This is a genomic window from Paraburkholderia sp. SG-MS1 (genome assembly GCF_012275575.1).
In the GTDB taxonomy this organism is placed as follows: domain Bacteria; phylum Pseudomonadota; class Gammaproteobacteria; order Burkholderiales; family Burkholderiaceae; genus Paraburkholderia.
On the sequence record NZ_NPIH01000281.1, the window covers coordinates 1 to 57,671 of the forward strand.

51 protein-coding genes (1 of these 51 running past the window's edge) are annotated in these 57,671 nt (G+C 63.8%); 39 read left to right on the forward strand and 12 right to left on the reverse strand.

Annotated features, from left to right (window positions below; all coding sequences use genetic code 11):
• From CIC12_RS30145 to ftsB, 6 genes are all read left to right on the forward strand, one after another.
• A partial coding sequence (locus CIC12_RS30145) for a ComEC/Rec2 family competence protein (protein ID WP_168669820.1) occupies positions 1 to 712 on the forward strand: 712 nt, incomplete at its 5' end.
• Between the two features lie 166 nt (positions 713 to 878).
• Positions 879 to 1,682: an alpha/beta fold hydrolase gene (locus CIC12_RS30150; protein ID WP_168669822.1), complete on the forward strand. Its 804-nt coding sequence runs from the start codon at positions 879 to 881 to the stop codon at positions 1,680 to 1,682.
• A 431-nt stretch (positions 1,683 to 2,113) separates the two neighbouring features.
• Positions 2,114 to 3,787: a CTP synthase gene (locus CIC12_RS30155; protein ID WP_168669824.1), complete on the forward strand. Its 1,674-nt coding sequence runs from the start codon at positions 2,114 to 2,116 to the stop codon at positions 3,785 to 3,787.
• Positions 3,784 to 4,638 (forward strand): 3-deoxy-8-phosphooctulonate synthase, encoded by an 855-nt coding sequence (kdsA, locus tag CIC12_RS30160; protein ID WP_168669826.1) that lies wholly within the window; start codon positions 3,784 to 3,786, stop codon positions 4,636 to 4,638. Before CIC12_RS30155 ends, kdsA begins: the two co-directional genes overlap by 4 nt.
• A gap of 183 nt (positions 4,639 to 4,821) precedes the next feature.
• On the forward strand, positions 4,822 to 6,105 hold the full coding sequence (gene eno, locus CIC12_RS30165; RefSeq protein ID WP_168669828.1) for a phosphopyruvate hydratase: 1,284 nt from the start codon (positions 4,822 to 4,824) through the stop codon (positions 6,103 to 6,105).
• 108 nt (positions 6,106 to 6,213) lie between these two features.
• A complete protein-coding gene (gene ftsB / locus CIC12_RS30170) occupies positions 6,214 to 6,642 on the forward strand; it encodes a cell division protein FtsB (RefSeq protein ID WP_168669830.1) in 429 nt (142 codons plus the stop codon).
• Positions 6,643 to 6,769: 127 nt separating this feature from the next.
• On the opposite strand, the gene CIC12_RS30175 is transcribed toward ftsB, so the two are convergent.
• The 3 genes from CIC12_RS30175 to CIC12_RS30185 form a co-directional block, all read right to left on the reverse strand.
• Positions 6,770 to 7,150 carry a hypothetical protein gene (locus tag CIC12_RS30175; protein WP_168669832.1) on the reverse strand — a complete coding sequence of 127 codons (381 nt, stop codon included), beginning with the start codon at positions 7,148 to 7,150 and terminating at the stop codon, positions 6,770 to 6,772.
• A 203-nt stretch (positions 7,151 to 7,353) separates the two neighbouring features.
• Positions 7,354 to 8,304 carry an Hsp33 family molecular chaperone HslO gene (gene hslO / locus CIC12_RS30180; protein ID WP_168669833.1) on the reverse strand — a complete coding sequence of 317 codons (951 nt, stop codon included), beginning with the start codon at positions 8,302 to 8,304 and terminating at the stop codon, positions 7,354 to 7,356.
• 43 nt (positions 8,305 to 8,347) lie between these two features.
• Complete coding sequence (locus tag CIC12_RS30185; protein WP_168669834.1) at positions 8,348 to 8,872, reverse strand: gamma carbonic anhydrase family protein; 525 nt, start codon at positions 8,870 to 8,872, stop codon at positions 8,348 to 8,350.
• Positions 8,873 to 9,149: 277 nt separating this feature from the next.
• On the opposite strand from CIC12_RS30185, the gene CIC12_RS30190 reads away from it, so the two are divergent.
• From CIC12_RS30190 to CIC12_RS30235, 10 genes are all read left to right on the forward strand, one after another.
• Positions 9,150 to 10,043, forward strand: coding sequence for a ferritin-like domain-containing protein (locus tag CIC12_RS30190; protein WP_168669835.1), 894 nt, complete (start codon positions 9,150 to 9,152; stop codon positions 10,041 to 10,043).
• Positions 10,044 to 10,125: 82 nt separating this feature from the next.
• Positions 10,126 to 11,010 carry an alpha/beta fold hydrolase gene (locus CIC12_RS30195; protein ID WP_168669836.1) on the forward strand — a complete coding sequence of 295 codons (885 nt, stop codon included), beginning with the start codon at positions 10,126 to 10,128 and terminating at the stop codon, positions 11,008 to 11,010.
• A 102-nt stretch (positions 11,011 to 11,112) separates the two neighbouring features.
• Complete coding sequence (locus tag CIC12_RS30200; protein WP_168669837.1) at positions 11,113 to 11,943, forward strand: 3',5'-nucleoside bisphosphate phosphatase; 831 nt, start codon at positions 11,113 to 11,115, stop codon at positions 11,941 to 11,943.
• A 163-nt stretch (positions 11,944 to 12,106) separates the two neighbouring features.
• Positions 12,107 to 12,742: an L-threonylcarbamoyladenylate synthase gene (locus CIC12_RS30205; protein ID WP_168669838.1), complete on the forward strand. Its 636-nt coding sequence runs from the start codon at positions 12,107 to 12,109 to the stop codon at positions 12,740 to 12,742.
• Between the two features lie 56 nt (positions 12,743 to 12,798).
• Positions 12,799 to 13,461, forward strand: coding sequence for a site-2 protease family protein (locus CIC12_RS30210; protein WP_168669839.1), 663 nt, complete (start codon positions 12,799 to 12,801; stop codon positions 13,459 to 13,461).
• A 6-nt stretch (positions 13,462 to 13,467) separates the two neighbouring features.
• Positions 13,468 to 14,670 (forward strand): tryptophan--tRNA ligase, encoded by a 1,203-nt coding sequence (locus tag CIC12_RS30215; protein WP_121317372.1) that lies wholly within the window; start codon positions 13,468 to 13,470, stop codon positions 14,668 to 14,670.
• Between the two features lie 17 nt (positions 14,671 to 14,687).
• Positions 14,688 to 15,287, forward strand: coding sequence for a class I SAM-dependent methyltransferase (locus CIC12_RS30220; protein WP_168669840.1), 600 nt, complete (start codon positions 14,688 to 14,690; stop codon positions 15,285 to 15,287).
• A 43-nt stretch (positions 15,288 to 15,330) separates the two neighbouring features.
• A complete protein-coding gene (gene dapA / locus CIC12_RS30225) occupies positions 15,331 to 16,242 on the forward strand; it encodes a 4-hydroxy-tetrahydrodipicolinate synthase (RefSeq protein WP_168669842.1) in 912 nt (303 codons plus the stop codon).
• A gap of 126 nt (positions 16,243 to 16,368) precedes the next feature.
• The gene (gene bamC / locus CIC12_RS30230; protein ID WP_168669844.1) at positions 16,369 to 17,511 is read left to right on the forward strand and encodes an outer membrane protein assembly factor BamC; all 1,143 of its coding nucleotides are present in this window, start codon (positions 16,369 to 16,371) and stop codon (positions 17,509 to 17,511) included.
• A 7-nt stretch (positions 17,512 to 17,518) separates the two neighbouring features.
• On the forward strand, positions 17,519 to 18,292 hold the full coding sequence (locus tag CIC12_RS30235; RefSeq protein WP_168669846.1) for an MBL fold metallo-hydrolase: 774 nt from the start codon (positions 17,519 to 17,521) through the stop codon (positions 18,290 to 18,292).
• A 145-nt stretch (positions 18,293 to 18,437) separates the two neighbouring features.
• Here the strand turns inward: CIC12_RS30235 and CIC12_RS30240 are convergent, their stop codons facing one another.
• Positions 18,438 to 19,136 (reverse strand): Bax inhibitor-1/YccA family protein, encoded by a 699-nt coding sequence (locus tag CIC12_RS30240; protein ID WP_168669848.1) that lies wholly within the window; start codon positions 19,134 to 19,136, stop codon positions 18,438 to 18,440.
• 286 nt (positions 19,137 to 19,422) lie between these two features.
• Here CIC12_RS30240 and ndk point away from each other — a divergent pair, with 286 nt between their 5' ends.
• The 17 genes from ndk (at position 19,423) to CIC12_RS30325 (ending at position 38,856) form a co-directional block, all read left to right on the forward strand.
• On the forward strand, positions 19,423 to 19,848 hold the full coding sequence (gene ndk, locus CIC12_RS30245; RefSeq protein WP_042322811.1) for a nucleoside-diphosphate kinase: 426 nt from the start codon (positions 19,423 to 19,425) through the stop codon (positions 19,846 to 19,848).
• Positions 19,849 to 20,018: 170 nt separating this feature from the next.
• Positions 20,019 to 21,170 carry a 23S rRNA (adenine(2503)-C(2))-methyltransferase RlmN gene (rlmN, locus tag CIC12_RS30250; RefSeq protein ID WP_168669850.1) on the forward strand — a complete coding sequence of 384 codons (1,152 nt, stop codon included), beginning with the start codon at positions 20,019 to 20,021 and terminating at the stop codon, positions 21,168 to 21,170.
• Between the two features lie 217 nt (positions 21,171 to 21,387).
• Positions 21,388 to 22,488, forward strand: a complete 1,101-nt coding sequence (locus CIC12_RS30255; RefSeq protein WP_168669852.1) for a helix-turn-helix domain-containing protein — start codon at positions 21,388 to 21,390, stop codon at positions 22,486 to 22,488.
• 85 nt (positions 22,489 to 22,573) lie between these two features.
• Entirely contained in the window at positions 22,574 to 23,890 is a 1,317-nt protein-coding gene (ispG, locus tag CIC12_RS30260; RefSeq protein ID WP_168669854.1) for a flavodoxin-dependent (E)-4-hydroxy-3-methylbut-2-enyl-diphosphate synthase, read from the forward strand.
• A gap of 20 nt (positions 23,891 to 23,910) precedes the next feature.
• Positions 23,911 to 25,251: a histidine--tRNA ligase gene (hisS, locus tag CIC12_RS30265; RefSeq protein ID WP_168669855.1), complete on the forward strand. Its 1,341-nt coding sequence runs from the start codon at positions 23,911 to 23,913 to the stop codon at positions 25,249 to 25,251.
• A 66-nt stretch (positions 25,252 to 25,317) separates the two neighbouring features.
• Positions 25,318 to 25,947, forward strand: a complete 630-nt coding sequence (locus tag CIC12_RS30270) for a YfgM family protein (RefSeq protein ID WP_168669856.1) — start codon at positions 25,318 to 25,320, stop codon at positions 25,945 to 25,947.
• 60 nt (positions 25,948 to 26,007) lie between these two features.
• A complete protein-coding gene (gene bamB, locus CIC12_RS30275) occupies positions 26,008 to 27,153 on the forward strand; it encodes an outer membrane protein assembly factor BamB (RefSeq protein WP_168669857.1) in 1,146 nt (381 codons plus the stop codon).
• A 445-nt stretch (positions 27,154 to 27,598) separates the two neighbouring features.
• Positions 27,599 to 28,936, forward strand: a complete 1,338-nt coding sequence (gene der / locus CIC12_RS30280) for a ribosome biogenesis GTPase Der (protein ID WP_121317397.1) — start codon at positions 27,599 to 27,601, stop codon at positions 28,934 to 28,936.
• 142 nt (positions 28,937 to 29,078) lie between these two features.
• Positions 29,079 to 29,315, forward strand: coding sequence for an RNA chaperone Hfq (gene hfq, locus CIC12_RS30285; protein ID WP_006051315.1), 237 nt, complete (start codon positions 29,079 to 29,081; stop codon positions 29,313 to 29,315).
• A gap of 72 nt (positions 29,316 to 29,387) precedes the next feature.
• Positions 29,388 to 30,560 carry a GTPase HflX gene (gene hflX, locus CIC12_RS30290; protein ID WP_238812969.1) on the forward strand — a complete coding sequence of 391 codons (1,173 nt, stop codon included), beginning with the start codon at positions 29,388 to 29,390 and terminating at the stop codon, positions 30,558 to 30,560.
• 49 nt (positions 30,561 to 30,609) lie between these two features.
• A complete protein-coding gene (hflK, locus tag CIC12_RS30295; RefSeq protein WP_168669859.1) occupies positions 30,610 to 31,989 on the forward strand; it encodes an FtsH protease activity modulator HflK in 1,380 nt (459 codons plus the stop codon).
• 12 nt (positions 31,990 to 32,001) lie between these two features.
• Entirely contained in the window at positions 32,002 to 32,904 is a 903-nt protein-coding gene (gene hflC / locus CIC12_RS30300; protein ID WP_168669860.1) for a protease modulator HflC, read from the forward strand.
• Between the two features lie 45 nt (positions 32,905 to 32,949).
• A complete protein-coding gene (locus CIC12_RS30305; protein ID WP_121317405.1) occupies positions 32,950 to 33,141 on the forward strand; it encodes a DUF2065 domain-containing protein in 192 nt (63 codons plus the stop codon).
• Positions 33,142 to 33,373: 232 nt separating this feature from the next.
• Positions 33,374 to 34,525: an ATP phosphoribosyltransferase regulatory subunit gene (locus tag CIC12_RS30310; protein WP_168669861.1), complete on the forward strand. Its 1,152-nt coding sequence runs from the start codon at positions 33,374 to 33,376 to the stop codon at positions 34,523 to 34,525.
• A gap of 203 nt (positions 34,526 to 34,728) precedes the next feature.
• Positions 34,729 to 36,075: an adenylosuccinate synthase gene (locus tag CIC12_RS30315; protein WP_168669862.1), complete on the forward strand. Its 1,347-nt coding sequence runs from the start codon at positions 34,729 to 34,731 to the stop codon at positions 36,073 to 36,075.
• A 3-nt stretch (positions 36,076 to 36,078) separates the two neighbouring features.
• Positions 36,079 to 36,669, forward strand: coding sequence for a phosphoribosyltransferase (locus tag CIC12_RS30320; RefSeq protein WP_168669864.1), 591 nt, complete (start codon positions 36,079 to 36,081; stop codon positions 36,667 to 36,669).
• A 300-nt stretch (positions 36,670 to 36,969) separates the two neighbouring features.
• On the forward strand, positions 36,970 to 38,856 hold the full coding sequence (locus CIC12_RS30325; RefSeq protein ID WP_168669866.1) for a potassium transporter Kup: 1,887 nt from the start codon (positions 36,970 to 36,972) through the stop codon (positions 38,854 to 38,856).
• A gap of 230 nt (positions 38,857 to 39,086) precedes the next feature.
• Here CIC12_RS30325 and CIC12_RS30330 read toward each other — a convergent pair whose 3' ends face one another.
• Positions 39,087 to 41,435 carry a Tex family protein gene (locus tag CIC12_RS30330; protein WP_168669868.1) on the reverse strand — a complete coding sequence of 783 codons (2,349 nt, stop codon included), beginning with the start codon at positions 41,433 to 41,435 and terminating at the stop codon, positions 39,087 to 39,089.
• A 214-nt stretch (positions 41,436 to 41,649) separates the two neighbouring features.
• Between CIC12_RS30330 and CIC12_RS30335 the strand changes: the two genes are divergently transcribed.
• The 3 genes from CIC12_RS30335 (at position 41,650) to CIC12_RS30345 (ending at position 45,431) form a co-directional block, all read left to right on the forward strand.
• Entirely contained in the window at positions 41,650 to 42,744 is a 1,095-nt protein-coding gene (locus CIC12_RS30335; RefSeq protein ID WP_446728054.1) for a hypothetical protein, read from the forward strand.
• Between the two features lie 134 nt (positions 42,745 to 42,878).
• On the forward strand, positions 42,879 to 43,097 hold the full coding sequence (locus CIC12_RS30340) for a DUF465 domain-containing protein (RefSeq protein ID WP_042322843.1): 219 nt from the start codon (positions 42,879 to 42,881) through the stop codon (positions 43,095 to 43,097).
• Between the two features lie 63 nt (positions 43,098 to 43,160).
• Complete coding sequence (locus CIC12_RS30345; protein ID WP_168669869.1) at positions 43,161 to 45,431, forward strand: ATP-dependent DNA helicase; 2,271 nt, start codon at positions 43,161 to 43,163, stop codon at positions 45,429 to 45,431.
• A 150-nt stretch (positions 45,432 to 45,581) separates the two neighbouring features.
• On the opposite strand, the gene CIC12_RS33485 is transcribed toward CIC12_RS30345, so the two are convergent.
• The gene (locus CIC12_RS33485; RefSeq protein WP_168669870.1) at positions 45,582 to 45,845 is read right to left on the reverse strand and encodes a hypothetical protein; all 264 of its coding nucleotides are present in this window, start codon (positions 45,843 to 45,845) and stop codon (positions 45,582 to 45,584) included.
• Positions 45,846 to 46,080: 235 nt separating this feature from the next.
• On the reverse strand, positions 46,081 to 47,331 hold the full coding sequence (locus CIC12_RS30355) for a JmjC domain-containing protein (RefSeq protein ID WP_168669871.1): 1,251 nt from the start codon (positions 47,329 to 47,331) through the stop codon (positions 46,081 to 46,083).
• A gap of 32 nt (positions 47,332 to 47,363) precedes the next feature.
• On the opposite strand from CIC12_RS30355, the gene CIC12_RS30360 reads away from it, so the two are divergent.
• Positions 47,364 to 47,903, forward strand: a complete 540-nt coding sequence (locus tag CIC12_RS30360) for an FKBP-type peptidyl-prolyl cis-trans isomerase (protein ID WP_121317423.1) — start codon at positions 47,364 to 47,366, stop codon at positions 47,901 to 47,903.
• On the opposite strand, the gene CIC12_RS30365 is transcribed toward CIC12_RS30360, so the two are convergent.
• From CIC12_RS30365 to CIC12_RS30380, 4 genes are all read right to left on the reverse strand, one after another.
• Complete coding sequence (locus tag CIC12_RS30365; protein ID WP_168669872.1) at positions 47,883 to 49,268, reverse strand: metallophosphoesterase; 1,386 nt, start codon at positions 49,266 to 49,268, stop codon at positions 47,883 to 47,885. The two genes, CIC12_RS30360 and CIC12_RS30365, sit on opposite strands and share 21 nt — an antisense overlap.
• The gene (mutS, locus tag CIC12_RS30370) at positions 49,255 to 51,939 is read right to left on the reverse strand and encodes a DNA mismatch repair protein MutS (RefSeq protein WP_168669873.1); all 2,685 of its coding nucleotides are present in this window, start codon (positions 51,937 to 51,939) and stop codon (positions 49,255 to 49,257) included. The genes CIC12_RS30365 and mutS overlap by 14 nt, the downstream gene beginning before the upstream one ends.
• Positions 51,940 to 52,099: 160 nt before the next feature.
• Positions 52,100 to 53,398, reverse strand: a complete 1,299-nt coding sequence (gene lplT / locus CIC12_RS30375; RefSeq protein WP_168669874.1) for a lysophospholipid transporter LplT — start codon at positions 53,396 to 53,398, stop codon at positions 52,100 to 52,102.
• Positions 53,399 to 53,734: 336 nt separating this feature from the next.
• The gene (locus tag CIC12_RS30380) at positions 53,735 to 54,538 is read right to left on the reverse strand and encodes an inositol monophosphatase family protein (RefSeq protein ID WP_168669875.1); all 804 of its coding nucleotides are present in this window, start codon (positions 54,536 to 54,538) and stop codon (positions 53,735 to 53,737) included.
• Positions 54,539 to 55,208: 670 nt separating this feature from the next.
• Here CIC12_RS30380 and CIC12_RS30385 point away from each other — a divergent pair.
• Entirely contained in the window at positions 55,209 to 56,054 is an 846-nt protein-coding gene (locus CIC12_RS30385) for a TrmJ/YjtD family RNA methyltransferase (protein WP_168669877.1), read from the forward strand.
• Positions 56,055 to 56,241: 187 nt separating this feature from the next.
• Entirely contained in the window at positions 56,242 to 57,084 is an 843-nt protein-coding gene (cysE, locus tag CIC12_RS30390) for a serine O-acetyltransferase (RefSeq protein WP_168669879.1), read from the forward strand.
• A 259-nt stretch (positions 57,085 to 57,343) separates the two neighbouring features.
• On the opposite strand, the gene CIC12_RS30395 is transcribed toward cysE, so the two are convergent.
• A protein-coding gene (locus CIC12_RS30395) for a UDP-2,3-diacylglucosamine diphosphatase (protein WP_168669881.1) crosses the window boundary here: on the reverse strand, positions 57,344 to 57,671 show its end. It continues 470 nt past the right edge of the window; the window shows 328 of its 798 coding nt (coding positions 471-798); its start codon lies off the right edge, out of view — the gene reads right to left on this strand; its stop codon occupies positions 57,344 to 57,346.

Genomic DNA, 57,671 nt, shown 5'->3' on the forward strand with positions numbered 1-57,671 from the left:
GCAGGCGCACGGCGTGACGGCGCTCGACACGCTGATCGTCAGTCACGCCGACTCCGATCACGCGGGCGGCGCGCCCGCCGTGCTCGATGCGATCGAGGTCCGCCAGATGGTGGCCGCATTGGCGCCGGACCACCCGCTGTGGGCCGGCGCGAAGCAGCACGGCGCGGCCACGCTGCCCTGCGCGGCTGGGCAGCGTTGGCAGTGGGACGGCGTCGAGTTCGCCATGCTTTGGCCGGACGCCGGGCCGCTGCAGGGTAAGCCCAATGCGCATTGCTGCGTGCTGCGGGTTGCCACGTTGGCGGACGCGGCGAGCCAATCCGTCACGCATGACCGGACCGGGCAGCCGCGCGTCGCGGCCTTGCTGAGCGCGGACATCGAGGCGCCTGCCGAACGCGTGCTGCTCGCGCGTGATCGCGGCGCATTGCGCGCTCAGGTGCTGGTCGTGCCACATCATGGCAGCAAGACCTCGTCCACCGAGCCATTCCTCGACTCTGTCGAGCCGTCCATCGCGTTATTTCAGGTAGGCTATCGCAACCGCTTTCATCATCCGAACGTAGGGGTGTTCGAGCGCTACAAGGCGCGCCATATCGAGCTCGCGCGCAGCGATACGGACGGCGCGGTGCGCGTCGATGCGAGCCCGGCGGCGAACGGCGCGGCGCTCACGCTCGAACGCTATCGCGACACGCAGCGCCGCTACTGGATGGATCGCTGATCGTGCGTGCTGGCCCGTTGGCCGCTCAGTCTCCGGCAGCACTGGCAGACGAACGCGCCGAGGCCGAGGCCGGTGCACAGGAGCGGCACGCACGCATTCGCGCAAAGCGCCCCGCAAACACGTCCGCGCAGGCCACAAGCAAAAAACAGAATGGAGATAGCCGCAGTTGAAAAACATCATTCATTTCTCGCACGCGAACGGCTTTCCGGCATCGACCTACCGGACCATCTTCGCCGAACTCGCCGACGACTATGAACTGCGCTCCATCGAGCGCATCGGCCACGATGCGCGCTTTCCGGTGACGCAGGACTGGCCGCATCTGGTCGAACAGCTGCTCGAGGACATTGGCCGCTCGTACGAGCAGCCTGTGTGGCTGGTGGGGCATTCGCTCGGCGGTTATCTGTCGCTGATGGCCGCGCTGAAAAAGCCGCAGTGGGTGAGGGGCGTGGTGATGCTCGATTCGCCGGTGATCGCCGGCTGGCGCAGCAGCATGCTGCGCGTATCGCAGTGGACGGGGCTCGACGAGCGGCTGTCGCCCGCGGCCGCCACCCGCACGCGCCGCACGCACTGGGCGAGCCGCGACGAAGCGTGGCGGCACTTTCATGCGAAGCCCGCGTTCGCGCGCTGGGACGAGCGCATGCTGTCCGACTACATCGACTTCGGCGTCCCGCAGACTTCGCCCGACGGCGGGCGCACGCTGGCCTTCGACCGGCGCACCGAATATCAGATCTACAGGACCTTGCCGCACACGCTCGGCGCGCGGCTCGCCCGGGGCGCACCGGTGCCGGTCGGGTTCATCGCGGGCACGCGCTCGAAGGAAATCCGCCAGGCCGGTCTCGATGCCACCCGCCGCGCCGCCAATGGCCATCTCGAGTGGATCGAGGGCAGCCATCTCTATCCGATGGAAAAGCCGCTCGAAACCGCGCGCGCGGTGCAGAGGATGCTGCACGAGCTGGAGCGGGGCGCCTGAGGGTTGGCGGCAAGGTGGGCGTGAGTCACGAGAGAGCTAAAACGCTATTCGAGCGGCTTCAGGATCGATTCGCGGGTCAAGTACGGCGCGGGCGTTGGAGGTCGGAGGCTGGCAACGGAAGGCGGCGCGGCCAATGCGGCGCCGAGCGATATGACACACGGGTCGTGCGTCGGCTCCATGTGGACAGAGCACCTCACTGCGCCAGCCGAAACACGCCGCCGCAACATTGACCGGATGCTCTGGCGCGCGTCACCCCGCCAGCAGCCGCGCGCGCGACTCGCCTAACTGCCAGCGCCCGTCAAAAGCGGTGCATGATCGACGCTCGGCGCTTGCCGCCGCGGCAGCATCCGCACGCGCAGATGGCGCTCGGATTTTGCTGGGTCGGGCCCTTGCTTTACGGTATAATCCGTTTTTCCCGCGAGCATCCAGCGATGACCAAATATGTTTTCGTCACCGGCGGCGTAGTATCTTCCCTCGGCAAGGGTATTGCCGCCGCTTCCCTCGCCGCGATCCTCGAATCGCGCGGTCTTAAAGTCACCCTCCTCAAGCTCGATCCGTACATCAACGTCGACCCCGGCACGATGAGCCCGTTCCAACACGGCGAAGTGTTCGTGACGGAAGATGGAGCAGAGACCGACCTCGACCTTGGCCACTATGAGCGCTTCATCAGCACGAAGATGCGCAAGGCCAACAACTTCACCACGGGTCAGATTTACGAATCGGTAATCCGCAAGGAGCGCCGCGGCGATTATCTCGGCAAGACGGTGCAGGTCATCCCGCACATCACGAACGAAATCCAGGCATTCGTCGAGCGCGGCGCAGCTTCCGCGACGTGCGGCGAGCCGGATGTCGCGATCGTCGAAGTCGGCGGCACCGTCGGCGACATCGAATCGCTGCCATTCCTCGAGGCCGCGCGTCAGATGAGTCTGCGCATGGGGCGCAACAGTGCGTGCTTCGTGCACCTCACGCTGGTGCCCTGGGTCGCCACCGCCGGCGAACTCAAAACCAAGCCCACGCAACACAGCGTGCAGAAGCTGCGTGAAATCGGCATCTCGCCGCACGTGCTGCTGTGCCGCGCCGACCGCCGCATTCCGGACGACGAGCGCGCGAAGATCTCGATGTTCTCGAACGTGCCCGAAGACGCGGTGATTTCCGTGTGGGACGCGGACAGCATCTACAAGATTCCGCAGATGCTGCACGACCAGGGTCTGGACGCGATCATCTGCGAAGAGCTCAAGCTCACGCCGAAGCCCGCGGATCTGTCCATGTGGTCCGACCTCGTCGAGAAGCTCCAGCATCCGAAGCACGAAGTGACGATCGGCATGGTCGGCAAGTATGTCGATCTGACCGAGTCGTACAAGTCGCTGATCGAAGCGCTGCGCCATGCGTCGATGCATACGGCAACGCGCGTCAACATCGAATACATCGATTCCGAAGAAGTCGAGACGCAGGGCGTCGAGAGCCTCAAGCATCTCGACGCGGTGCTCGTGCCGGGCGGTTTCGGCCGTCGCGGCACCGAAGGCAAGATCGCCGCGATTCGCTATGCACGCGAAGCGAAGGTGCCGTATCTCGGCATCTGTCTCGGCATGCAACTGGCTGTGATCGAATTCGCCCGCGACGTGGTCGGCCTGAAGAACGCGAACAGCACCGAGTTCGATCAGGAAACCGAGAACCGCGTGGTCGCGCTGATCACCGAGTGGTACGACCGCGAAGGCCGTGTCGAGAAGCGCACCGAAGAATCGGATCTGGGCGGCACGATGCGCCTCGGTTCGCAACGTTGCCCGATCAAGCCCGGCACGATGGCCGAAGAGATCTACGGCAAGGACGTGAACGAGCGTCATCGTCACCGTTATGAAGTCAATAACCGCTTCGTGCCCCAGCTTGAAGCGGGTGGTCTTATCATCAGCGCGCGTACCCCGAGTGAAGATCTGCCGGAAATGATGGAATTGCCGCGCAGCATGCACCCGTGGTTCGTCGGCGTGCAGTTCCATCCGGAATTCACGTCTACGCCGCGTGACGGTCATCCGCTGTTCAAGTCGTTTGTCGAGGCGGCGCTTGCGCGTCAGCAGTCGCGCGCGGCGAGCGAAGTCGGGGAGAAAGCATGAAACTGGGCGATTTCGAAATCGGGCTCGACAAGCCGTTTTTCCTGATCGCAGGCACCTGTGTCGTCGAATCCGAACAGATGACGATCGACACAGCGGGCCGCCTGAAGGAAATCTGCGCGAAGCTGAACATTCCGTTCATCTACAAATCGTCGTACGACAAGGCCAATCGCAGCAGCGGCAAGTCGTTCCGCGGTCTGGGCATGGACGAAGGTTTGCGCATCCTGTCGGAAGTGAAGCGTCAGCTCGGTCTGCCGGTGCTGACCGACGTTCACGCCGAGCACGAGATCGAACAGGTGGCGTCGGTGGTCGACGTGCTGCAAACGCCGGCTTTCCTGTGCCGTCAAACCGATTTCATCCACGCTTGCGCGCGTTCGGGCAAACCGGTCAACATCAAGAAAGGCCAGTTCCTCGCGCCGCACGACATGAAGAACGTGATCGACAAGGCGCGCGACGCGGCGCGTGAGGCGGGTCTGTCGGAAGACCGCTTCATGGCGTGCGAGCGCGGCGTGTCGTTTGGTTATAACAACCTCGTGTCGGACATGCGTTCGATCGCGATCATGCGCGAGACCAACGCGCCGGTCGTGTTCGATGCGACCCACTCGGTGCAATTGCCGGGCGGGCAGGGTACGAGCTCCGGCGGCCAGCGCGAATTCGTGCCGGTGCTGGCGCGTGCCGCCGTGGCGGTCGGCGTCGCCGGTCTCTTCATGGAAACGCATCCGAATCCGGCGCAGGCCAAATCGGACGGTCCCAACGCCGTGCCGCTCAATCGCATGGCGGACCTGCTCGAGACGCTGGTGACGCTCGACCAGGCCGTCAAGCGCGCGCCGTTCCTCGAAAGCGATTTCAACTGAAACTGATTCGGGCATTCGCCGCGTGTCACGATTGGCTTGCATAATGAGCGCCCTCGTCGGCGCACGGCGAATGTTGGCGATGGTCGTCGAACGTATCTACGCGCGAGTTGTCTGTCGGGGAGGCCGGCAGGCGCCAGATACAGTGTCACAGTAAAGAATTCAACGTCATTTCTTGAGGAAACCATGAGTGCTATCGTAGATATCATCGGTCGAGAGATTCTCGATTCGCGAGGCAACCCCACCGTCGAATGCGACGTGCTGCTCGAGTCGGGCACGATGGGCCGCGCCGCGGTGCCGTCGGGCGCGTCCACGGGCTCGCGCGAAGCCATCGAACTGCGCGACGGCGAAGCCGGTCGTTACGGCGGCAAGGGCGTGCTGAAGGCCGTCGAGCACATCAACACTGAAATCTCCGAAGCGATCATGGGCCTCGACGCTTCCGAGCAGGCCTTCCTCGACAAGACCCTGCTGGAACTCGACGGCACCGACAACAAGTCGCGCCTCGGCGCGAACGCGATGCTGGCCGTGTCGATGGCCGTTGCGAAGGCTGCCGCTGAAGAAGCCGGCCTGCCGCTGTACCGCTACTTCGGCGGCTCGGGCGCCATGCAACTGCCGGTGCCCATGATGAACATCGTCAACGGCGGCGCGCACGCGAACAACAGCCTCGACATCCAGGAATTCATGATCGTGCCGGTCAGCCAGCCGACCTTCCGCGAAGCACTGCGCTGCGGCGCCGAGGTGTTCCACGCGCTGAAGAAGATCCTGTCGGATCGCGGCATGAGCACGGCGGTGGGCGACGAAGGCGGCTTCGCGCCGAACTTCGGCAGCAACGAAGAATGCCTGTCGACCATCCTGCAAGCCATCGAGAAAGCAGGCTACCGCGCCGGTGAAGACGTGCTGCTCGCGCTCGACTGCGCAGCGAGCGAGTTCTACCACGACGGCAAGTACCAGCTGGCCGGCGAAGGCCTGCAACTGTCGTCGACGGAATTCGCGGACTATCTGGCGAACCTGGCCGACAAGTTCCCGATCGTGTCGATCGAAGATGGCATGCACGAAAGCGACTGGGCAGGCTGGAAGACGCTGACCGAGAAGCTCGGCAAGAAGGTGCAGCTGGTCGGCGACGACCTGTTCGTCACCAACACGCGCATCCTGAAGGAAGGCATCGAGAAGGGCATCGCCAACTCGATCCTGATCAAGATCAATCAGATCGGCACGCTGACGGAAACCTTCGCGGCCATCGAAATGGCCAAGCGCGCCGGCTACACTGCCGTGATCTCGCACCGTTCGGGCGAAACCGAAGATTCGACGATCGCGGACATCGCGGTCGGCCTGAATGCCGGCCAGATCAAGACGGGTTCGCTGTCGCGTTCGGACCGCATCTCGAAGTACAACCAGCTGCTGCGTATCGAGGAAGATCTCGGCGATATCGCGAGCTATCCGGGCAAGTCGGCGTTCTACAACCTGCGCTAAGCAGCCGGTTTGCCAGCGCTGACCGATGAGCCGGTTTTCCTTCGTTTCTGATTGACCTCGCCGCCCTGCGTATAGCGCAGGGCGGCGCGTATTTATTGTGCTTACTTCATGCGGCTTGTCACTGCTGTCCTGATCGTTCTGCTGGCGCTGATCCAGTACCCGCTCTGGTGGGGCCATGGCGGCTGGTTGCGCGTGCACGAGTTGCAGCAGCAACTCGCGCAGCAAGTGCAAAAGAATGCCGATTCGAAACTGCGCAACGAACGTATTCAGGGCGAAGTGCAGGATTTGCAGAACGGCACCGCCGCGGTCGAAGAGCGGGCGCGCTACGAAATGGGCATGGTGAAGGACGGCGAAGTGTTCGTGCAGTTCGTGTCGCCGAATGCGCCATTGCCGACGGCGAATACGCCTTCGGTCACCACTTCCACGCGTGGGGAAGTCTCGGCCGCGCCGCTGCATGTGGTGCCGAATCCGGAGTCGCGTGCGAAGCCGGATCGCAAGCGCGGCGCCAAGGCGGCCAAGGACAAGACGGCGCATTGAGTCTCGCTGCCCGGCGTTGACTCAGTTGGAAGGATGCAAAAAAGCGCGGTTCAGAAATGAGCCGCGCTTTTTTTCGGGGATTCACTGACTTTCGGAGCGCCGATCGGCGATGAATCGCGGCTCCGCACTACCAGCCCCAGGTCGGTCCAAAGCCGACACCGATACCGGTGCCCCAGCCCCGTCCCCAGCCGCCGCTCGAATAGCCGCCAAACACGCGCACGGGCGGTGAGTAGTAACGCGACCATGCCTGCGCGGCGTTCTCGGCGGCAATCGCCTGATCCTGCTCGAACAGCACCTGATGGTCGATCGCATCATAACGTGCGAGCTCTTCAGGCGTGAGCCGCGCGGGGGCATAGACAGCGCCGGATTGATCGGGAGGAAGACGGCTCAAAATCTGCGACGGCCCCGGTGGGTTCATCGCGCAGCCGCTCAGCGCCGCGCTCCCCACGACCATGACCATGGCAACCAGCTTGCACGCATCACGTTTTAACGAAGCAGCGTAGTTCATGTTCGATCTCCATCGGTCGGATGCCTAAGTAAAACATGCGTAGCATGCATCGCCAATGATTCAACGTAACGACGATAAAAGGTAACGCGCCGCCCAAGCCGTGAAAAGGACATGGGCGGCGCGTAGTAATAGCCGTCAAACTACGCGGTGGCTGCAGGCGCCGCTGACACCGCATCGCGCCCGCAGCCACCGCCGCAAGCCGGTTAGTGCCGCTGGTCGGCAGCCGGCGTCACGCCTTGTGAGAGTGCGTTGGCGACGAAAAGTTGCGCCACGTCCACCGGATCGAATTCATAGCGCTGATTGCAGAACTCGCAGTGAATCTCGACGTGGCCACGCTCCTCGATCACGCCGTCCACTTCCTCGCGACCGAGCATCTTCAGCATGCCACCGACTTTTTCGCGCGAGCACGTGCATTCGAAACGTGCCGTGGCCGGTTCGAAATGCTGGACGTTCTCCTGCCAGAACAGGCGCCGGAACACCGTTTCCGGTTCTTCCTTCAGCAACTCGTCTTGCGATAGCGTGCTGCCGAGCGTGCAGACCCGCTCCCACGTGTCCGCATCGAGTTCGCCCGGATGCGGGACGATTCCGCCGTCACCCGGCAGTTTCTGCAACAGCATGCCGACCGCGCGCTCGGTGTTGGCCGCGAGCCAGAGGCGCGTGTCGAGTTGCTCTGAGTGATGCATGTAATGTTCGAGCACTTCAGCCATCGACTTGAGCGGGCCATCCACGCCCGAGAGCGGCACGATACTTTGATATGGCTGCTGACCGGGCTGTTTGTCGGCCGGGTCAAGCGTGATCACGCAGCGGCCATGGCCGCTCGCGTTCAGCAGATCGACCATCGAGGTCGCCTCGTCGATCGTGTGGTTCGCGTCGACGGACAGCTTGGCCGTGGCGCGCATCGACAGATCGGAGCCGCACTGGACCACCAGCATCTTGATCGGGCCGTCGCCGAAAATCTGCATGACGAGCGTGCCGTCGAACTTGAGGTTCGCCGACAGCAGTGCGCACGCGGCCATCATCTCGCCGAGAATCGTCCGCACGGGCGCCGGATAATCGCGGCGCGTCAGCACTTCCTGCCACGTATTGCGCAACGAAACGATCTCGCCGCGCACCGGCGCCGCGCTGAACATGAATTTTTGCAACTGGTCGCTCACAACTTTTCCTCGGTGGAATGGCGCAGCTCGCACGCGCCGGCTGTTAGCCGATGCGTACGAGCTGCGCCTTGAAATATTCGCGGCGCTCGGCATAGCTTGCCGTGCCGCGCTGCATATTGGCGATATCCGCCTCGGTCAGTTCGCGCACCACCTTGGCGGGCGCGCCGAGAATCAGCGAATTGTCGGGAAACACCTTGCCTTCGGTGACGATGGCGCCCGCTCCGACCAGACAGTTGCGGCCGATCACCGCGCCATTCAAGACCACGGCCTGAATTCCGATCAGCGAGCCTTCCCTGACCGTGCAGCCGTGCAGCATGACCTGATGGCCGACCGTCACGTTCGGCTCGATCGTCAGCGGAAAGCCGGGATCGGTGTGCAGCACCGCGTTTTCCTGCACATTGCTGCCTGCGCCGATGGTGATCGCCTCGTTGTCGCCACGGATCGTTGCGCCGAACCAGACGCTCGCGTTTTCCTCGAGCTTCACGTTGCCGATGATGGTCGCCGAATCCGCGACGAACACGCTTTCATGGATGGTCGGGGCGGCTTCGCCAAGCTTGTAAATCGTCACAGTGTCTCCTCTTGATCGGTCGCGGCGCACGCGTCGGGGTGTCCCTTCCCGCTGGCACGATGGGCGCGCTGGCGGGTCGAATCGAGTATTGTAAACGTTTGTGTGATTGCGCCGCCTGCCGCTGCTGGGCAAGCTCGCCGGATTCTGGTTCGCATAGCGGCCATATTGTGCGAGCGCTAGTTCCACGCACGCGCCGTTCCTTGCCGGGCGGCCTGCCGCACCTTCGCGCTTCTCCGTTTTTTCTTCATTAGCCGTTTCCTTCGCCGACCCGCTTGCCATGATGTCCGCAACTCCGTCCGTTGCACCTGCTTCGTCTGGACCGAATGCCCAAGGCCAGCCTGATTGCGCGCGTACCGCCGCGCTGGCCGCCTTGCGCGAGAGCGATCCTGCTACCAAGGCGGCCGCGGCCCGTGCCTTGTACGCCGCCGCGCTCGCGGGCAGCGCAGCGTGTTCCGCACACCTGGAGCTCGACGAGCCCGCCGGCCTGCCGGGGCGTCCAGAACGGCCCGAACTGGTCGATCCGCGCCAGTTGAAACGACGCAGCATGCAGTCTCCGCAAGGCCGGGCGGTGCTACTGCATGCGCTCGCGCACATCGAATTCAACGCGATCAACCTGGCGCTCGACGCCGTCTGGCGCTTCGCGGGCATGCCTGCCGCTTTCTATACCGACTGGCTCAAGGTCGCGGCCGAGGAGGCGTATCACTTCTCGCTACTGGCCGCGCGCCTCGCGCAATACGGGCACGCGTACGGCGATTTCCCCGCACACGACGGCCTCTGGGACATGTGCGAGCGCACGCGAGCCGACGTGCTCGCGCGCATGGCGCTGGTGCCACGCACGCTTGAAGCACGCGGCCTCGACGCTTCACCGCCGATCCGCGCGCGCCTGCTGCAGGCGGGCGATCAGGCGTCCGCGGCGATTCTCGACGTGATCCTGCGCGACGAAATCGGCCATGTGCTGATCGGCAACCGCTGGTTTCGTCATTTGTGCGAGGCGAGCGGCCTGGACGCGCACGAGACCTACACACGCCTTGCCGATCAGTATCACGCACCGAAATTACGTGGGCCGTTCAATTTCGAGGCGCGCCGCGACGCGGGTTTCGACGAAGCGGAACTCGCCGCGCTGGCCAGTCTGGACGCCCAGCAGCCGGTTCCACCGACCGGGAGCGCCTGAACGCTCCTTCCATGATCCGCCCCCACGTAGCGCCCGACTATCTCTATAATCGAACGATCATTCTTTTTTCGGGCGTCCGGTCATGAATACTTCCCGGTCTGAGTTCGTTGCCGTGCGCGGCATCCGTCTGCATGTACGGCGTTGGGGCAATCCCGATGCGCCCATGCTGTTCATGCTGCACGGCTGGATGGACGTGGCAGCTTCGTTCCAGTTCGTCGTCGATGCGTTGGGCGGCAACTGGCAGGTGCTCGCACCGGACATGCGCGGCTTTGGCCTGTCGGACTGGCCGGTGGCCGAACGCGGTGGCGGCAGCTATTGGATCCATGACTATGTGGCCGATCTCGACGCGCTGCTCGACCACTATGCGCCGGACGGCGAGGTGAATCTGGTGGGGCACAGCATGGGCGCGAACATCGTCTGCCTGTATGCGGGCGTGCGGCCCGAGCGGGTGCGAAGGGTGGTCGATCTGGAGGGCTTCGGGCTCGCGCCCTCGCACTCGGCGCAAGCGCCCAGACGGCTGCGCAACTGGCTCGACGAGCTGCGTGATCCGCCGCAATTGAAGCGTTATGCGTCGCTCGACGATGTCGCCGCCCGCCTGATCAAGACCAATCCGCGCCTCGACCCGCAGCGTGCGCGGTTTCTCGCGCAGCACTGGTCGAAGCCCGATGGCGAAGGGCGGCACATGCTGCTCGCCGATCCGGCGCACAAGCTGCGCGGCCCGACGCTGTACCGGCTCGACGAAGTAATGGCCGTGTGGCGCAATGTCAGCGCGAAAGTGCTGCACGTGGAGGCGGCCAACTCGCCGACGCTCGCGCAGATCGCCGGCGAGATTCCGCTCGACGAGTTCAAGGCGCGTTTCCAGGCGTTCCCTAACTGGCGCGAGAAGATCATCGACGAGGCGGGGCACATGGTGCATCACGACCAGCCGGAGCAGGTGGCCGCCTTGATCGAGGGATTCTGTTCCTGAAATCGTCACATAGTGGGAAGGATCGCGCCGGCGGCGCGAGATAGCTCTGCGTCCACTTAGTGCGTTGCAGTAAAATGGCCGGAGAACCTTTCGAAGACCACGATGAACGCTGATCTGCACTGTCACTCCACCGTTTCCGACGGCCAGTTCGCGCCGGCCGACGTTGCGCGCCGCGCGCATGCGGGCGGCGTGACGCTGTGGGCGCTCACCGACCACGACGAGCTCGGTGGCCAGCGGGAAGCACGCGCCACCGCGGAGGCGCTCGGCATGGGCTACGTGAGTGGCGTCGAAATTTCGGTGACGTGGGCCTCGCGCACCGTGCACATCGTCGGACTAGGCATCGATCCGACCAGTTCGATCCTGATCGACGGCCTTGCGCGCACCCGCGACGGCCGCGCCGCGCGCGCCGAAGCGATCGGCGAGCAACTGGCCACGCTCGGCATTCCGGACGCATATCAAGGCGCGCTCCAGTACGTGTCGAACCCGGACATGATTTCGCGCACCCATTTTGCGCGTTTCATGGTCGAGCACGGCTATTGCACCTCCACGCAGGACGTGTTCAACCGCTATCTCGGCGACGGCAAACCGGGCTATGTGGCGCACCGCTGGTCCAAGCTGGCCGACGCGGTCGGCTGGATCCAGGCGGCCGGCGGGGAGGCGATCATCGCGCATCCGGGCCGCTACGCGTACACGCCGGTCGAATTCGACGCGTTTTTCGCCGAGTTCATCGATCTCGGCGGCAAGGCGATCGAAGTGGTGACGGGCAGCCACACGCCCGATCAATACCGCGAATACGCGGACGTCGCGCGCCGTTTCGGTTTCGAGGCGTCGCGCGGGTCCGACTTCCACGCACCCGGCGAAGGCCGCATCGACCTCGGCACGCTGCCGCAATTGCCCTCCGATCTCAAGCCCGTCTGGGAACGCTGGCTGTGATCGCGCGCCGTGCCTTACGGCACGTCACGCGCGGGAGCCGGCCGGGCCTGGCATATGCCCGCATCCGAACTGCCAGCCGCCCATGATTCATTCGCCGTTCACGATCCCGTTGCGGTTCGTTTGAAATTCACCCGACGTTCATCGATAGCCACCGTTAGTCAACATGTCCCAATACTTTCGGCTTCATCCCGACAACCCGCAGCCGCGCCTCGTCAAGCAGGCCGTGCAGATCATCAGGGACGGCGGCGTGGTCGCATTGCCGACGGACTCGAGCTACGCGCTTGCCTGCCAGCTCGACGACAAGGATGCGGCCGAGCGCCTGCGGCGTATTCGCGGCCTCGACGAGAAGCAGTTGCTGTCGCTGCTGGTGCGCGATCTGTCGGAACTGGCGAACTTTGCGATGGTGGACAACCGGCAGTACCGCCTGATCAAGTCGGTGACGCCAGGCCCCTACGTGTTCGTGTTGCAGGCGACCAAAGAAGTGCCGCGGCGCCTGTCGCACCCCTCACGCAAGACCATCGGTCTGCGGGTGCCGGACCACGCGATCACGCTTGCGATTCTCGAAGAACTCGGCCAGCCGCTGCTCGGCTCGACGTTGATCATGCCGGGCGAAACCGAGCCGTTGAACGACCCCGAAGAAATCCGCGAGCGGCTGGAAAAGCAGGTGGATCTGGTGATCGACGGCGGCGCCTGCGTGTGCGAGCCGTCGACGGTGATTGATCTGACCGGCGGCCAGCCGCTGCTGGTGCGGGCAGGGCGCGGATCTCTCGCGCCCTTCGGGCTCGAAGAGACGGCCTGAGCGACATGAATGAAAGCGGACAGACGCACGCAATCGCGTTGTTACAATAGCGAGTTATGGATTCTTCCCTGATACAGACCATTGCGGTGTACGCGCTGCCGGTTGTTTTCGCGATTACGCTGCACGAAGCCGCACACGGCTACGTCGCGCGCTGGCTCGGCGACAATACCGCCTACGTGCTCGGCCGCGTGTCGATCAATCCGATGCGGCACATCGATCCGCTCGGCACGATTGCGATTCCCTTGCTTCTGTACTTCGCCACCAGCGGCGCGTTCGTGTTCGGCTACGCGAAGCCGGTGCCGGTCGCTTTCGGCAATTTGCGCAATCCCCGCTGGGGCAGCCTGTGGGTCGCGGCGGCGGGCCCCGGCTCCAATTTCATCCAGGCGGTGATCTGGGGCCTGTTCGGCGTCGCGCTGGCAGTGTTCAATGTCGACGAACCGTTCTTCACGCGCATGGCGGGCGCGGGTGTGGGGGTGAACCTCGTGCTTGGCGTGCTGAACCTGTTTCCGTTGCCGCCGCTCGACGGCGGCCGCGTGCTGATGGCGCTGTTGCCGCCACGGCAATCGATCGCGCTGTCGCGGCTCGAGCCCTATGGTTTTTTCATCGTGATGGCGCTCGTCATGACCGGCACGTTGACGCGTTATTGGCTGAATCCGCTCGTCACGTTCGGCTACAGTGCGATTACCGCAATCCTGACTCCCCTTGTTTCGCTTTTCTAAATAACCATGTTCCCAGACCGTATCTTCTCCGGCATGCGGCCCACCGGGTCGCTGCACCTCGGCCACTATCACGGCGTGCTGAAAAACTGGGTGCGGCTGCAGTCCGAATACCCGTGCTTCTTTTGCGTGGTCGACTGGCACGCGCTGACGACCCACTACGAAACGCCCGAAGTGATCGAAAAGAACGTCTGGGACGTGCTGATCGACTGGCTCGCGTCCGGCATCGATCCGGCACAGGCGACGCTGTTCATCCAGAGCAAGGTGCCCGAGCACGCGGAGCTGGCGCTGCTGCTCGGTATGAGCACGCCGCTCGGCTGGCTCGAACGCGTGCCGACCTACAAGGAGCAGCAGGAGAAGCTGAAGGACAAGGACCTGTCCACCTACGGCTTCCTCGGTTATCCGGTGCTGATGGCGGCGGACATTCTGCTGTACCGCGGCTCGCTCGTGCCGGTTGGTGAAGACCAGGTGCCGCACGTCGAAATGACGCGCGAAATCGCGCGCCGTTTCAACTACCTGTACGGCCGCGAGCCGGGCTTCGAGCAGAAGGCCAATGAAGCCGCAAAGAAGCTCGGCGGCAAACGCTCCAAGCTCTATCACGAGCTGCGCAATGCCTACCAGCAGGAAGGTGACGACGAGGCGCTCGAGCAGGCGCGCGCGATGTTGCAGGAATCGCAGAGCCTGTCGATGAGCGACCGCGAGCGTCTGTTCGGCTACCTCGAAGGGTCGCGCAAGATCATCCTGGTCGAGCCGCAGGCGATGCTGACCGAAGCGTCGCGCATGCCGGGTCTGGACGGCCAGAAGATGTCGAAGTCGTACGGCAACACGATCGGCCTGCGTGAAGACGCGGAAACGATCACGAAGAAAGTTCGCACCATGCCGACCGATCCGGCTCGCGTGCGCCGCACCGATCCGGGCGATCCGGACAAGTGCCCGGTCTGGCAACTGCACCAGGTCTACACGGACGAAGCGACCCACGAGTGGGTGCAGAAGGGTTGCCGTACGGCGGGCATCGGTTGCCTCGACTGCAAGCAGCCGGTGATCGAAGGCATTCTGCGCGAACAGCAGCCGATGCTCGAACGCGCGCAGAAGTACATGGACGATCCGTCGCTGTTGCGCGCGATCGTCGCCGACGGTTGCGACAAGGCCCGCAAGTACGCGACGGAAACGATGCGCGACGTGCGCGAGGCCATGGGCCTCTCGTACAACTGAGCCGACGGATCGCTGCGATGAACGCGCTCGCCGCCGCCGTCCCTGGATCGGGTGAGCCGTCGCACTGGGTGCGCCAGTGGGCGCATCTGATTGCGCCCGGCGGCGCGGTGCTCGATGTCGCATCGGGGGCGGGGCGGCATGCGCGGTTCTTTGCGTCGCTGGGGCATCCCGTGACCGCACTCGAGCGCGACGCCGTCGCGCTCGACACGCTGCGCGGCGAGCGGCTCATCACGCCGCTTGCCGCCGACCTTGAAGGCGCTCCGTGGCCGTTGTCGGCCGACATGACGTTCGCCGCCGTCGTGGTGACGAACTATCTGCACCGGCCGCTGTTCGCGCAGCTTCTACACGCTCTGGCGCCGGGCGGCGTACTGGTTTACGAGACCTTCGCGCAAGGAAACGAAAGCGTCGGCAAGCCGTCCAATCCGGCGTTTCTGCTCGCGCCCGGCGAGCTTCTCGACAGGGTGCGCGGCCGCCTCCGGGTGGTCGCGTTTCAGGACGGTTTCGTCGCGCAGCCGCGCCCGGCTTACGTCCAGCGGATTTGCGCAATTCTTGAGGCGGAGCGCCCAGGCGACTCCATGCAGGCGGCACCCCCGCCTTGTTACGAGTTGGCTGGCTAATCCGCTACAATCGCGGTTTACCTGATCAAATTCATGGCGTTTCATGACTAACGGCAACCACAGCAACGACGGCGTTCAGATTCGTGGCAGCATTCCTGCCATCATTACCCCGATGCTCGAAGACGGCAGCCTTGATCTGCCGGCGTTTCGCAAACTGATCGACTGGCACATCGCGGAAGGCACGGATGGGCTCGTGGTGGTCGGCACGAGCGGCGAGTCGGCCACGCTGTCGGTCGAAGAGCACGTGCTGATGGTCAAAACCGCGGTCGAGCACACGGCGGGCCGGATTCCGGTGATCGCGGGCTCGGGCGGTAACTCCACCACCGAAGCGATCGAACTCACACAACAGGCGAAAGACGTCGGCGCGCACGCGTCGCTGCAGGTCGTGCCGTACTACAACAAGCCGACTCAGGAAGGCATCTATCGCCACTTCGCGAAGATCGCTGAAACCGTCGATCTGCCGGTGATCCTGTACAACGTGCCGGGCCGCACCGTTGCGGACATGAGCAACGAGACCATTCTGCGCTGTGCACAGGTGCCGGGCATCGTCGGCGTGAAAGAAGCGACCGGCAATATCGAGCGTGCCGCGCACCTGATCAAGTCGGCGCCCGCCCATTTCGGCATCTACAGCGGCGACGATCCCACTGCGATCGCGCTGATGCTGCTCGGCGGCCACGGCAATATCTCGGTCACTGCGAACGTCGCGCCGCGCGCGATGAGCGAACTGTGCAAGGCCGCGCTCGCGGCGGACGCGAAGACCGCGCGCGCGATTCATCTGAAGCTCCTGTCGCTGCATAAGAACCTGTTCATTGAATCGAATCCGATTCCGGCCAAATGGGCGCTGCAGCAACTGGGTCGTGTGCAGGGCGGCATCCGCCTGCCGCTCACGCCGCTCGCCGCGCAGTATCACGAAGTGGTGTGCGCCGCGCTGCGCGAAGCAGGGCTGCTGGCCTAAGCGGTTCGACCGCGGCATCGCGCAGCGCCAACCAGAGACCGCCACCGGCATTCCCTTAACCGACGTCGATCCAGCCCACGTTCCCGGCAGAACCAGGCACCGCGTTCCAGCATCACGAAGGACCTCATGAAACGTTCCGCACTTTCCCTCCACGCAACCCGCATGGCGGCGCTGGCGCTTGCCCTGACGACGCTCGCCGGCTGTGACACGCTGAACGACTGGTTCGCCACCGACCGCGTCAACTACAAGGTTGCGGCGAGCGCGCCGCCGCTCGCCGTTCCGAATGACCTGAGCACCTCGCCGACCGATCAGCGCTATGTTGCACCGCCCGCCAATCTGGCGCTGGGCGGCGCGACGGCGCGCAATGTCACGGCCGCGGGCAACGCCACCGAAGGCCAGCCGACCGCGCAGGACCCGTTCGGCATGCACATCGAGCGTGACGGCGACCGCCGCTGGCTGGTGGTCGACGGCCGCTCGCCGGAACAGCTGTGGCCGCAGTTGCAGGAATTCTGGCAGGAAAATGGTTTCGTCCTGAAAACGGACGCGCCGGCTACCGGCATCATGGTGACCGACTGGGCGGAAAACCGCGCGAATATTCCGGACGACTGGTTCCGCCGCACGGTCGGCAAGGTGATCGACTTCGCGTACTCGTCGGGCACGCGTGACAGCTTCCGCACGCTGGTGTCGCGTGGGTCGTCCGAGACCACGGATATCTCGATCACGCATAGCGCGATGGAAGAAATGCTGACGGGCCAGGACAAGACGTCCTCGCGCTGGGAAGAGCGTCCGCGCGATCCGGCGCTCGAGGCGATGTTCCTCGCCAAGCTGATGGAAAAATTCGGCCTGACCGAAGCGCAATCGAAGCAATTGCTGACCGACGCGCGCCCCGCCACCGCGACCGCGACGATCGACAAGAGCGCGGGCACGTCGACGCTCGACCTGCAGGAATCGTTCGATCGTGCATGGCTGCGCGTGGGACTCGCGCTCGATCGCACCAACTTCACCGTCGATAACCGCGATCGCGCGAAGGGCATCTATTACGTACGCTACGCGGACTCGATGCAGGAACTGAAGCGGGAAGGGCTGCTCGGCAAGCTGTTCTACAGCGGCAGTAGCTCGTCGAAGAAGCCGGGTCAGGAATTCCTCGTCAACGTGCGCTCGAAGAGCGACTCCGTGACGCAAGTGGCGGTGCTCGACGCGAACGGTCAGGTGGACACGTCGTCCGACGCGCAGCGCATCGTGACGCTGCTGCACGCGCAACTTAACTAAGCGGGCCGTGCGCTTCGCAAGTCTCGGCAGCGGTAGTGAAGGCAATGCGTTGCTGGTGGAGGCGCAAAGCGGCGCGACCACCACGCGCGTGTTGCTCGACTGCGGCTTTTCGGCGCGAGAAGTCGAGCGACGGCTGACGCGGATCGGCGCGAGCGTCGAAGGTCTCGACGCCATCCTGATCACGCATGAGCATAGCGATCACATCGGCAGCGCGCTGACGCTGGCGCGCAAATGGTCGATTCCGTTGTACATGAGCTGGGGCACCGCCCGCGCGGTGGGCGCCGACGAAGCCGACGTCGACCTGCAGGTGTTATGGGGCGACGAGGTGGTGGCAATCGGCGACCTCGGCATCCTCCCTTACACCGTTCCTCACGATGCCCGCGAGCCATTGCAATACGTGTTCTCGAATGGCGCGAGCCGGCTGGGTGTGCTGACCGACGTCGGCACGTCCACGCCGCATATCAGCGCGGTACTGAGTGGGTGCGACGCGCTGGTGCTCGAATGCAACCACGATGTGCGGATGCTCGCGGGGAGCCGCTATCCGCAATCGTTGAAGGCGCGCATCGGCGGCAATCATGGGCATTTGAACAACGATGCGGCGGCCGACATTCTGGCTTCACTCGACCGCTCGCGCCTTCGCCACCTCGTCGCTGCGCATTTGAGCCAGCAAAACAATCTGCCGGAACTGGCGCAGGCCGCGATGGCCGGTGTATTGGGCGCGGCGCTGACTGACGTGGTGGTCGCTTCGCAAGATGAGGGATTTGCGTGGCTGAGCGTGTGACGCCCGGTTGCGGGTGACGCATCGATCACGCTTGCTAACGCCGCGGGCATTGCGGCGGTGCAAAGAAAAAGCCCATAACGATTTCTCGTTATGGGCTTTTTTTCTTCAGGGCGAAGCGTTTTGCCGACGCCGCGCCGCGTCAGATTCAGTTGCGGTTGCCGCCGAAGATGCCGAGCAGCGCGAGCAGGTTGACGAACACGTTGTACAGGTCCAGATAGATCGCGAGCGTGGCGGTGATGTAGTTCGTCTCGCCGCCATTCACGACGCGCTGGACGTCGAACAGCATATAGGCCGAGAAGATCACGATGGCCATCACCGAAACCGTCAGCATTAGCGCCGACAGTTGCAGGAACACGTTGGCGACCGAAGCCAGCAGCAGCACGATCACGCCCATGAACAGCCACTTGCCGAGGCCGGAAAAATCGCGCTTGCTGACCGTGGCGATGGTGGCCATTGCCGTGAAGATCACACCAGTGCCACCGAAGGCGAGCATGATCAGCGATGGGCCGTTAGAAAAACCGAGCACGAAGCTCAGGATGCGCGACAGCATCAGGCCCATGAAGAACGTGAAGCCGAGCAGCACGAACACGCCGAGCGAGCTGTCCTTTGTTTTCTGGATCGCGAACATGAAGCCGAACGCGATTGCGAAGAACGCCAGCATGCTCATCGCCGGGCTGGTGGCGGCGAACAGCGTGAAGCCTGTGGCGAGACCCACCCACGCACCGAGCACGGTCGGAATCATGGACAGCGCCAGCAGCCAGTAGGTGTTCCGCAGTACGCGGTTACGCGTTTCGACCGTGCTGACAGCGCCATTGCGGCCAAAGCTATACGGATGTTCGTTCATGGTCTCTCCTTACCTCAGAAGCGTGTGTCGTGATGGTGGTACGGCGGTTTGTGCCGCGCCGGGCGCATGGGGTGGCCGCGAGGCGCAAGGTTTTCATCTCTAAGATTAGCGCCGAAGCACGGAGTTTCAATGCCTCGACAAGCACATACATCGTACGCTACCAGTATTTTGGAAGACGTGCTGCTTTCCTTTCAGTGCTGTAAGGGTTCAATCGCAATCATACACGGAACATGCTACAATAGCGGATTCATTTGAATCTGTAACCTCTTAATTTTTTGGAGTTTTTATGGCGATCGAGCGCACCCTGTCGATTATCAAGCCGGACGCAGTGGCCAAGAACGTGATCGGCCAGATCTACACCCGTTTCGAAAACGCTGGTCTGAAGATCGTGGCATCGCGCATGGTTCACCTCTCGCGCGCTGACGCAGAAAAGTTCTACGCCGTGCACGCTGCACGTCCGTTCTTCAAGGACCTCGTCGAATTCATGATCTCGGGCCCGGTTGTCGTGCAGGCGCTGGAAGGCGAAAACGCCATCCTGAAGCACCGCGATCTGATGGGCGCAACGGACCCGAAGAAGGCCGAAAAGGGCACGATCCGCGCCGACTTCGCCGACAGCATCGACGCTAACGCCGTCCACGGTTCGGACGCGGCTGAAACGGCTGCCGTCGAAATCGCATTTTTCTTCCCGCAAGTGAACGTCTACTCGCGTTAAACCGCGCGCCGAGCCGGTTTGTGTCGCGCGGTTCGTGCAGCCGATGTTTTATCGCACGAATCGTCCGGCAAAGTAGTAAGGTAAAAGCAGCAGGAATGGGCGCGATCGGCATTGCGTTCATGCAGCTTGTTGCATGAACGCAGTCTCGCACTGAAATGGCAGGATTCGATATGACGAGCAGTCCCACCGTCAACCTTCTCGATCTGGACGCCCAAGGGCTTGTCGCCTATTGCGACAGTCTGGGCGAGAAGCCGTTTCGCGCCAGGCAATTGCAGCGCTGGCTTCATCAGTACAACGCTGCCGACTTCGATGGCATGACCGATCTCGCGAAGTCCCTGCGCGAAAAGCTCAAAGGGCGCGCTTCGATCACGATGCCCGGCATCGTCAGCGACCATATTTCGACCGACGGCACACGCAAGTGGCTGATCGACGTCGGCAACGGCAACGCGGTTGAAACCGTCTACATCCCTGAAGAAACGCGCGGCACGCTGTGCGTGTCGTCGCAGGCCGGATGTGCGGTCAACTGCCGTTTCTGTTCGACCGGCAAACAGGGTTTTTCCCGCAATCTCTCCACCGGTGAAATCATCGGCCAGCTGCGCATGGCCGAGTTCGCGCTGCGCGCGTCGCGCGGCGTGGCCGGCGGCCGCGCCACGGGTGGCGACGGCAAGGGCGAGCGCGTGGTGACGAACGTCGTGATGATGGGCATGGGCGAGCCGCTGCTCAATTACGACGCGGTCGTGCCGGCCATGCGCCTGATGCTCGACGACAACGCGTACGGTCTTTCGCGCCGGCGAGTCACGCTGTCCACCTCGGGCGTCGTGCCAATGATGGACCGGCTCGGCGCCGATCTGCCGGTTGCGCTCGCGGTCTCGCTGCATGCGCCTAGCGATCCGCTGCGCGACATGCTGGTGCCGCTGAACAAGAAGTATCCACTGCGCGAATTGATGGCGGCTTGCCAGCGCTATCTGAAGGTCGCGCCGCGTGATTTCATTACGTTTGAGTACTGCATGCTCGACGGCGTGAACGACAGCGAAGCGCAAGCGCGCGAATTGCTGGCCGTAACGCGCGACGTGCCGTGCAAATTCAATCTGATTCCGTTCAATCCGTTCCCTGAATCGGGTTTGATCCGCTCGAAGCCGGAACAGATCAAGCGGTTTGCACAGGTGTTGATGGACGCGGGCGTCGTCACCACAGTGCGCAAAACACGCGGCGATGACATCGACGCTGCCTGCGGTCAGCTGGCCGGTGCGGTTCAGGACCGCACGCGCCTCGCTGAGCGCACCGGGAAGGCAGCGAAGGTGATCGAGGTTCGCGCCGTGTAATCGTCCGGTAAGGCAGGATCGTCGGCGTTCGCTGGAAGTTCGGTCGATCCGCGAAAGTCTCGATGCCACCGTCGATTGAAAAGAAAGTTTGCAGAAGCGATCGGAAGCGGCACACAAAGCCGCGCATTTTGTTATAAACGGTCTGCGATTCGGGCGCGAGGTTTCAGCGGCTCCGGGTGGCACGAGTGAAAAAAGAATCGACGCGAAAGGATTTGGGATGAGTGAGCCGCAGCACCCGCAGCCGCACGACACAGACACGAATGAAGGCCATCCGGCGCCCGTCGCACGGGCGGTAGTGCAGCCCGTTGTGCAGTCGAACCTGGATTCGTTGGCGGCGGCTGGCGCGCGCTTGTCCCAGTTGCGTGAATCGAAGGGCTGGTCGATCGAAGACGTGTCGGCCCGCCTCAAGGTGTCGGTCACCAAGTTGCGCGCGCTGGAGTCGGGCGACATCAGTCACTTGCCGGATACGACTTTCGCGCTCGGCGTGGTGCGTAGCTACGCGAAAATGGTCGGCGCCGATCCGACACCGTTCACGCAGGCGTTGCGCCGCGAAACAGGCGTGCCGGCGCCGGATCTGTCGATGCCGGCGTCGTCGGGTAAGGATCTGCCGCGTGGCCGGGTGTCGCTGTCGCTCGGCGGCGGGCAGAAAAGCCGTTCGTGGTTGTGGGGCGTTGCGGCGGTTGTCGTTGCGGTGATTGCACTCGCTATGTGGCATACCAATGGCGGCGATTCGACCGCCTGGCTTGCGCGTCTGAAAGCGAGCGCGAATGGCGCTACGGGCACCGCGGCCGGCGCATCGGGCGCGGTGGCGCAGGGGCCGTCGGCGGCCGCAGCGGCGGAAGAAGGAGCGTCGGCGCCGGAAGCGGCGCTGGCCGCAGCGGAAAATGCAGCGTCGGCCACGCCGATGCCGGCGCCGCTGGCGACCGGTACGGCGCCGTCATCGGCACCCGCGGTCACCGCAATGACGGCGGCGCCGAAGGCCGGCTCGCAGGGTCAGGTCGCGACGGGCGCGAGCGCGCCAGCGGTCGTCGTGGCAGGAGCCTCGGCGGCACCGACGACGCCTGCTGCAGGCGAGGCGATCGTCGCGCTCCGCGTGACGCAGGACAGCTGGTTTAGCGTGCGCGGCAAAGATGGCAAGGAAGTGTTTTCCGGCCTCGTGCACGCAGGCGATACGAAGGAAGTGACAGGCGAGGGGCCGTTCAAAATCACGCTGGGCAACAGGGCGGGTCTCGAGTCGCTGACGCTCGACGGCGAGCCGGTCGATCCGGCGAAATACTCGTCGGCCAAAGGGAATGTGGCGCGCTTCGCGCTGCCTTGACAGATACGGTATGCGCCGCGGCCAACCGGTCCGCGGCGCTTTTTCAATTCAGGCGCTACGTTTTTGTGTAGCGCATGCGGCGTAAATGGGTTTTTCGATGCAATCCGAAGCTCAATCCCGATCCAGTAGCAAGATCGTTTCTAACGAACCGGTGTTCGGCGGCCACGCTGCGCGGCGCAAGTCGCACGCGGTCGACGTCCGTTGGGGCGGCCAGCTCGTCACCATCGGCGGCGACGCGCCGGTGCGCGTGCAGTCGATGACCAACACGGACACGGCGGACGCGATCGGCACCGCGATCCAGATCAAGGAACTGGCGCAAGCCGGTTCGGAACTGGTGCGCATCACGGTGAACACGCCGGAAGCGGCCGCGGCCGTGCCGGCCGTGCGGGAGCAGCTCGACCGCATGGGTGTGTCGGTGCCGCTGGTCGGCGACTTCCACTACAACGGCCATCTGCTTCTGCGCGATTACCCCGCGTGCGCGGAGTCGCTGTCGAAGTATCGGATCAATCCGGGCAACGTCGGCCACGGCGCGAAGCGTGACACGCAGTTCGCGCAGATGATCGAAGCCGCGGTGAAGTACGACAAGCCGGTGCGCATCGGCGTCAACTGGGGCAGTCTCGATCAGGATCTGCTCGCGAAGATGATGGACGAAAACGCGTCGCGTGCCACGCCGTGGGAAGCGCAAAGCGTGATGTACGAAGCGCTGATCCAGTCGGCGATCGGCTCGGCGGAACGCGCGGTCGAACTCGGCCTCGGGCGCGACAAGATCATTCTGTCGTGCAAGGTCAGCGGCGTGCAGGACCTGATCGCCGTGTACCGCGAACTCGCGCGCCGTTGCGAATTCGCGCTGCATCTCGGCTTGACCGAAGCCGGCATGGGTTCGAAGGGCATCGTTGCGTCGACGGCGGCATTGTCCGTGCTGTTGCAGCAGGGCATAGGCGACACGATCCGTATCTCGCTCACGCCGGAGCCAGGCGCTTCGCGCACCGGCGAGGTGATCGTCGGCCAGGAAATTCTGCAGACCATGGGGCTGCGGTCGTTCACGCCGATGGTAATCGCCTGCCCGGGTTGCGGCCGCACCACCAGCACGCTGTTCCAGGAACTGGCGTCGCAAATACAGACCTATCTGCGCACGCAGATGCCGGTGTGGCGCGACCAGTATCCTGGCGTCGAAAAGATGCACGTCGCAGTGATGGGCTGCATCGTCAACGGCCCGGGCGAATCGAAACAGGCCAACATCGGTATCAGCCTGCCGGGTTCGGGCGAAAACCCGGCCGCGCCGGTGTTCATCGACGGCGAGAAGGTCAAGACGCTGCGCGGCGAGCACATCGCGCAAGAATTCCAGCAAATCGTGAGTGACTATGTCGAGCGCCGCTACGGCCGCGCTGAAGCACTCAACTAAACATCGGCTATCGAAGACAGATGACTGAACAGAAGAAAAAGCTCGAAAAGCTCTCCGGCGTGAAAGGCATGAACGACATCCTTCCACAGGAAGCCGGGCTGTGGGAGTTTTTCGAAACCACCGTCAAGTCGATGCTGCGTTCGTACGGATACCAGAATATTCGTACGCCGATCGTTGAGCATACGCAGCTGTTCAAGCGCGGTATCGGCGAAGTGACCGACATCGTCGAGAAAGAGATGTACAGCTTCACCGACGCATTGAATGGTGAAAATCTGACCATGCGTCCCGAGAACACGGCGGCGGTCGTGCGCGCGGCGATCGAACACAACATGCTGTACGACGGCCCGAAGCGTTTGTGGTACGTCGGTCCGATGTTCCGTCACGAGCGTCCGCAACGCGGCCGTTATCGCCAGTTCCATCAGGTCGGTGTGGAAGCGCTGGGCTTCGCGGGCCCGGATGCCGACGCTGAAATCATCATGATGTGCCAGCGGCTGTGGGACGACCTCGGCCTGATGGGTATCAAGCTCGAAATCAATTCGCTTGGTCTGGCGGAAGAACGCGCGGCCCATCGTGTCGAACTGATCGCGTACCTCGAAAAGCATGTCGACGTGCTCGACGAAGAGGCGAAGCGCCGTCTCTACACGAACCCGCTGCGCGTGCTGGACACGAAAAATCCGGCCATGCAGGAAGTCGCGCAGAATGCGCCGAAGCTGATCGATTTTCTCGGTGACGAGTCGCGTGCGCACTTCGAAGGTTTGCAGCGCATCCTGAAGGCGAACAACGTTCCGTTCACGATCAATCCGCGTCTCGTGCGCGGACTTGATTACTACAATCTGACCGTGTTCGAGTGGGTGACCGACAAGCTTGGCGCGCAAGGCACGGTGGCGGCGGGCGGCCGTTACGATCCGCTGATCGAGCAGCTCGGCGGCAAGCCGACGGCAGCCTGCGGCTGGGCGATGGGCGTGGAGCGGATTCTCGAATTGCTGAAGGAAGAAGATCTCGTGCCCGAGGCCGAAGGCTGCGACGTGTACGTGGTCCATCAGGGTGACGCCGCGCGCGAGCAGGCCTTCATCATCGCGGAACGTCTGCGCGATACGGGCCTCGACGTGATCCTGCATTGCAGCGCCGACGGTCAGACGGCCAGCTTCAAATCGCAGATGAAGCGCGCCGATGCGAGCGGTGCGGCGTTCGCGGTGGTGCTCGGCAAAGACGAAATCGCGAACGGCACGGTCGGTGTCAAACCGCTGCGCGATACAAAGGCTAACGGTGGTAAAAACGAGCAACATAACGTGCCCGCCGAAGACTTGACCGAATTTCTAATCAATGCGATGGTTGCAACCGCCGAAGACGGCGACGACTGATCGCGATGTCGTCGGGCCGGTTGGCTCGACACGCACACGAATCGAGAAAGAGGAAATCGCCGGGCAATGAGTTACCACGACGAACAAGAATCGATTGAAAGTCTGAAGGCATGGTGGACGCAGTGGGGCAATGCAACCACGTGGATCGTGCTGGTGGCATTAGTTGCAGCAGCCGGGTGGAACGGCTGGAATTTCTGGCAACGGCGCCAGGCGGCGGAAGCCGCGGTGCTGTATGACCAGGTGCAGCAAGCCGTGGCATCGGGCGACAAGGCCCGGATCACGCGCGCCGCTACCGACATGGAAGACAAGTTCAGCCGCACCGCGTATGCGCAGATGAGCGCGCTGGGCGCAGCCAGGGCGCTCTATGCAGCAGGCGACGAAGCCGGTGCGAAGGCCCAGTTGCAATGGACCATCGATCACGCGAAGGACGACGAGTTCAAGCAGATCGCCAAACTGCGCATGGCTTCGCTGCTGCTCGACGAGAAGGCTTACGACCAGGGCCTCGCGTTGCTTGCCGATCCACAATCCGACGCGTTCAAGGGTATCGTGGCGAACCGCCGCGGTGACCTGCTCGCCGCTCAGGGCAAGCGCGAAGATGCGCGCACGGCCTACAAACTCGCGCTCGACTCGCTGTCGAAAAACGACAGCTCGGCACGCCAGTTGATTCAGTTCAAGCTGGACGCGCTGGGCGGCTGATCGCCGCACGAACGACCAACCGGTCTCCTTTAATTAATTTCCTGAATGCTTCGTCCACCGATGAATCTGCTGAAACGTTACGCCGTGCCCGTTATCTGTGCGATGACCGTCCTCACGATGACGGCTTGCTCATCCACGAAAGACGAGCGCCGTGTGCCGACGCCGCTCACCGAGTTCAAACCCGTGCTCGACGTGCAGCAGGCCTGGACGGCGAGCGTGGGCAAGGCGGGCCGTTACCTGTTCGCGCCGGTCGCCGTCGGCAACGCGGTGTTCGCAGCAGGTGCGAACGGCTCGGTCGCGAAGATCGACGCGCAAACCGGCAAGGACATCTGGCGCGTCAAGCTGCGTGACGATCTGTCGGCGGGCGTCGGCAGCGACGGCACGCTCACGGCGGTCGGTGGTCTGAAGGGCGACGTCTACGTGCTCGGCGCGGACGGCAAACAGTTGTGGACCGCCAAGGCGCCGGGTGAAATCATTTCGCCGCCGTTGGTCGGCAACGGTCTCGTGGTGGTGCGCACGGTCGACGGCCAGCTCGTTGCGTTCAATGCGCAAACCGGCGAGCAGAAGTGGAACTACCGCAACCGCGCGGTGCCGCTCAATCTGCGGGTGTCGGCGGGCATGACCTTCGCGGGCGACGCGGCCGTGCTGGCCGGGTTCCCGGGCGGTTCGTTCGCCGCGATCAACCTGCAATCCGGCGACGCCTACTGGCAGACCCCGGTGTCATATCCGAAGGGTGTGACGGAGGTGGAGCGTATCAACGACGTGACCGGTCCGCCCACGCTGGTCGGTTCGCAAACCTGCGCGGTGACGTTCCAGGGCCAGATTGGCTGTTTCGATGCGAACTCGGGCCGCGTGGCGTGGGAAAAGGCGTTCTCGAGCACGAGCGGCCTCGCACAGGATGACCGCATCGTGGTGGCGGCGGACGACTGGTCGGTGGCGTCGGCGTTCGACGTCAATACGGGCGCAGTGCTGTGGAAGAACGACCAGCTGAAGAACCGCGATCTGAGCGTGCCGTTCCTGCTGGGCCGCGCTGCGGTGTTTGGCGACTATCAAGGCTACGTGCATTTCCTGTCAGCTGCCGACGGCACGCTCGTCGCCCGCGCGAAGACCGACGGCAGCGCGATTACCGCGGCGCCGGTGCTGGCCGGCGAGACGCTGGTCGTGCAGACGCGCGACGGCGGCCTGTACGGCTATCGCCCGCGCTGATCGCGTGAGGCTTGCCGTCGAGCGCGCAGGCCGGCTTCGCCGGCCGCGCGCGTTTCTGTCGAGCTGGTTTTGATTGTTGTCGTCTCGCCCAGGCAAGTAGAAGAATTCTGCCGGAGTGGCTGCTCCGGCAAGTCGGATCAGACAGGGCACGTGTGAGCCTCGTGTCCCTCGGTGGTTGCTTGCGGCACCATCTGTCGGCGCTCCCGCAGATCCATCGCCCGCGAACGGACGTGCGGGCCGTCGAGCAAGAAAGACTGAATCTGGCGGCCCATTGGCGCTGCCCATACAGCCAAATCCCCGTCCGCCCGAGTGTGCATATTGCCCGCACATCCGGGGCAGGTCGAATTCGTGATAATTTTCGTCAAACGCTGCCGTGTGGCGGTCGCATGGCGTCGCTACGCGAGCGGTCGATTTCGATCCCGCGTTTCACCGTGAACAACATCTGATGAAACCCGTTATTGCCCTAGTCGGGCGCCCCAATGTGGGGAAATCCACGCTGTTCAACCGCCTCACGCGCTCGCGTGACGCGCTGGTTGCCGACCTGCCCGGTCTCACCCGTGATCGCCATTACGGCGAAGGGCGCACCGGCGAGCGGCCGTATCTGGTCGTCGATACCGGCGGCTTCGAACCGGTCGCGAAAGACGGCATCCTTCACGAGATGGCGCGTCAAACGCGCCAGGCGGTCGAAGAATCCGACATCGTCGTGTTCATCGTCGACGGCCGCAACGGTCTCGCGCCGCAGGACAAGTCGATTGCCGACTATCTGCGCAAGGTCGGCCGGCCGATCTTCCTCGTCGTCAACAAGGCCGAGGGCATGAAGTACACGACTGTCGCCGCCGACTTCTACGAACTCGGTCTCGGCGACCCGCGTGCGATTTCGGCCGCGCACGGCGACGGCGTCACGGAAATGATCGACGAGGCGCTCGGCGTCGCGTACGCCGGCCAGCCGGAGGAAAGCGACGACGAGAAAGCGGCGCGCGGCGTGAAGATCGCGATCGTCGGCCGTCCGAACGTCGGCAAGTCGACGCTGATCAATGCGCTGGTGGGCGAAGAGCGCGTGATCGCGTTCGACATGCCGGGCACGACGCGCGATTCGATCTACGTCGACTTCGAGCGTCAGGGCAAGCCGTACACGCTGATCGACACGGCCGGCCTGCGCCGCCGCGGCAAGGTGTTCGAAGCGATCGAGAAATTCTCGGTGGTGAAGACGCTGCAATCGATCTCGGATGCGAACGTCGTGATCCTGCTGCTCGACGCGCGCCAGGACATCTCCGAACAGGACGCGCACATTGCCGGCTTCGTCGTGGAGCAGGGCCGTGCGCTGGTGGTGGGCGTGAACAAGTGGGACGGTCTTGATCCGCATGTGCGCGAGCGCACCAAAGCGGACCTCGAGCGCAAACTAAAATTTCTCGACTTCGCGAAATTCCATTTCATTTCCGCTGCGGAGAAAACCGGTATTGGTCCGTTGATGCGTTCAGTCGACGATGCATACACCGCGGCGATGGCCAAGCTGCCGACGCCGAAGCTCACGCGCGCGCTGATCGATGCGGTCGAATTCCAGCAGCCGCGCCGTCGTGGTCCGGTGCGGCCGAAACTGCGTTACGCGCACCAGGGTGGACAGAATCCGCCGATCATCGTGATTCATGGTAACGCGCTCGATGCGATCACCGAAACGTATAAACGCTACCTCGAAAACCGCTTCAGGGAAACTTTCAAGCTGACTGGGACTCCATTGCGAATAGAGTTCAGATCATCGACGAACCCTTACGCGGACAAAGGCTGAAACCCGCGTGCGTGTTGGGTTTGGGCGCAGGACCCCGGGTCTCGCGCAAAAACGAAAATCGGCTATAGTGTAGCGGTTGGCGGCTGATCTCTTTTTCCTCACCGTCAATTCAGTCAACCTGCAAAAAAATACGGAGTTTGCTATGAGCAACAAAGGGCAATTGTTACAAGACCCGTTTTTGAACGCACTGCGTAAAGAGCATGTGCCGGTGTCGATCTACCTGGTCAACGGCATCAAGCTTCAAGGGAACATCGAATCGTTCGACCAGTACGTCGTGTTGCTCCGGAATACGGTCACCCAGATGGTCTACAAGCACGCAATTTCGACGGTCGTGCCAGCCCGCCCGGTGAATTTCCACCCGGATTCCGAACAGTCCTAACCCCCGTCGCGGCCGGCGCAGCGTCGCCCGTTGGCGATTACTCCCGGCCGCCTCATTTTGATACCCTCCAATTTGATCAATGCAGCGCTTGTCGGCATCGACTTCGGTAAGATCGATTTCGAAGCCAGTCTCGAAGAACTCAGCCTGCTCGCGCAAAGCGCGGGCGCGAATCCCTTAGTCACCCTCACCGGACGCCGCTCCAGTCCCGACGCAAAGATGTTCGTCGGCAGCGGCAAGGCCGAAGAATTGCGTCTTGCCTGTGAGGCGAACGACATCGAACTTGTGATCTTCAATCACGCTCTGGCCCCTGCGCAGCAGCGCAATCTGGAGCAGGCGCTTAATCGGCGCGTGGTCGATCGCACGAGTCTCATCCTCGATATTTTTGCGCAGCGCGCCCGCAGCCACGAAGGCAAGCTGCAGGTGGAACTCGCGCAGCTGCAATATCTGTCGACCCGGCTGATTCGTGCGTGGACTCACCTCGAACGCCAGAAAGGCGGTATCGGTTTGCGCGGCCCCGGCGAAACGCAGCTCGAAACCGACCGCCGTCTGATCGGCGAGCGCATCAAGGCGCTCAAGACGCGGCTCGAAAAACTGCGCCGTCAGCACGGCACGCAGCGCCGCGCGCGCAGCCGCAACCAGACGATGTCGGTATCGCTCGTCGGCTATACGAATGCGGGCAAGTCCACGCTGTTCAACGCGCTCACGAAAGCTCAGGCGTATGCCGCCGACCAGCTGTTCGCGACGCTCGACACGACCTCGCGGCGCGTCTACCTCGGCGACGAAGCGGGGCAGGTGGTGGTGTCCGACACGGTCGGCTTCATCCGCGAATTGCCTCACCAGCTGGTCGCGGCGTTTCGGGCCACGCTCGAAGAAACCATTCATGCCGACCTGCTCCTGCATGTGGTCGATGCGTCGAGCGCGGTGCGCCTCGACCAGATCGATCAGGTGAACGAGGTATTGCACGCAATCGGCGCGGACACGATCCGCCAGGTGCTGGTGTTCAACAAGATCGACGCGGTGCCGGAGTTGGCGGCCCGTGGCGACGCGGTCGAGCGGGATGAGTATGGTAATATTTCGCGCGTCTTTTTGAGCGCGCGCACCGGGCAAGGGCTGGATACGTTGCGTGCTGCCATCGCTGAAATCGCTACTGCTGAACCGCTTGCCGATTCGTTGATCGATCGGTCGGAAGAAGACCGGTCGGCAGCACCGCGCGACGACCGCAAGGTTCCAGAACTCGGGCACTGACCCGTTCCAATTGCACTGACCCGCTGTCTACTCTGGTGAACGAACACAGGTGAACGATTACAACGAGCGGAGTATCTGGCTGCGCATGCGCGCCTTGCTTTCACTGAACGATCCGCGCTGGGGCCGGGGGGACGGCAACGGTGACCGGCAACGGCCCAACGATCCCAAGCGTCCGCCGAAGGACGGCGAAGGTCCGCCCGATCTCGACGAGATGTGGCGTGATTTCAACCGCCGCTTGAGCCGGATCTTCGGCCGCAAGGGCGGTGGTGCAGGCGGCGGCCGTCCGGACAGCGGACGTGGCGCGCGCATCGGTGTGGGCATCGTGATCGGCGTGCTGATCGCGATCTATCTCGGCAGCGGCGTGTTCGTCGTTCAGGATGGTCAGGCCGCGGTCGTCATGCAGTTCGGCAAGTATCGCTACACCGCCGGGCAGGGCGTGCACTGGCGTCTGCCGTATCCGTTCGAAGCACATGAGTTCGTCAATATCGGCCAGGTCCGTCAGGTCGAGATCGGGCGCAACAACGTGGTGCGTCCGGCGAACGTGAAGGACGCTTCGATGCTCACGCACGACGGCGACATCGTCGACGTTCGCTTCGCGGTGCAATACCAGGTGCGCAAGCCCACTGATTATCTGTTCCGCAGCGGTGACCCCGATCAAAGCGTAACGCGTGCTGCACAGGCGGCGGTGCGCGGCATCGTCGGTGCGCGCAGCGTGAACGAAGTCCTCGATCAGGATCGCGAAACAATGCGCCAGCAACTGGTGGCGGCGATCCAGCAATCCCTCGATCAATACGAATCCGGTCTCGCCGTGACGGGCGTGACGATCCAGAGCGTGCAGATGCCCGACCAGGTGCAGGCCGCGTTCGACGACGCCGCCAAGGTGCGCCAGGAAAACGAGCGCGCGAAGCGCGATGCGCAGGCCTATGCGGCGGATCTGTTGCCACGCGCGCAAGCCGACGTGGCGCGGCAGATAGAAGAAGCGAAGACCTACAGCGAAAAGACGGTGGCGCAGGCGCAAGGGGAAGCCGACCGCTTCAAGCAGGTCTTCGCGCAGTATTCGAAAGCGCCCGCTGTGATCCGCACTCGCATGTACATGGAAACCATGCAGCAGATCTACTCGACTACGACCAAGGTGTTTGTGGACAGCAAGAACGGCAACAACGTGTTGTATCTGCCGCTCGACAAGCTGGCCGAGCAGGCCCGCCAGCGCGTCACCGATGCGGCCGCGGCCACGCCGGGCGCGGCGGCTGCCGGTGCGCCGCAAGGGGCAAGCGCCGTGGCACCGTCGGGCGCTTCCGCGCCGGTCGCGGGAGCCGCATCGGCTGCCGCCGCGAGCGATGTGCCCGCCAGCGAGCCGAGAGCTAGCGGCGCCTCGATGCGTTCACGCGAAGCCTTCCGCAATCGCATGCGCGAAGACGACGTTCAATAAGGAGCGCACAACATGAACAAGATCATTGCGCTCGTCGTGGCTGTCGTCATTGTGCTGTTCGCGGCTTCGTCGATGGTGTTCGTCGTCGATCAGCGGCACATGGCCGTGTTGTCGTCGCGAGGCGATACGCCATCCATGTTGCTCGGCCCGGGTCTGCACGTCAAATTGCCGCCGCCTCTGCAAACGGTCACGCTGGTGGACAACCGCATCCAGTCGCTCGACGCACCGGACGAAGACCGCTTCGCCACGTCGGATAAGACCGAACTGCTGGTCAATCCGGTCATCAGGTTCCGCGTCACCGATCCGCTCAAGCTGTTCGCCGAAACCAGGGGCGATGTGCAGAGCCTGCCGGACCGGCTCGCGTTGCTGTCGCGCGCGGCGCTCGGCGATGCGTTCGGCCAGTTCACGCTGGCCGACGCGCTCGCCAAACAGCAAAGCGTTGCCGACGAAGCTCGCGGCGCGATCGACAAGGGCGCGGCCTCACTGGGCGTGTCGGTGGTCGACGTGCAACTGACGCGCGTCGATTTCCCGGCGGAGATGACCGATTCGGTCTTCAAGCGGATGATCGCTGCCCGCGAACAGATCGCCGCCGACGAGCGCGCGAAGGGCGCGGCCGAGGCCAACCAGATCAAGGCTGACGCGCTCGCGCAGCAGCAGGCGGTGCTCGCCGACGGTTACAGCCAGGCGCAGACCATCCGCGGCGAAGGCGATGCGAAGGCAGCGGAAATCGCCGCCGAAGCATTCGGCAAGGATCCGCAGTTCTACCAGTTTTATCTGAGCATGCAGGCATACAAGAAGACCTTCAAGCCGGGCGATCTGATCGTGGTCGATCCGAACAACGAGTTCTTCCGCTTCATGCGTAGTCCGACCGGTGGTGTTACGCCGGACGCTCCCGCGGCCTCGCGCAAACACTGATAACCGGAAGGCCGCGGCATTCGTATCGCGGCCCGTTGAATTCGCATGGATATAGCCGGCTCGTTACTGCTCGCGATCGCGTTGATGCTGATTATCGAGGGGATGTTCCCCTTCGTTTTTCCGGCCGCCTGGCGCGACACGTTCCGTAAAATAGCGGAACGGCCTGCGCATCAGATTCGCGTGGGCGGTCTGATCGTGATGCTGCTCGGGCTGATCCTGCTGTTTATCGTGACCTGACGGGCGACGTCGGCGAGTGGGCGGCACGTGGTGCATGCCCGATTGCTCGCAAGGGCCGAGGCACGCTTTGGGTGCGGTGGGCGCTGTAAGGCGCGCCGATATCCGCTTGAAGCGCTGTGGGCGGACCAGGCCGATGCCCGCGATCGTCGCCAGAATCCAGCCGCCGCCCGCCATTCTCACACTCACTTACCGGCGCTTCAGCCGCCGTGTTCAACGTCGTAGGACTGTATCGATGTCGACCTGGTTACTTCCCGAGAATATTGCCGACGTGCTGCCGTCGGAAGCCCGCAAGATCGAAGAGTTGCGGCGCCATTTGCTGGACCGTTTCCGTTCGTACGGCTACGAGATGGTGATGCCGCCGCTGCTCGAATACCTCGAGTCGCTGCTTACCAGCGGCGGCCATGATCTGAATCTGCGCACCTTCAAGCTCGTTGACCAATTGTCCGGCCGCACACTCGGCCTGCGCGCCGACATCACGCCGCAGGTTGCACGTATCGATGCACATCTGCTGAACCGCCAGGGCGTCACGCGTCTTTGCTACGCGGGCAACGTCGCTCACACGCGGCCGCGCGGCCTGCACGCGACGCGCGAGCAGATTCAGATCGGCGCGGAAATCTACGGTCACGCCGGCCTCGAAGCGGATCTGGAGATCCAGCAACTCATGCTCGACGCGCTGCGTCTTGCGGGGCTCGCCAAAGTACGCCTCGATCTGTGTCACGCCGGCGTGCTGGCGGCCCTGATCGAAGCTGAGCCGGCCGCGGCGGACCTTGGGCAGTCGCTGTACGACGCGCTGGCGGGCAAGGACGTGCCGCGCCTCGTCGAGCTGACGGCGGGGCTCACGCCGGTCATTCGCGACGCGTTGCGCGCGCTGCCGACGCTGTACGGCGACGCGTCGATGCTCGACGAAGCGCGGGCGCGCCTGCCCAACGCACCGGCGATCGCCCGCGCGCTCGACGACCTCGCGTTCCTCGCGAGCCAGGTGGACGGCGCCGAAGTGATGATCGATCTTGCCGACCTGCGTGGCTACGCGTACCACAGCGGCGTGATGTTCTCCGCGTATGTCGACGGCGTGCCGAACGCGGTGGCCCGCGGCGGCCGTTACGACCACGTCGGCCAGGCCTATGGACGCGCTCGTGCGGCAACGGGTTTTTCGCTCGATCTGCGTGAAGTGGCGCGCATCTCGCCGGTCGAAGCGCGCAGCAGCGCGATTCTCGCGCCGTGGCAGCACGACGACGCCTTGCGCGTGAGCGTCGCCGCGTTACGCGACGCCGGCGAAGTGGTAATCCAGGCGCTGCCTGGTCACGAGCACAATCTGGATGAATTCGCGTTCGATCGCGTGTTGGTCGAGCGCAACGGTGCATGGGTCGTCGAACCGCGCGCCTGAGCGCGTTCCGGCTGATCCCTGAGGCGGCTATCCCGACACCGGTCAGACGGCGGCGAAAGTGCCGCTGAACCCGGCGCGGCTAGCCGCCGCGCCGTCTTTCCTATCACCCAACATAACGTGCATACCGTTGAGCGGAAACGGAAAAATTCGGAAGGTTCCGCGAACCTAGGTAGAATACGTTTTTAACCAGCTTACGAAACAACATGTCTGCCAGCGCAGTGAATGTGAACCCCGGGCGTAACGTCGTCGTCGTGGGAACCCAGTGGGGTGATGAGGGCAAGGGCAAGATCGTCGACTGGCTGACGGACCACGCTCAAGGCGTCGTTCGCTTCCAGGGCGGTCACAATGCCGGTCACACGCTCATCATCGGGGGCAAGAAAACCATCTTGCGCCTGATTCCGTCGGGCATCATGCATCCCGGCGTCGCATGCTATATCGGCAATGGCGTCGTGTTGTCGCCCGAAGCGCTGTTCAAGGAAATCGGTGAACTCGAAGCCGCCGGCGTCGACGTTCAGAACCGCCTGTTCATTTCCGAAGCCACCACGCTGATCCTGCCGTATCACATCGCCATCGACCAGGGCCGCGAAGCGCGCCGTGGCGCGGGCAAGATCGGCACGACCGGCCGCGGCATCGGCCCGGCCTACGAAGACAAGGTGGCACGCCGCGGCTTGCGCGTGCAGGACCTGTTCGAGCCGGCAACGTTCGCCGAACGGCTGCGCGAAAACCTCGACTATCACAACTTCGTGCTCACGCAATATCTGGGTGTCGCCGCTGTCGACTTCCAGCAAACACTCGACACGATGCTGGGCTACGCCGACCGTCTGAAGCCGATGGTCACGGATGTCTCGCGCCGTCTGTACGACGCGAATGCCGCCGGCAGCAATCTGCTGTTCGAAGGCGCGCAAGGCACGCTGCTCGACATTGACCACGGTACCTATCCGTTCGTCACGTCGAGCAACTGCGTGGCAGGTGCGGCGACCGCGGGCGCGGGCGTCGGTCCGCAAAAGCTGAACTACATTCTCGGCATCACCAAGGCGTATTGCACGCGCGTCGGTTCGGGCCCGTTCCCGAGCGAACTGTACGACGCGGACAACGCCGCGCGTCAGGAGGCGATTGGCCTCGAACTGGCTACCGTCGGCAAGGAATTCGGCTCGGTCACTGGCCGTCCGCGCCGCACCGGCTGGCTCGACGTCGCCGCGCTGCGTCGCTCGATCCAGATCAACGGCGTGTCGGGTCTGTGCATGACCAAGCTCGACGTGCTCGACGGCCTCGACGAAGTGAAGCTATGCGTCGGCTACACGGTCGACGGCAAAAATGTCGATCTGCTGCCGCGTGGCTCGTCGGAAGTCGCGCGTTGCGTGCCGGTGTACGAAACCTTCGCGGGGTGGAAGGAAAGCACCGTCGGCATCAAGGAATGGGACAAGCTGCCGGCCAATGCGCGCGCCTATCTGTCGCGTGTGCAGGAAGTCGCAGGCATTCCGATCGACATGGTGTCGACCGGCCCGGATCGCGACGAGACCATTCTGCTACGTCATCCGTTCAAGGTTTAAGCCATGGTTCAAGGTGTACCCATGATCGCGATGAAAGATCCACGCAATGACGACAAGAACCTGTGGGTCGGCTGGGACGAGTATCACCGGCTGATCGAGTTGCTGGCGCTCGACGTGCACGAATCGGGCTGGAAATTCGACCAGATTCTGTGCCTCGCGCGTGGCGGCCTGCGCGTGGGCGACCAACTCTCGCGCATCTACGATCTGCCGCTGGCAATTCTCGCCACCAGCTCGTATCGCGAAGCGGCCGGCACAGAGCAGGGCGAACTCGACATCGCTCAATACATCACGATGACGCGCGGCGAACTGCACGGCAACGTGCTGCTCGTCGACGACCTGGTCGACTCGGGCGTCACGCTGGCGCGGGTTCAGCAGCATCTGAAAGAACGCTATCCGGCGATCACCGCGGTGCGCTCGGCCGTGCTCTGGTACAAGGGCTGCTCGAAGGTGAAACCCGACTACCACGTGCAGTATCTGCCCACCAATCCTTGGATTCATCAACCGTTCGAGGAGTGGGACACGGTTCGTCCGCACAATCTTGGCGCATGGATCAAGCGCGGTGTCGCGCAGGCGCAGGAGTCGTCGGGAGAGTGATGTGGACTTCCGGCGCATTAACCGTCGCGTCGTTTGCACCGCAGTGCCCGCAAAGCGGAGCCCGTATGGGCTCCGTTTTTTTTTGCGCATCGACAGCGTCTGCGCGCGGCTCGAATGTACTTCGCAATCCACGTGATACCGGTGCCGGCGAGAGGGCCGACCCGGCAGACGCGTGCAAAACGCAGTGCTACACTGCGCGGACTATCCACGTGGTGTATCCACAACAAGCAGGGCGGTGTCAGGCGGGCAGTTTAGAATAGCGGTCGTTTTTTCCGCTCAGGGAACGGATTCCTCGCGTCTATGACAGATAACAATCACGTGCACAAACAGCCACTGCCTTCCCTCGCGATTGCCGCGATCGGAGTGGTGTTCGGCGATATCGGCACGAGCCCGTTGTATTCGTTGAAAGAGGCATTCAGCCCGTCGCACGGTATTCCGCTGACCGAGCAATCGATTCTCGGCGTGATCTCACTGCTGTTCTGGGCGATCATGATCGTGGTCGGCGTCAAGTACGTGCTGTTCGTGATGCGCGCGGACAATAACGGCGAGGGCGGCGTGCTCGCGCTGATGGCGCTGGCGCTGCGCTCGCTCGACGAGAAGTCGAAAATGGCCGGCCTGCTCGTCATGCTCGGCATCTTCGGCGCCTGCATGTTCTATGGCGATGCGGTGATTACGCCGGCCATTTCGGTGATCTCGGCGGTCGAGGGTCTGGAGATTGCCGCGCCCCATCTGTCACATCTGGTGCTGCCGCTGACGATTGCGATCCTGATTCTGCTGTTCTGGATTCAGCGGCATGGCACGGCGATGGTCGGCCGCCTGTTCGGCCCGATCATGGTGGTGTGGTTCGTCGTGCTCGCCGCGCTCGGCCTCTGGCATATCGGGCAGTCGCCCAACGTGATCCGCGCGCTAAACCCGTATTACGCGTACTCGTTCATGGCCGCGCACGTGCTGCAGGCCTATGTGGTGCTCGGCTCGGTCGTGCTGGTACTGACCGGCGCCGAAGCGCTGTATGCCGACATGGGCCACTTCGGCGCGAAACCGATCCGCATGGCGTGGTATCTGCTGGTGATGCCGTCGCTGGTGCTGAACTACTTCGGCCAGGGCGCGCTGCTGATGCACGACCCGAAGGCCATCGAAAATCCGTTCTTCCTGCTTGCTCCTGACTGGGCGTTGCTGCCGCTCGTCGTGCTGTCGACGGTGGCGACCGTGATAGCATCGCAGGCCGTGATCTCCGGCGCGTATTCGCTGACGAGCCAGGCGATCCAGCTCGGCTACGTGCCGCGCATGAAGATCCTGCACACCTCGGAGCTGGCGATCGGCCAGATTTATGTGCCGGTCGTGAACTGGATGCTGCTGTTCATCATCCTGTGCATCGTGATTGCCTTCAAGAGCTCGGACAACCTCGCCGCCGCGTACGGTATCGCAGTGACGGCCACGATGGTCATCACGACGATCCTCGCCTGCGTCGTGATGGTGAACGTGTGGAACTGGAACAAGCTGCTGGTGGCGTTGATCATCGGCGTGTTCATGACGATCGACCTGGGCTTTTTCGGCGCGAATCTGCTGAAGGTCGAGGAGGGTGGCTGGCTGCCGCTCGGTATCGGCGCGCTGCTGTTCTTCCTGCTGATGACCTGGTTCAAGGGCAGGATGATCGTCAAGGAGCGCACGGCCGCCGACGGTATTCCGCTAATGCCGTTCCTGCAGGGGCTGCTCGCGCATCCGCCGCATCGCGTGTCGGGGACGGCGATCTATCTGACCGGCAGCGATACGCTGGTACCGGTGAGCCTGCTGCACAACCTGAAGCACAACAAGGTGCTGCATGAACGCACGATCTTCCTGACCTTCGTGACGCGCGACATTCCATACGTGAACGACGCGGAGCGCGTGACGGTCAAGGACATCGACGGTGGTCTGTATCTCGTGAAGGCGGCGTACGGCTTCAACGAGACCCCCGATGTAAAAGCGGTGCTGCTCGAAGTCGGCCGCACGCACGACATGACCTTCGAGTTGATGGACACGTCGTTCTTCCTTGCTCGCGAAACGGTGGTACCGACGCAACTGCCGGGCATGTCGGTGTGGCGCGAGCGTGTGTTCGCATGGATGCATCAGAACGCCGCGAAGCCGACGGACTTCTTCAGCATTCCGGCCAACCGGGTGGTGGAGTTGGGGACCAAGATCGAAATCTGAGTACGGTCACAGCGGGTTGCCGTGCGCTTCGTACGACGGCGCGCGAAAACAGAAAGCCCACGCGATTGCGTGGGCTTTTTGTCTTGATGTCTTCAAGGGCTTCGTTGCTGCATCGGCTTACTTGCCGCGCGAGCACTCAGGCGATGAACGTGCGCACGTGCAAACGAAAGGCATGCGTAGGCCAACGCGTGAACGGGCCAACATACCGGCCACGCGCGTAGCCGATGCGCTTACTTTTGCTTGAGTTTTGCGAACGCCGCAGCCATCGCACCACCCGGTTCCGGTTCGCGCGAGCGTTGCTGCGACGCGCCTCGCCCCGCGCTACCTGAGCGGCCGGCACCGCCGCGATCCTGCTGTGCGCCACCGCTGCTGCGTGCCGCGACCGCGCCGAACTCGTCGTCCAGACGCATGGTCAGCGCGATGCGCTGGCGTTTCACGTCGACTTCGAGCACTTTCACCTTGACGATCTGGCCGGCCTTGACGACTTCGTGCGGGTCCTTGATGAACTTCGTCGACATCGCCGACACGTGCACGAGACCATCCTGATGCACGCCGATGTCGATGAACGCACCGAACGCCGCCACGTTCGTCACCACTCCTTCGAGCACCATGCCCGGCGTCAGATCGCTGACCTTCTCGACGCCTTCGCGGAACGTCGCGGTCTTGAACTCGGGGCGCGGATCGCGGCCCGGCTTTTCGAGTTCGAGCAGAATGTCGCGCACGGTCGGCAGACCGAAACGTTCGTCGACGAATTCCGCCGGCGACAGCCCGCGCAGCGCGTCACGATTGCCGAGCACTTCGCCGACGTGCTTGCTGATTTTCGCGAGCATCCGTTCGACGACCGGATACGCTTCCGGGTGCACCGACGAGCGGTCGAGCGGATTCTCGCCGTTGTTGATGCGCAGGAAGCCGGCGGCCTGTTCGAAGGTTTTGTCGCCGAGACGCGGCACCTTGCGCAGATGCTCGCGCGACGGGAACGGACCGTTCGCATCGCGATAGTCGACGATGTTGCGCGCGAGCGTCGCGTTCAGGCCCGACACGCGCGCGAGCAGCGCGACCGACGCGGTGTTCGCATCGACGCCGACCGCGTTCACGCAGTCTTCGACCACCGCGTCGAGCGAGCGGGCCAGTTCACGCTGATTCACGTCGTGCTGATACTGGCCGACGCCGATCGCCTTCGGCTCGATCTTCACGAGTTCCGCGAGCGGGTCCTGCAGGCGGCGCGCAATCGACACCGCGCCGCGCAGCGACACGTCCATTCCGGGGAATTCCTTCGCCGCGAGTTCGGAGGCCGAGTACACCGACGCGCCCGCTTCGGACACGACGATCTTCTGCAGCTTGAATTCCGGATGACGCGCGATCAGCTCGCTCGCAAGCTTGTCCGTTTCACGCGACGCCGTGCCGTTGCCGATGCTGATCAGCTCGGCCTGCGTCTGCGCGCAGAGGCGCGCGAGTTTCGCGATCGAACCGTCCCAGTCGCGGCGCGGCTCGTGCGGATAGATCACGTCGGTGGCGAGCACCTTGCCGGTCCGGTCGACCACTGCGACTTTCACGCCAGTGCGCATACCAGGATCGAGACCGATCACGGCCTTCGGGCCAGCCGGTGCGGCCAGCAGCAGGTCCTTCAGATTGCGCGCGAATACGCGGATTGCTTCGTGTTCGGCTTCGTCGCGCAGATTCGTCAGCAGTTCGTTTTCGATGTGCGGCTGCACCTTCACACGCCAGCACCAGCGGCACACGTCGGAGAGCCACTTGTCGGCCGGGCGGTTCTGATTCGCGATGCCGAAGTGACGCGCGATCAGCGCTTCGCCCGGATGCGGCACCTGCGCGTCGAGCTCTTCGCCGAGGCCCAGCTTGACCATCAGCACGCCCGCATTGCGGCCGCGGAACAGCGCCAGCGCGCGATGCGACGGCACCGTGCGGATGGTCTCCGCGTAATCGTAGTAGTCGCGGAATTTCTCTTCTTCCGCGTTCTTCTTCCCCTCAACCACTTTCGACGACACCACGCCCTGGTTGAACAGGTAGTCGCGCAGCTTGCCGAGCAGTTCGGCCGTTTCGCCGAACTGTTCGGAGAGGATGTCGCGCGCGCCGTCGAGTGCGGCCTTGACGTCGGCGACGCCTTTCTCGGCGTCCACGTACGCGGCGGCTTCGGTTTGCGGATCGAGCAGCGGATTGGCCAGCAGCGCGTCGGCGAGCGGCTGCAGACCGGCTTCGCGCGCGATCTGCGCGCGCGTGCGGCGCTTCGGCTTATACGGAAGGTACAGATCTTCCAGCACCTGCTTGCTGTCGGCGCCTTCAAGCGCGGTACGCAGCTCGTCGGTGAGTTTGCCCTGTTCGTCGATGCTCGTGATGATCGCGGCGCGCCGGTCTTCCAGCTCGCGCAGATACAGCAGGCGTTCCTCGAGATTGCGCAGTTGCGTGTCGTCGAGATTGTCGGTCACTTCCTTACGATAGCGGGCGATGAACGGAACAGTCGCTCCTTCGTCGAGAAGTTGCACCGCGGCCGCGACCTGGCGCGGCTGGACGGACAGTTCGGCGGCGATGCGCTGTACGATCTTGAGTGCTACGGTTTCCGTCATAAGGTCTTGGTGTTCCTGCGGACTCAGTCAGGGGCCGCGCGCTGACGGCGTTGGGACACGCCGGGCGTGTGCGCTGCGACCAGGTTGCTGGAGCGGGGCATTTTGCCATAAATGCCAAAGGGCTCAACCGCAGGGTGATAGAATTTCGGGCATGTTCCGCTGACCCTCTACGACGTTGCCAATCTCCTTGTCCCTCAACCGCCTGGGCTTTCGCTTGGTCTCTCGCCTGTCACCGGATTTGTCGCCGGTATTGCCCGAATCGCCGCTGTTTTTGCCGCGTTTGTCTCTCACCTCGCTGCTGTCGGCGGCGCGGTCCGCGCTTGGGCCCACTGTCATCGCGCAGCGGCTGTTCGCCGTATCGTGCGCATCGTGTGTGATGGTGGCCGCGCTAGCCGTGTCGGCAACACCGGTCGCGGCGCAAACGCCAGCGTCGGCGGGCAACAGCCCGGCGGTGTCCGGCGGGACTGTAGCGCCGGCAGCAGCAACGACCGTGCAGGACCAGGAGCCGACCGGCGACGCGGACACCGACAGCGCGGGAAGTGCCGATAGCGCGAGCGACGCGGCCGCTCCTGACAACTCGTCGGCCGCTCCGGACAACTCGTTCGAAGCGCGGCAACGCGCGCTGGATCAGCGCAGCGACGAGAACAACTACACCTACGGCGTCGCGCAGCATGACTGCTATAGCCGGTTCTTCGTCAATCACTGCCTGAACCTGGCGCGCGACAGCATGCGTGCGGTGCAGGCGGAGATTCGCAAGGAGCAGCTCGCGCTCGACGGCGAGCAGCGTGCGCAACGCGCGCGCGCGCGCGACGAACGCGCCGCGTTGCGCCGCGCCCGCAACGAAGCGGATGCGCCGCAGCGTGCCGCCGAAGATGCGCGCAACGAACAGGCTTACCAGGACAAGCAGCGTCAGCACGCGATCGATCAGGCACAACGCGGCGCCGAAGCGCCGCAACGCGCGGCCAACGCGCAGGCCTACGAGGACAAGCAGCGCCAGCATGCGATCGATCAGGCGCAGCGCGGCATCAGTCCGTCGCAGGCGGCGGCCAATCAGCGGGCCTACGATCAGAAGCAGTCCGACTACCAGCGCAAGCTCGAGGAAGCGCGTCAGCAGGGCGCGCAGAAGGCGCAGGAGCGCGTTGAGAAGCAGCAGAGCTTCGAGAAAAAGCAGGCCGATGCCGCTCAGCACAGGGCCGATGTGGAAGCGCGTCAGAAGCAGGCGACCGAGAAGGCCGAGCAGAAACGGCAAGACCAGTTGAAGCAGGAGCAACTCGAAGAGCAGCAAAAACAGCAACAGCAGCAACAGTAAATGTGCTGTAGTGGGTCCTGGCGGGTTCTGGCCAGGACCGTAGTCGTAGTCGCCGTAACGCGTTTTGAGCCGGACAGCAACCTCAGGCGTCGGTCTGCGCGCGCAGACCGCGCCGCAGAAGGGAGGAGGCGAGCATGCGCGATCATCACCACGTCATCAACGCGGACACACTTCGCGACCGGATTCTGCAACTGGAATCGGAGCACAGTGGGCTCGACCGGTTGATCGACCGAATGTCGGATGAGCCCGGCATCGACGACTTCGAGTTGCAGCGCCTGAAAAAGCGCAAACTCAAAGTCAAGGACACCATCATCTTGCTGCAATTGCAGCTCGAACCGGACGCACGCGCCTGAGTTCGCGGCCTGGCAGGCGCCGGGCGCGCGCCGCGCGAGCCGGACTTTGCAGGAATGCTTGCCTTGAATTCACCGCTTGAAACTTCATCCCGGCGCACGCCGGGCGACGACGCAGCCACCGGCACGCCGGCGCCGCGTCCTGCCGCGTCCGCGCTGAGCGCGTCGTTGAATCCGCGGCGCGTCGCCGAACTGGATCAGATCTTTGCCGATGACGGCCTGCTGGCCCGGCAGATCGATGGCTATCGCTCGCGGGCCTCGCAGATCGAAATGTCGCGCGCGGTCGCCGCAGCGATGGAAGCGTCGGGCCGCGCGATGCCCGAGCCCGCGATGTTCGAGGCGCAGAAGCGTCCCGCACGGCGTCTGCAAACGACCGGTGCCGCCGGCGCCGAGGCCGCAGCCGACGCCTCTGAAAACGCCGGATCGGGCGGCCTCGACGGCAGTGAAAACACGCTGATCGTCGAAGCGGGCACGGGTACCGGCAAGACCTATGCGTACCTCGTGCCGGCCATGCTGTGGGGCGGCAAGGTGATCGTCTCGACCGGCACCAAGCACTTGCAGGACCAGCTCTTCCAGCGCGACATTCCGACCGTGCGCGACGCGCTCGCGGTGCCGGTGTCGGTCGCGATGCTCAAGGGGCGCGCCAATTACCTGTGCCACTACTATCTGCAGCGCACCGCGGACAACGGCCGTTTGCCGTCACGCCAGGAAACCTCGTATCTGCAGGATATCGTGCGCTTCGCGAAGATCACGCGCACCGGCGACAAGGCTGAACTCGCGAGCGTGCCGGAGACGGCGGCGGTGTGGTCGATGGTCACGTCGACGCGCGAAAACTGTCTTGGCCAGGAGTGTCCGCATTACAAGGACTGCTTCGTGATGCAGGCGCGCCGCGAAGCGCAGCAGGCCGATATCGTGGTGGTCAACCATCACCTGTTTTTCGCCGACATCATGTTGCGCGACACGGGCATGGCGGAACTGCTGCCCACCGCGAACACCGTCATCTTCGACGAAGCGCATCAACTGCCCGAGACCGCGACGTTGTTCTTCGGCGAGACGCTGTCAACCACGCAGTTTCTCGAGCTCGCGCGCGATTCGGTCGCCGAAGGTCTGGGCCATGCGCGCGAAACGGTCGATTGGGTCAAGCTCGGCGCGACGCTCGAGCGCGCGGCGCGCGATGTGCGGCTGGCATTCAAGGAAGACTCGGTGCGTTTGTCGATTGGTCAGTTGCCCGACGATCATCCGCTGTTCCCCGCGCTCGAAACGCTCGAAACCGAACTCGACGCCTTGGCCACCGCGTTGGCGGGGCAGGCCGAGCGCGCCGAGTCGATCGGCGCGTGCCTGCGTCGCGCGCGCGAATTGCAGGGCGTGCTGGCCGGATGGACGACACCGCCCACTGCGACCGAACGCAATGCTGCGCACGCACAGCAGGGCGCGTCGAACGACGGCAACGCCGAGCGCGCGGACCCGAACGAAAAGGTGCGCTGGATCGAAGTCTTCTCCCATACCGTGCAGTTGCACGAGACGCCGCTGTCGGTCGCGCCGATCTTCGCGAAGCAGCGCGCCGGTGTGCCGCGCGCGTGGATCTTCACGTCGGCGACGTTGTCGGTGCGCGGCGACTTCACGCACTACGCCGCGCAGATGGGCCTGAACGCCAAGCGCTCGATGACGCTGCCCAGTCCATTCGACTATTCGACGCAGGGCCTTTTGTACGTGCCACGCAACTTACCGCAGCCTTCCTCCCCGATGTTTACCGACGCCGTGTTCGACGCCGCGTTGCCCGCGATCGAAGCCTCGGGCGGCGGCGTCTTCATGCTGTGCACAACGCTGCGCGCGGTGGATCGCATCTCGGCGAAGTTGCGCGATACGATCGAAGCGCGCGGCTGGAACTATCCGCTGCTCGTGCAGGGCGATGCGAGCCGCACCGAGTTGCTCGAGCGCTTCCGCTCGTACGGCAATGCGATTCTGGTGGGTAGCCAGAGCTTCTGGGAAGGAGTGGACGTGCGGGGTGACGCGCTGTCGCTGGTGGTGATCGACAAGCTGCCGTTTGCGCCGCCCGACGATCCGGTGCTGTCGGCGCGGCTCGATGCGTTGACGAAGAAAGGCTTGAGCCCGTTCGCCGTGCATCAGCTGCCGCAGGCCGTGATCACGCTGAAGCAGGGTGCAGGCCGTCTGATTCGTGCGGAGACCGATCGCGGCGTGCTGATGATCTGCGACACGCGTCTTGTCGACAAGCCGTATGGACGTCGTATCTGGCAGAGCCTGCCGCCGTTCAAGCGCACACGCGAGATCGAGGTGGTGCGCGAGTTCTTCGAAGAGAATTCGACGCGGATTCAATAGGGCGCGTGTGTGTCGAACCGCCGTTGAAAAACGGCGTCTGAATGGCAAAACGCCACGGATGTGAATCCGTGGCGTTTTGCTTTACCACCCGCGAAATCGGCAAGACTTCGCGGTGCGGTTTTCGCCTGAAGGCGAGCCCTAAGCTACAGCTTAGTTGCTTGCAGCCGAAGCCGGAGCAGCAGCCGAAGCAGCAGCGCCTGCGTCCGAAGCAGCAGCGCCTGCATCCGAGGCAGCAGCCGTAGCCGAAGCAGCAGCGTCGCTCGCAGCAGCAGCCGAATCCGAAGCTGCAGCAGCAGCCGGTGCCGAGGCAGCAGCAGCGTCGCTAGCCGGGGCAGCGGCCTGATCGTTGCTCTTGTTGCATGCAGCCAGTGCCACAGCTGCCAACAGGGATGCTACGAGGAGGGATTTCTTCATGATCACGTCCTTTTATGGTTTAAAGGTAAGCAACAGCGCAAAATAAAACCGGTAATGTGCTCCAACACCGACCTGGGCCGCTGGTGGAGACGCTCTTTCGACGAGCTGGAATCTTCCCTACGGCTTGGGCGGAAATTATATGCACTTTCGTACTGACAGTCGATAAATCCGGGGTCAATACGTTGTCTTTCTCATACAAAATTTCAACAGTACGGTATATAGCAGGCGGGCAGAGTTACACAAGCTCGCCCACTTGTATCCAGCCCGCACAATACCACTCGTGCAGCAGTGCTGTCACCGACGAATCGTGTGAGAGTGTTACAAAGCGTTTCGCACTCAAGCACCGGTGATCCGCGAGATCAAACAGCCATTTTTTCGCGCCGTCAAATGACATTTCTTCTCCATTTACGAAGAAAAAACGGCGGTTGTACAACAGATTAGTCTTGCGGTCGAGGCGCAGGCCGCACTTGACCGCCTGACTGATAAAACGGGTTTCGTTGAGCGGCCTTTGCGGCGGATCAAACACGACACTCGGCTTCGGTTCGCTGAGATAGGTGCCAAGGAACGACGCAATATCCTGCTCTTTCCATTTGATGCCAGCAAGGATTGCGCCAACCCTCTCGACCAGCGCCGCCGGCAGTTCCGCAGGCCGGTCGACGGCAGGCTGCTGCGGATCGCGATAAAGCGCGCCCATCTTGCCCCCCGATTCTCCGCGCTCGGCCAGATGGTAGAGGAACTGCGCGGTCAGCTCGCTCGCGGCAGGGGCGCGAAAGCCGATCGAGCATGTCATGCATTCGCCTTCCGCGATGCCGTCATGCGCGATATGCGGTGGCAAATACAGCATGTCGCCGGGCTCCAGGAGCCATTCTTCCTCAGCCTGGAAATTCTGTAAAACTTTCAAAGGCAGGCCGGTCTGCAAGGTCAGATCTTTCTGTGAGCTGATGCGCCAGCGGCGCTTGCCTTTTACTTGCAAAAGAAACACATCGTAGGAATCGAAGTGGGGGCCTACGCCGCCGCCGTCGGTTGCGTACGAGATCATCAGGTCGTCGAGACGCGCGTCCGGCACGAAGCGGAAGCGGTCGAGCAACGCGCGTGCGCGATCGTCATAAAGATCCACCCCCTGCACGAGCAGCGTCCAGGCGCGCTGCTTCACCGAGGGCAGTTCATCGGGCGCGAATGGACCGTGTTCGAGCTGCCATTTATTGCGGAAGTGGGTGATCAGGCGCGCCTCGACTTCGTCCTGATCGGCCAGCTCGAAGAATTCGTCGCGTGAGAGCGGCGCCTCGACGTTCGGAATCGCCTGGCGAATCAGCAACGGCTTTTTTTGCCAGTAGCGGCGCATGAATTGCGACGGACTCAAATTGCCGAGCAAGGCAGTCGGCGTGTCAGGCGAGGGCGGAAGAACGGGCAGCGCCGGCTTTGAAGCTGGCGACGAATTGCGTGCCGAAGCTGCATCGGCCGGGTGGTCTGTGGGCCGCTTAGGCATCGTATAATGTGAGTTGTATTCTGGAGAATCGAATGAAAATCGCAAAGAACACCGTCGTGTCGGTCGCTTACAAGCTATCGGATGCGCAGGGCAATCTGATTGAGGAAAGCGACGAGCCGATGGTCTATCTGCACGGCGGCTATGATGGCACGTTCCCCAAGATCGAGGAAGAGCTCGACGGCCACGAGGCCGGCTTCGAGACTCAGATCCAGCTCGAACCGCAAGACGCGTTCGGCGAGTACGATGCCGATCTCGTGAAGATCGAGCCGCGCGATCGCTTCCCGGAACCGCTCGAAGTCGGCATGCAATTCGAAGGCACGCCGGAAGAAGGCGACGAAGATCTCGATTCGCTCGTCTACGTGGTGACCGAAGTCGCGGAAGACAAGGTCGTGCTCGACGGCAACCATCCCCTTGCGGGCATGGCGCTGCGTTTCGCGCTGACCGTGAAAGACGTGCGCCCGGCCACCGAAGACGAAATCCAGCACGAGCACGCGCATGGCGCTGACGGCCTTGAAATCCTCGACGAAGACGACGAGGAAGATGAAGACAAATCAGGGCCCACCCTGCACTGAACTTGCCGGCACGCCGCCGGGCACGCTCGAGCCTGATGAGGCGCCGGGCGTGTGCGGTGCGGAGGCCGGGGCGGGCGGCGCCGACATTGCCGGGCCGTATCCGCCGCCGCCCTGATCGGCCGGCAGGCGTGGCACTTGATCCGGTTGCGGCTCGCCGGGTGCCTGCAGTAGCGGCGGTAATTCTGATGCCGGTCCCAGTGCCGGTACCGCCGGCATCGAAGCAGCCGGTTCCTCACGTGGCGACGCCGGTTGCGCCGTGGGCATTGGCATATGCTTCGGCACATCGCGCGCACTCACACGGAATGGCGGTTTTCTGCCGGGTTCCGCTTCAATCTGAATCCACTGGTTAAGACGATCATGCGGCGCAAGCGCGACTCGCGTGAGATTCGTCACCAGCATCCCCTTGTCGTTGCGTAGCGGCTGATCGATCACGAAGCCGCCGTTGGCGCGTTCGTCGTCCTCGTGTATCACCAATATGGGGCCGTGGAAAATCTGCGCGAGCTTGACGAGGCTGCGTTTGAATTCCAGGAAGCCGTCGCGGCGAGGGCTGTGCGCAAAGCGCAGCCACGCGAAACGGTCGGGGCGTTCGTAACGCTCCGGATCGAAGTCGCCCTGAAGGAAAACGACGATCGCGCGCGCGTCGCGGCGTTTCGCGTATTCACCGGCGTGTTCGAGCCAGAAGGCGTTGGCGATGACCCGGTCTTCGAATTCACCGTTGCGGCCGCCCGCGGTCAGATAGTGATTGTTCGGGCCCGGCGCATTCAGACCCACGAACACGATGTCATCTTTGTCGCCCGATGTGTCGTTCGATAACCAGCGCACGTTTTCGCGAAACGGCCGAAAGCGCGAGACTTCGCTTTCCCGCGTCAACGCGATCGGGTTCTGGCCCATCGACGTCGCATCGGCGAACAGAGTCTGACGCAGTAAGTCGAGCCGTTCGACCGGATCGAAACCGCCGGCCTCGGCCGTGCCGCAATCGACCCAGTCATGCTGACCCGGAATGAAGAAGAGAGGGATGCGCGAAGTTTCGAGCAGCGTGTGTCGGCGCTCGTAGAGCGCATCGCGACAGGCTTCTTTCGGCCCCTTCAGATTGCCGTTGTAGACGATGAACGACACGTCGCGCTCGCGGTTGATCGCCTCGATCAGCCGTTGCGTCGCGGCTTCGTCGGCGGGGCCGTGCATCGTGTCGGCGATGACCGCGAAGGTGAAGCGCGGGGCCGCGGCGTAGGCAGGCGTGGCGAACGCGAAGAGTCCCGCGAGAGACAGACAACCCGCGAGAGCGCCGATCAACGCGAAAGCGAAAGTCGGCGCCGCGCGAATTCCGCGCGGGCGCTGCGAGGGCCTGTGTACGTCAATGATCCGCATCCGGCGCGGCGGCCAGTTCGTGCAGCTCGTACAGCAGCTCGAGTGCTTCGCGCGGGCGCAGATCGTTGGGGTCGATGCCGCGCAAACGTTCGACGAGCGCCTGCATGGCGGGCGAGGCAGGCGCCTGCGCGGACCTGTGTTCATCATCGTCCGCGTCTTCGGCCAGCATCGGCATGGGCGCTGCGAACAGATCGAGTTGCGGCGCGGGCTGCGCCGCCGACTGCTGTTCGAGATGGGCAAGATGCTTGCGCGCCGCGCGAATCACCACGTTCGGCACGCCGGCGAGCTGCGCGACTTGCAGACCGTAGCTCTGATTGGCTGGACCTTCGCTGACCGCGTGCAGGAACACGATGCCGTGCCCATGTTCGACCGCCGACAGGTGCACGTTGGCCGCATGCGAAAACTCGGCCGGCAACTGCGTCAGTTCGAAGTAATGCGTAGCGAACAGCGTATGGCACCCATTGTGCGCGAGCAGATGCCGCGCGATGGCCCACGCCAGCGCGAGCCCGTCGAACGTCGAGGTGCCACGGCCGATTTCATCCATCAGCACGAGACTGTGCGGCGTGGCGTCGTTCAGGATCGCGGCGGCCTCGGTCATCTCGACCATGAAGGTCGAGCGGCCGCCGGCCAGGTCGTCGGCTGCGCCAATGCGCGTGAAGATGCGGTCGATCGGCCCGAACGCCGCGCGCCGCGCCGGCACATAGCTGCCCACGTACGCGAGCAGGGCGATCAACGCGGTCTGGCGCATGAAGGTCGATTTACCGCCCATGTTCGGGCCGGTGATCAGCAGTAGCTTGCGCTCGGGCGTAAGCGTGCAGTCGTTGGCGATGAACTGCTCGACCTGCGCCTCGACGACCGGGTGCCGTCCCTGTTCGATCTCGATGCCGGAGTCCGGCGAAAACGTCGGTGCCACCAAGTCGAGCGCGCGGGCGCGCTCGGCGAAGGCGGCGAGCAGATCGAGTTCGGCGAGCGCCGAGGCGACCCGCTGGCAATCCGGAATGAAGGGCAGCAGCGTTTGCAGCAGTGCGTCGTACAGCGAACGTTCGCGCGCAAGTGCGCGCTCCTGGGCGGACAGCGCCTTGTCCTCGAAGGTCTTCAGCTCCGGCGTGATGTAGCGTTCGGCGTTTTTCAGCGTCTGACGGCGGCGATAGTCGTCGGGCACCTTGTCGGTCTGGCCGCGCGTGACTTCGATATAGAAGCCGTGCACTTTGTTGTATTCGACGCGCAGATTGCCGATCCCGGTACGCGTGCGCTCACGCGTTTCGAGGTCGATCAGGAACTGTCCACAGTTCTCCGAAATATCACGAAGTTCGTCGAGTTCCGCGTCGTAGCCTCGCGCGATCACGCCACCGTCGCGCACCATCGCCGCGGGCTCCTGCGCGATCGCACGCGTGAGCAGGTCGACGCAGGCTTGTGGCGGTTCGAGCGACGCATCGATGCGCGCGAGCGAATCCGCATTCGACGACACGGCCGCGAGTTGCGCCCGCAGTTCGGGCAGTGCGATGAAGGTGTCGCGCAGACTGGACAGATCGCGCGGCCGCGCCGACAGCAGGGCGAGCCGGCCCGTGATGCGTTCGATATCCGAAATCTTGCGCAACGCGCCGCGCAGCGTGTCGACGTCGGCGCCCGGCAGCGCGTCGAGCAATGCGCCGATCGCCTGCTGACGCGCCTGCGCCACTGCGAACTCGCGCGGCGGATGATGCAGCCAGTGACGCAGCAGACGGCTGCCCATGGTCGTGCAGCAGGTGTCGAGCAGCGAACACAGCGTGGGCGATTCGGTGCCGCGCAGTGTTTCGGTGAGTTCGAGGTTGCGGCGCGTGGCGGGATCGAGGCCGATATATTCCGATTCGTACTCAACCTTCAGGCTGCGCACGTGGCGCAGTTGCTGTCCCTGCGTGGACGCCGCATACAGCAGCAGAGCGCCGGCCGCGCCGCACGCGCAGGTCAGCGAATGCGCGCCGAAGCCGTCGAGGCCCGCCACTTCCAGCTGATCGCACAGGCGTTGCGTGCCCGAGGCGATATCGAAATGCCAGACCGGCACGCGGGTCAGTGCACTCGCGTTCACGGGCGGCGTCCAGCTTGCGGAATCGGAAGGCGTGTCGGCGACCAGAATTTCGGCGGGACGAATCCGTTCGAGCGCGGCCGCCACCTGGTCGGGCGCGACTTCCGCGAGGCGCAGCGCGCCGCTCGCCAGATTCAGCCACGCGAGGCCGACGCTGGTCGCGACGCCGCGCCGGTTGTGCGCGACGCACATGGCGAGCAGATAGACGTCGCTCTTGTCGGACAGGAGTGCAGCGTCCGTCAGCGTGCCCGGCGTGACCACGCGCACCACCTTGCGCTCGACCGGGCCCTTCGATGTGGCCGGGTCGCCGATCTGCTCGCAAATCGCGACGGATTCGCCGAGCTTCACCAGTTTCGCGAGGTATTGCTCGACCGCGTGATGCGGCACGCCCGCCATCTTGATCGGATTGCCACCCGACGCGCCCCGTTGCGTGAGCGTCAGATCGAGCAGACGCGAGGCTTTTTCCGCGTCTTCGAAAAAGAGTTCGTAGAAGTCGCCCATCCGGTAGAACACCAGCGTGCCCGGATGCTCCGCCTTGATGCGCAAATACTGCTGCATCATCGGCGTGTGTTGTGCGACGTCGTTGGCCGCTGCGGTTTGAATGCCCATCCTCGGTGTCTTCTTGCGTTAGCTGTTCAGGGCGTGAGTTTAACCTGCCGGCGCGGCGAGCGGACCCTGTCCGGATGGCCAATGCGCGCAGTGGTTCGGTCACGCGCGGCGCAGCGGGTTGTGCGCGCTCGAAGGCGCGCGGCTCGCCGCCGCCATGGCGTCATTCCCCGGCCATCGCCCGCATGTTCACTGTGCGCTCGTTGGCCGCGCTGCGCCGTTTGGCGAGCCACATCATGAACGTGATGAAGCTGCCGAACACGACGATGATCCATTGCGCCGGCATCTTCGCGGTGAGCAGCAGCGCATAGGCGCCGAGCATCAGCAGCACGGCGAGGTTCTGGTTGAAATTCTGCACGGCGATCGAATGGCCCGCGGACAGCAGCGTCGCGCCGCGATGCTGAAGAATCGCATTCATCGGCACGATGAAAAAGCCCGAGAGCGCGCCGAGCAGGATCATCAGCGGATAGGCGAGGAGGATGTAGAACGGCGCGACGTACGAGCCGATCCGGATGCCCGCGCCCGGCGGGAACAGGTCCTTGTTGTAGAAGGCCATCGCGATCGCCACCGCGCCGGTCAGAATGCCGACCGGCAGCACCCGCAGCGACTTGCGCAGCGGAATCAGCGCGGCCGCGGCGGCCGCGCCGACCGCGATGCCGAGCCCCGTCACCCCTTGCATCACCGCCGCCTTCGACAGCGATAGCCCGAGGTTCACATTGGCCCATTTCAGCACCAGCAATTGCAGCGTCACCGCGCCGCCCCACATCAGCGTGGTGACCCACAGCGCGATCTGCGCGAGTTTGTCGGCCCACAGTACGTTGAAGCAGTGATAGAAATCACTGACCAGCTTCGTCGGTTCTGACAGACGGTTCGGATAACGTGCGCCGGTATCGGGAATGAACATGTTGATCGCGGCGGCGATCGCGTAGGTGATCATCACCGCGAACATCGCCAGATCGGCGGCCGAGCGGATCAGTGGCAGGTGCGCATGCGCGACGAATCTGTCGGCGAAGGTGCTGATCAGCGCGCCGCCCACCATGGTGCCGACGATGGTCGACAGGACCGTCGCCGATTCGAGCCACGCGTTCGCCTTGACGAGCTTTTCCGCCGGCAGCAGTTCGGTCAGGATGCCGTACTTGGCGGGCGAATACGCGGCCGCGCCGAAGCCGACCACACCGTAGGCGATCATCGGATGAACGCCTGCGATCATCATCAGGCAGCCGCTCGCCTTCAGCGCATTCGAGATGAACATCACGTGGCGCTTTTGCAGCGAGTCGGCGAATGCGCCGACGAATGGTGCGAGCAGCACGTACGAGACGGTGAAAAAGATCTGCAGAAGCGGGGTGACCCAGGCGGCCGAGCGGATCACGGAGAGCAGCGCGATGGCGGCGATCAACAGGGCGTTGTCCGCGAGCGACGAAATGAACTGCGCCGCGATGATTGTGTAGAAGCCTTTTTTCATGAGGGGGAGTGGAGGCTGCGCGCTCGTTGATAAAAAGCAGAGCAACAAGCGGGCTAGCGAGCGGCTCAAATTCGGGCTGAAAAGCGCGGCGCAAAGCGGGCGCAGAGAAAAACGCGCGATACATGCAACATGCAGCCGGACGAAGCAGTGCGCCGGCGCGGCATCCCGCTTTGTAGCACGAACGCTCATGCGATGCAGAGCCGCCAACAAAAAAGCGGCCGAAGCCGCTTTTTGTTCCACCTGCCGCCGAGGGCCGGCTTGGGTGCCAGTGTGATGAAGGCCCGAGGCGTTTGAATCAACCTCGACTCAGGCCAGCCCTTCCCACGACAACCGGCCTTACGCCGACTGCTCGCGCGTGCGGCTGTAACGCGACAGAACCGGAATCATCTGCGCATAGATCTTCGGGTTGCCCGCGACAATTTCGCCGACGTGCAGGAAGTCCGAGTCGCCCGTGTAGTTGCCGACCAGACCGCCGGCTTCCGTGATCAGCAGGCTGCCCGCGGCGACGTCCCACGCATTGAGGCCCTGTTCGAAGAAGCCGTCCATGCGGCCCGCGGCGACGTTCGCCAGATCGAGCGCGGCGGCGCCCGGACGGCGCAAGCCCGCGCAGGCTTCGGTCATTTCAGCGAACTGGCGGCCGTACGCTTCGATGCCGTCCTTTTCGCGGAACGGGAAGCCGGTGCCGATCAGGCCGTCGGCGAGACGGTCGCGCTTGGCCACGCGGATGCGGCGGTCGTTCAGGAACGCGCCACGGCCGCGCGACGCGGTGTACAGATCATTGCGGGTCGGGTCGTAGACCACGGCTTGCGTCACGATGCCCTTGTGCGCGAGCGCGATCGATACGCAGTAGTACGGAAAACCGTGGATGAAGTTGGTGGTGCCGTCGAGCGGATCGATGATCCACTGGTACTCGGATTCGTTATCCGACTTGCCGGATTCTTCGGCGAGGATCGCGTGATCGGGGTAGGCGGTCTTCAGCGTGTCGATGATCGCCGCTTCAGACGCTTTGTCGACCTCCGTGACGAAATCGTTGTGCTGCTTCTTGCTGACCTGGATCAGATCGAGGTCGAGCGACGCGCGGTTGATAATCTGGGCTGCGCGGCGCGCGGCCTTCACAGCGATATTAAGCATGGGATGCATGAGACGGATCCTTGTGCCGGGGCAGCACGGCTGCTGACCGGTAAATGAGCGCTAAACCTGCGCTGATTGGGCGCCCGAAAAGCGCGGAAACAGCACGGAACGCTCGCCCGGTACAGGACCGGTGCGCATTCCGCCGACGGAGACGAATTGAATAAGAACGAGGCGCCCGGTTGAGCGAAGGGCTAAAACCGGGCGCGAATCCTGGTATTTTACCCGACTCCGGGCGACGCGGCAGCGTTCGCGTTGGGGGCGGGGAATTCGGCGGCAGGCGGGCGCTTTGGGGCGCTGTGGAAGAGCCGCAGGGCCCGTCCGTGGCGACGGAGTGGGAAACGTCTGGCGCAGGCTTCGCCTCTGCAAGGCGGTTGCCTCATCGGCAGCATGGCTGCTACGCCGCAGTGAAAGTGTGCCATGCCGACAGCGGCATGGCGACCGCGATGTGTGCCACGGATGGCGTCTTCGCTTCTGCGTGGAGACTGTCTGGCCGGTTCCCTGGCGACCGCGGGCGATGACATTGCCTTCGGCCGACAGCGGCATGGCGACGGCGAACGAGTGGCACCGCCCGCACATCGTTTGCCTTCCGGTACGGAATTCGCTGTACCGCATCGCGGCAATTCGGAGGCCGCCCGAGGTTGGCGCTACCATACGCGTCTTTAGCTTGCAGAGTGCCATCGTGGACCACACCCACCATTCCTCCGATCCCGCCGTGGCCGACCTGCGCGGCGGCTTCACCTCGACACGCTTCGTGCTCGTCGAACCCAGCCATCCCGGCAACGTCGGCGCGGCGGCGCGCGCGCTGAAGACGATGGGCTTTTCGCGGCTCGTGCTGGTGTCGCCGCGCGTGCCGCATGTGCAGAACGATCCGGAAGCGATCGCGATGGCGAGCGGCGCGGACGACGTGCTTGCATCCGCGCACGTCGTGCCGGCGCTCGCCGACGCACTGGTCGGCGTGCACTGGTCGGTGGCGCTGACCGCGCGGCTGCGCGAATACGGTCCGCCGCAATGGACACCGCGTGCCGCAGCCGTGCTCGCGCATGAGCAGGCGGTGCATGGCGAGATCGCGCTCGTGTTCGGCAACGAGCGCACGGGTCTGTCGAACGAGGACGTCGAGCGCTGCAGCGCGCTCGCGCATATTCCGGCCAATCCGGCCTACAGCTCGCTGAATCTCGCACAGGCCGTGCAGGTTCTGGCGTACGAATTGCGCACTGAGTATCTGTCCGGGGATGACGCGACAGCCCGCGCGCTGGCCGCCGCTCAGGCGAGCGTGAGGCAGGCGACGCAGGGCGAACCGGCGGGCTCACGCGCGGCGAGCGACGAAATCGAAAGCATGTTCACGCATCTCGAGAGCGCGCTGGTTGCCCTCGACTTCCTCGATCCGGCCAATCCGAAAAAACTGATGTCCCGCTTGCGGCGGCTCTTCGCGCGCTCCGGGCTGGAGCGCGAGGAAGTGAACATCGTGCGCGGCATCGCCAAACACATTCTGCTGAAGACAAAGCGAGACGGCGGCGACGCGCCCTGAGCCGTCTACGTCCGACGACCTTGCCGGCAGCGTGGACTTCCGGCAGGTTTCTCGCAATCGACCTACAATCCCCGCAACGTTCTAACTAAATCTGCGGCCGTGCTAAGCGGCCGCATCGCCGTCATGCGTGACGCAGCAGCGTCGCAGCGCGCAGACGGTCCTTCTCCCACAACACACTGTCCATGCCATGTTCACGAGACTTCGCGAAGACATCGCCACGATCCGCGAGCGCGACCCCGCCGCCCGCAGTGCATGGGAAGTGCTCACGTGTTATCCGGGCCTGCACGCACTCGTGCTGCACCGGCTCGCGCATGCGTGCTGGCAGGCGAAGCGCCGCTGGCTCGCGCGTTGGCTCTCGCAGATGGCGCGCTTCATGACCGGCATCGAGATCCATCCGGGCGCGACGCTCGGGCGGCGCGTGTTCATCGATCACGGCATGGGCGTGGTGATCGGCGAAACCGCGCAGATCGGCGACGACTGCACGATCTATCAGGGCGTGACGCTCGGCGGCACGTCGCTCACGCGCGGCGCGAAACGGCATCCGACGCTCGAGCGCGGGGTGATCGTCGGCGCGGGCGCGAAGGTGCTCGGCGGCTTCACGATCGGCGCGGACGCGAAGATCGGCTCGAACGCGGTGGTGACTAAACCGGTGCCCGCGCGCGGCACGGCGGTGGGTAATCCGGCGCGGATCATCGTGCCGGCGGCGGCAGCCACGGCGGCGAGCAACACCAACGCGGGTGGCAACGACGCCGCGCGCGATGCGAAGCGAACGAGCGAACGCAGCGCATTCTGCGCATACGGCATCACGCCGAATGCGGACGATCCGGTGTCGCTGGCGATTCACGGTCTGATCGATCATGCCGCCACGCAATCGAAGCGTATCGATGAAATCGTCGACGCGCTGGAGCGCCTGGGCACGAGCCTCGAAGGTCTGCAAGGCTTGCAGGGCGCGGACGCGGCGTTGCTCGATTTGCGGCGTCTGTCGGCGGCGATTGCGGGGAAAGAGGAAGGGGCGGTGGCGCAGCGGTAATCGCCAATGGGCTGGCCGTGCTGAAGGGTGGCCGGCGCCGGAGCTTTCTGACGGCGGTTTCAGACGGCGGGGCTTCGCGCAGGCAGCAAAGCCGGCAAGCCCATTTCAAGCGAGTCGATCGCTAGCCAGCCATTCCCGGATCAGCATGTCGCCAGGCGGGGCGGTGTAAAGTAAATCGTCAGTCGGCTTCAGGTAGATCGGCAGGACAGTGGGCCCAAAATCAGACCGGCCAGAAGTCAGCCGACTCACTTTACCCGCTTCATTCCAACGGCAACGCCCGAATCCCGTCAGCATCGATCCGCAAGTACCCGCCGCGGTGCGGGCCGTGGTCGAGATCCCAATCCGGCAGAACCCAGCGCGTGCCGCCCGGCTCGCGATGCCGCGCAGGCAGATGCGTGTGCCCATGGATGATCGTCGCCGTTTTCGACGCCTCGAACAGCGCGGCAACGGCCTTCGGCGTCACGTCATACTTCGACGAGACGGGCCGCATGCGGCCATGCTCGCTCTTCGCGCGCATGTTTTCGGCGAGCCTCTGGCGCCAGCGAAACGGCGACGCGAGAAACAGCATCTGCGCGAAACGGTTGCGC

What these genes read in the sequence shown, in the direction of transcription:
- hfq (WP_006051315.1), top strand. Translation starts at nt 29,079, where the DNA reads ATGAGCAACAAAGGGCAATTGTTACAAGACCCGTTTTTGAACGCACTG.
- CIC12_RS30240 (WP_168669848.1), bottom strand. Translation starts at nt 19,136, where the DNA reads ATGAACGAACATCCGTATAGCTTTGGCCGCAATGGCGCTGTCAGCACG.
- CIC12_RS30255 (WP_168669852.1), top strand. Translation starts at nt 21,388, where the DNA reads ATGAGTGAGCCGCAGCACCCGCAGCCGCACGACACAGACACGAATGAA.
- CIC12_RS30220 (WP_168669840.1), top strand. Translation starts at nt 14,688, where the DNA reads ATGAACGCGCTCGCCGCCGCCGTCCCTGGATCGGGTGAGCCGTCGCAC.
- hisS (WP_168669855.1), top strand. Translation starts at nt 23,911, where the DNA reads ATGACTGAACAGAAGAAAAAGCTCGAAAAGCTCTCCGGCGTGAAAGGC.
- CIC12_RS30330 (WP_168669868.1), bottom strand. Translation starts at nt 41,435, where the DNA reads ATGACGGAAACCGTAGCACTCAAGATCGTACAGCGCATCGCCGCCGAA.
- CIC12_RS30340 (WP_042322843.1), top strand. Translation starts at nt 42,879, where the DNA reads ATGCGCGATCATCACCACGTCATCAACGCGGACACACTTCGCGACCGG.
- ndk (WP_042322811.1), top strand. Translation starts at nt 19,423, where the DNA reads ATGGCGATCGAGCGCACCCTGTCGATTATCAAGCCGGACGCAGTGGCC.
- CIC12_RS30210 (WP_168669839.1), top strand. Translation starts at nt 12,799, where the DNA reads ATGGATTCTTCCCTGATACAGACCATTGCGGTGTACGCGCTGCCGGTT.
- CIC12_RS30355 (WP_168669871.1), bottom strand. Translation starts at nt 47,331, where the DNA reads ATGCCTAAGCGGCCCACAGACCACCCGGCCGATGCAGCTTCGGCACGC.
- CIC12_RS30195 (WP_168669836.1), top strand. Translation starts at nt 10,126, where the DNA reads ATGAATACTTCCCGGTCTGAGTTCGTTGCCGTGCGCGGCATCCGTCTG.
- CIC12_RS30155 (WP_168669824.1), top strand. Translation starts at nt 2,114, where the DNA reads ATGACCAAATATGTTTTCGTCACCGGCGGCGTAGTATCTTCCCTCGGC.
- CIC12_RS33485 (WP_168669870.1), bottom strand. Translation starts at nt 45,845, where the DNA reads ATGAAGAAATCCCTCCTCGTAGCATCCCTGTTGGCAGCTGTGGCACTG.
- CIC12_RS30310 (WP_168669861.1), top strand. Translation starts at nt 33,374, where the DNA reads ATGTCGACCTGGTTACTTCCCGAGAATATTGCCGACGTGCTGCCGTCG.
- CIC12_RS30270 (WP_168669856.1), top strand. Translation starts at nt 25,318, where the DNA reads ATGAGTTACCACGACGAACAAGAATCGATTGAAAGTCTGAAGGCATGG.
- der (WP_121317397.1), top strand. Translation starts at nt 27,599, where the DNA reads ATGAAACCCGTTATTGCCCTAGTCGGGCGCCCCAATGTGGGGAAATCC.
- hflC (WP_168669860.1), top strand. Translation starts at nt 32,002, where the DNA reads ATGAACAAGATCATTGCGCTCGTCGTGGCTGTCGTCATTGTGCTGTTC.
- CIC12_RS30305 (WP_121317405.1), top strand. Translation starts at nt 32,950, where the DNA reads ATGGATATAGCCGGCTCGTTACTGCTCGCGATCGCGTTGATGCTGATT.
- CIC12_RS30315 (WP_168669862.1), top strand. Translation starts at nt 34,729, where the DNA reads ATGTCTGCCAGCGCAGTGAATGTGAACCCCGGGCGTAACGTCGTCGTC.
- bamC (WP_168669844.1), top strand. Translation starts at nt 16,369, where the DNA reads ATGAAACGTTCCGCACTTTCCCTCCACGCAACCCGCATGGCGGCGCTG.
- CIC12_RS30190 (WP_168669835.1), top strand. Translation starts at nt 9,150, where the DNA reads ATGATGTCCGCAACTCCGTCCGTTGCACCTGCTTCGTCTGGACCGAAT.
- CIC12_RS30325 (WP_168669866.1), top strand. Translation starts at nt 36,970, where the DNA reads ATGACAGATAACAATCACGTGCACAAACAGCCACTGCCTTCCCTCGCG.
- cysE (WP_168669879.1), top strand. Translation starts at nt 56,242, where the DNA reads ATGTTCACGAGACTTCGCGAAGACATCGCCACGATCCGCGAGCGCGAC.
- CIC12_RS30360 (WP_121317423.1), top strand. Translation starts at nt 47,364, where the DNA reads ATGAAAATCGCAAAGAACACCGTCGTGTCGGTCGCTTACAAGCTATCG.
- CIC12_RS30380 (WP_168669875.1), bottom strand. Translation starts at nt 54,538, where the DNA reads ATGCATCCCATGCTTAATATCGCTGTGAAGGCCGCGCGCCGCGCAGCC.
- lplT (WP_168669874.1), bottom strand. Translation starts at nt 53,398, where the DNA reads ATGAAAAAAGGCTTCTACACAATCATCGCGGCGCAGTTCATTTCGTCG.
- CIC12_RS30200 (WP_168669837.1), top strand. Translation starts at nt 11,113, where the DNA reads ATGAACGCTGATCTGCACTGTCACTCCACCGTTTCCGACGGCCAGTTC.
- CIC12_RS30320 (WP_168669864.1), top strand. Translation starts at nt 36,079, where the DNA reads ATGGTTCAAGGTGTACCCATGATCGCGATGAAAGATCCACGCAATGAC.
- mutS (WP_168669873.1), bottom strand. Translation starts at nt 51,939, where the DNA reads ATGGGCATTCAAACCGCAGCGGCCAACGACGTCGCACAACACACGCCG.
- CIC12_RS30175 (WP_168669832.1), bottom strand. Translation starts at nt 7,150, where the DNA reads ATGAACTACGCTGCTTCGTTAAAACGTGATGCGTGCAAGCTGGTTGCC.
- kdsA (WP_168669826.1), top strand. Translation starts at nt 3,784, where the DNA reads ATGAAACTGGGCGATTTCGAAATCGGGCTCGACAAGCCGTTTTTCCTG.
- bamB (WP_168669857.1), top strand. Translation starts at nt 26,008, where the DNA reads ATGAATCTGCTGAAACGTTACGCCGTGCCCGTTATCTGTGCGATGACC.
- CIC12_RS30205 (WP_168669838.1), top strand. Translation starts at nt 12,107, where the DNA reads ATGTCCCAATACTTTCGGCTTCATCCCGACAACCCGCAGCCGCGCCTC.
- rlmN (WP_168669850.1), top strand. Translation starts at nt 20,019, where the DNA reads ATGACGAGCAGTCCCACCGTCAACCTTCTCGATCTGGACGCCCAAGGG.
- dapA (WP_168669842.1), top strand. Translation starts at nt 15,331, where the DNA reads ATGACTAACGGCAACCACAGCAACGACGGCGTTCAGATTCGTGGCAGC.
- ftsB (WP_168669830.1), top strand. Translation starts at nt 6,214, where the DNA reads ATGCGGCTTGTCACTGCTGTCCTGATCGTTCTGCTGGCGCTGATCCAG.
- ispG (WP_168669854.1), top strand. Translation starts at nt 22,574, where the DNA reads ATGGGTTTTTCGATGCAATCCGAAGCTCAATCCCGATCCAGTAGCAAG.
- CIC12_RS30365 (WP_168669872.1), bottom strand. Translation starts at nt 49,268, where the DNA reads ATGCGGATCATTGACGTACACAGGCCCTCGCAGCGCCCGCGCGGAATT.
- CIC12_RS30215 (WP_121317372.1), top strand. Translation starts at nt 13,468, where the DNA reads ATGTTCCCAGACCGTATCTTCTCCGGCATGCGGCCCACCGGGTCGCTG.
- eno (WP_168669828.1), top strand. Translation starts at nt 4,822, where the DNA reads ATGAGTGCTATCGTAGATATCATCGGTCGAGAGATTCTCGATTCGCGA.